This window comes from Dyella choica (assembly GCF_003977665.1).
GTDB classification, from domain to species: domain Bacteria; phylum Pseudomonadota; class Gammaproteobacteria; order Xanthomonadales; family Rhodanobacteraceae; genus Dyella_B; species Dyella_B choica.
The window spans coordinates 1-57,145 of sequence record NZ_RYYV01000019.1 but is presented as its reverse complement, the minus strand read 5'-3'; the positions used below and the strand labels follow the sequence as shown (position 1 = coordinate 57,145).

54 protein-coding genes and 1 pseudogene (1 of these 55 cut by a window edge) are annotated in these 57,145 nt (G+C 59.8%); 23 read left to right on the top strand and 32 right to left on the bottom strand.

Going from position 1 to position 57,145, the window contains the following annotated elements:
• Window positions 1–261, top strand: the 3' portion of a protein-coding gene (locus tag EKH80_RS19325) for an ArsR/SmtB family transcription factor (protein ID WP_126686435.1). The gene continues 105 nt to the left of window position 1, outside the view; 261 of the gene's 366 nt are visible here — the last part of the coding sequence; its start codon lies beyond the left edge, outside the window; it ends in the stop codon at window positions 259–261.
• A 50-nt stretch (window positions 262–311) separates the two neighbouring features.
• On the opposite strand, the gene EKH80_RS19320 is transcribed toward EKH80_RS19325, so the two are convergent.
• Window positions 312–1,016, bottom strand: a complete 705-nt coding sequence (locus EKH80_RS19320) for a transposase (protein WP_126686434.1) — start codon at window positions 1,014–1,016, stop codon at window positions 312–314.
• Between the two features lie 409 nt (window positions 1,017–1,425).
• A complete protein-coding gene (locus EKH80_RS19315; protein WP_158628893.1) occupies window positions 1,426–1,908 on the bottom strand; it encodes a DUF3455 domain-containing protein in 483 nt (160 codons plus the stop codon).
• Between the two features lie 147 nt (window positions 1,909–2,055).
• Here EKH80_RS19315 and EKH80_RS19310 point away from each other — a divergent pair, with 147 nt between their 5' ends.
• The 3 genes from EKH80_RS19310 to EKH80_RS19300 all read left to right on the top strand — a co-directional run bounded on the left by EKH80_RS19310 (window position 2,056) and on the right by EKH80_RS19300 (window position 4,328).
• A complete protein-coding gene (locus EKH80_RS19310; RefSeq protein WP_126686432.1) occupies window positions 2,056–2,454 on the top strand; it encodes an ExbD/TolR family protein in 399 nt (132 codons plus the stop codon).
• A gap of 140 nt (window positions 2,455–2,594) precedes the next feature.
• A complete protein-coding gene (locus tag EKH80_RS19305) occupies window positions 2,595–3,329 on the top strand; it encodes a 2OG-Fe dioxygenase family protein (protein ID WP_126686431.1) in 735 nt (244 codons plus the stop codon).
• 87 nt (window positions 3,330–3,416) lie between these two features.
• A complete protein-coding gene (locus EKH80_RS19300) occupies window positions 3,417–4,328 on the top strand; it encodes a bifunctional helix-turn-helix transcriptional regulator/GNAT family N-acetyltransferase (protein WP_126686430.1) in 912 nt (303 codons plus the stop codon).
• Window positions 4,329–4,334: 6 nt separating this feature from the next.
• Here the strand turns inward: EKH80_RS19300 and EKH80_RS19295 are convergent, their stop codons facing one another.
• On the bottom strand, window positions 4,335–5,237 hold the full coding sequence (locus EKH80_RS19295; protein ID WP_126686429.1) for a LysR family transcriptional regulator: 903 nt from the start codon (window positions 5,235–5,237) through the stop codon (window positions 4,335–4,337).
• A 127-nt stretch (window positions 5,238–5,364) separates the two neighbouring features.
• On the opposite strand from EKH80_RS19295, the gene EKH80_RS19290 reads away from it, so the two are divergent.
• A complete protein-coding gene (locus EKH80_RS19290; RefSeq protein ID WP_126686428.1) occupies window positions 5,365–6,126 on the top strand; it encodes an SDR family NAD(P)-dependent oxidoreductase in 762 nt (253 codons plus the stop codon).
• Window positions 6,127–6,267: 141 nt separating this feature from the next.
• Window positions 6,268–8,259 (top strand): ferritin-like domain-containing protein, encoded by a 1,992-nt coding sequence (locus EKH80_RS19285; RefSeq protein WP_126686427.1) that lies wholly within the window; start codon window positions 6,268–6,270, stop codon window positions 8,257–8,259.
• Between the two features lies 1 nt (window position 8,260).
• On the opposite strand, the gene EKH80_RS23870 is transcribed toward EKH80_RS19285, so the two are convergent.
• Entirely contained in the window at window positions 8,261–8,437 is a 177-nt protein-coding gene (locus EKH80_RS23870) for a hypothetical protein (protein WP_158628892.1), read from the bottom strand.
• 209 nt (window positions 8,438–8,646) lie between these two features.
• Between EKH80_RS23870 and fabV the strand changes: the two genes are divergently transcribed.
• Window positions 8,647–9,855 carry an enoyl-ACP reductase FabV gene (gene fabV / locus EKH80_RS19280; RefSeq protein ID WP_126686426.1) on the top strand — a complete coding sequence of 403 codons (1,209 nt, stop codon included), beginning with the start codon at window positions 8,647–8,649 and terminating at the stop codon, window positions 9,853–9,855.
• Between the two features lie 58 nt (window positions 9,856–9,913).
• On the opposite strand, the gene EKH80_RS19275 is transcribed toward fabV, so the two are convergent.
• The 5 genes from EKH80_RS19275 to EKH80_RS19255 form a co-directional block, all read right to left on the bottom strand.
• Window positions 9,914–11,077, bottom strand: coding sequence for a YncE family protein (locus tag EKH80_RS19275; RefSeq protein WP_230473831.1), 1,164 nt, complete (start codon window positions 11,075–11,077; stop codon window positions 9,914–9,916).
• Window positions 11,078–11,132: 55 nt separating this feature from the next.
• Entirely contained in the window at window positions 11,133–11,963 is an 831-nt protein-coding gene (locus tag EKH80_RS19270; protein WP_126686424.1) for a creatininase family protein, read from the bottom strand.
• Between the two features lie 99 nt (window positions 11,964–12,062).
• Window positions 12,063–12,380 carry a hypothetical protein gene (locus EKH80_RS19265; RefSeq protein WP_126686423.1) on the bottom strand — a complete coding sequence of 106 codons (318 nt, stop codon included), beginning with the start codon at window positions 12,378–12,380 and terminating at the stop codon, window positions 12,063–12,065.
• A gap of 201 nt (window positions 12,381–12,581) precedes the next feature.
• Window positions 12,582–13,322 (bottom strand): glutathione S-transferase family protein, encoded by a 741-nt coding sequence (locus EKH80_RS19260; RefSeq protein ID WP_126686422.1) that lies wholly within the window; start codon window positions 13,320–13,322, stop codon window positions 12,582–12,584.
• An 87-nt stretch (window positions 13,323–13,409) separates the two neighbouring features.
• Window positions 13,410–14,045: a GIY-YIG nuclease family protein gene (locus EKH80_RS19255; protein ID WP_158628891.1), complete on the bottom strand. Its 636-nt coding sequence runs from the start codon at window positions 14,043–14,045 to the stop codon at window positions 13,410–13,412.
• Between the two features lie 77 nt (window positions 14,046–14,122).
• Here EKH80_RS19255 and EKH80_RS19250 point away from each other — a divergent pair, with 77 nt between their 5' ends.
• The 3 genes from EKH80_RS19250 (at window position 14,123) to EKH80_RS19240 (ending at window position 17,210) form a co-directional block, all read left to right on the top strand.
• Window positions 14,123–14,920, top strand: coding sequence for an SAM-dependent methyltransferase (locus tag EKH80_RS19250; RefSeq protein ID WP_196240410.1), 798 nt, complete (start codon window positions 14,123–14,125; stop codon window positions 14,918–14,920).
• A gap of 166 nt (window positions 14,921–15,086) precedes the next feature.
• Window positions 15,087–15,377 carry a hypothetical protein gene (locus EKH80_RS19245; RefSeq protein WP_126686420.1) on the top strand — a complete coding sequence of 97 codons (291 nt, stop codon included), beginning with the start codon at window positions 15,087–15,089 and terminating at the stop codon, window positions 15,375–15,377.
• A 78-nt stretch (window positions 15,378–15,455) separates the two neighbouring features.
• A complete protein-coding gene (locus EKH80_RS19240; RefSeq protein ID WP_158628890.1) occupies window positions 15,456–17,210 on the top strand; it encodes a tetratricopeptide repeat-containing diguanylate cyclase in 1,755 nt (584 codons plus the stop codon).
• 153 nt (window positions 17,211–17,363) lie between these two features.
• Here EKH80_RS19240 and EKH80_RS19235 read toward each other — a convergent pair whose 3' ends face one another.
• Window positions 17,364–18,281, bottom strand: coding sequence for an SPFH domain-containing protein (locus tag EKH80_RS19235; RefSeq protein ID WP_158628889.1), 918 nt, complete (start codon window positions 18,279–18,281; stop codon window positions 17,364–17,366).
• A 172-nt stretch (window positions 18,282–18,453) separates the two neighbouring features.
• Here EKH80_RS19235 and EKH80_RS19230 point away from each other — a divergent pair, with 172 nt between their 5' ends.
• Both EKH80_RS19230 and EKH80_RS19225 read left to right on the top strand, forming a co-directional pair.
• Window positions 18,454–18,864, top strand: a complete 411-nt coding sequence (locus EKH80_RS19230) for a hypothetical protein (RefSeq protein WP_126686417.1) — start codon at window positions 18,454–18,456, stop codon at window positions 18,862–18,864.
• 421 nt (window positions 18,865–19,285) lie between these two features.
• On the top strand, window positions 19,286–19,951 hold the full coding sequence (locus EKH80_RS19225; RefSeq protein WP_126686416.1) for a restriction endonuclease: 666 nt from the start codon (window positions 19,286–19,288) through the stop codon (window positions 19,949–19,951).
• 71 nt (window positions 19,952–20,022) lie between these two features.
• Here EKH80_RS19225 and EKH80_RS19220 read toward each other — a convergent pair whose 3' ends face one another.
• Window positions 20,023–20,913 (bottom strand): helix-turn-helix domain-containing protein, encoded by an 891-nt coding sequence (locus EKH80_RS19220; RefSeq protein ID WP_158628888.1) that lies wholly within the window; start codon window positions 20,911–20,913, stop codon window positions 20,023–20,025.
• A gap of 251 nt (window positions 20,914–21,164) precedes the next feature.
• Here EKH80_RS19220 and EKH80_RS19215 point away from each other — a divergent pair, with 251 nt between their 5' ends.
• A complete protein-coding gene (locus EKH80_RS19215) occupies window positions 21,165–21,878 on the top strand; it encodes a hypothetical protein (RefSeq protein ID WP_126686414.1) in 714 nt (237 codons plus the stop codon).
• Window positions 21,879–21,974: 96 nt separating this feature from the next.
• On the opposite strand, the gene EKH80_RS19210 is transcribed toward EKH80_RS19215, so the two are convergent.
• Together EKH80_RS19210 and EKH80_RS19205 are read right to left on the bottom strand one after the other, a co-directional pair.
• Window positions 21,975–23,135: a glutathionylspermidine synthase family protein gene (locus EKH80_RS19210; protein WP_126686413.1), complete on the bottom strand. Its 1,161-nt coding sequence runs from the start codon at window positions 23,133–23,135 to the stop codon at window positions 21,975–21,977.
• Window positions 23,132–23,662: a DUF1190 domain-containing protein gene (locus tag EKH80_RS19205; protein WP_158628887.1), complete on the bottom strand. Its 531-nt coding sequence runs from the start codon at window positions 23,660–23,662 to the stop codon at window positions 23,132–23,134. Before EKH80_RS19205 ends, EKH80_RS19210 begins: the two co-directional genes overlap by 4 nt.
• A gap of 78 nt (window positions 23,663–23,740) precedes the next feature.
• Here EKH80_RS19205 and EKH80_RS19200 point away from each other — a divergent pair, with 78 nt between their 5' ends.
• A complete protein-coding gene (locus tag EKH80_RS19200) occupies window positions 23,741–24,136 on the top strand; it encodes a cupin domain-containing protein (protein ID WP_230473829.1) in 396 nt (131 codons plus the stop codon).
• A 16-nt stretch (window positions 24,137–24,152) separates the two neighbouring features.
• On the opposite strand, the gene EKH80_RS19195 is transcribed toward EKH80_RS19200, so the two are convergent.
• Both EKH80_RS19195 and EKH80_RS19190 read right to left on the bottom strand, forming a co-directional pair.
• The gene (locus EKH80_RS19195) at window positions 24,153–25,415 is read right to left on the bottom strand and encodes a GGDEF domain-containing protein (RefSeq protein WP_126686411.1); all 1,263 of its coding nucleotides are present in this window, start codon (window positions 25,413–25,415) and stop codon (window positions 24,153–24,155) included.
• 552 nt (window positions 25,416–25,967) lie between these two features.
• Window positions 25,968–26,936, bottom strand: a complete 969-nt coding sequence (locus tag EKH80_RS19190) for a hypothetical protein (RefSeq protein WP_230473828.1) — start codon at window positions 26,934–26,936, stop codon at window positions 25,968–25,970.
• A gap of 824 nt (window positions 26,937–27,760) precedes the next feature.
• Here EKH80_RS19190 and EKH80_RS19185 point away from each other — a divergent pair.
• Window positions 27,761–28,231: a hypothetical protein gene (locus tag EKH80_RS19185; protein ID WP_126686409.1), complete on the top strand. Its 471-nt coding sequence runs from the start codon at window positions 27,761–27,763 to the stop codon at window positions 28,229–28,231.
• 11 nt (window positions 28,232–28,242) lie between these two features.
• Here the strand turns inward: EKH80_RS19185 and EKH80_RS19180 are convergent, their stop codons facing one another.
• Window positions 28,243–29,424 (bottom strand): acyltransferase family protein, encoded by a 1,182-nt coding sequence (locus tag EKH80_RS19180; protein WP_158628886.1) that lies wholly within the window; start codon window positions 29,422–29,424, stop codon window positions 28,243–28,245.
• A gap of 362 nt (window positions 29,425–29,786) precedes the next feature.
• Here EKH80_RS19180 and EKH80_RS19175 point away from each other — a divergent pair, with 362 nt between their 5' ends.
• Entirely contained in the window at window positions 29,787–30,929 is a 1,143-nt protein-coding gene (locus EKH80_RS19175) for a serine hydrolase domain-containing protein (RefSeq protein WP_158628885.1), read from the top strand.
• 81 nt (window positions 30,930–31,010) lie between these two features.
• On the opposite strand, the gene EKH80_RS19170 is transcribed toward EKH80_RS19175, so the two are convergent.
• A complete protein-coding gene (locus EKH80_RS19170; protein WP_126686406.1) occupies window positions 31,011–31,793 on the bottom strand; it encodes an AraC family transcriptional regulator in 783 nt (260 codons plus the stop codon).
• Window positions 31,794–31,872: 79 nt separating this feature from the next.
• Here EKH80_RS19170 and EKH80_RS19165 point away from each other — a divergent pair, with 79 nt between their 5' ends.
• Entirely contained in the window at window positions 31,873–32,967 is a 1,095-nt protein-coding gene (locus tag EKH80_RS19165) for a hypothetical protein (RefSeq protein ID WP_126686405.1), read from the top strand.
• Between the two features lie 444 nt (window positions 32,968–33,411).
• Here the strand turns inward: EKH80_RS19165 and EKH80_RS19160 are convergent, their stop codons facing one another.
• The 4 genes from EKH80_RS19160 to EKH80_RS19145 form a co-directional block, all read right to left on the bottom strand.
• Complete coding sequence (locus EKH80_RS19160) at window positions 33,412–34,974, bottom strand: M50 family metallopeptidase (protein WP_126686404.1); 1,563 nt, start codon at window positions 34,972–34,974, stop codon at window positions 33,412–33,414.
• Window positions 34,971–35,480, bottom strand: coding sequence for a DUF3828 domain-containing protein (locus EKH80_RS19155; RefSeq protein ID WP_126686403.1), 510 nt, complete (start codon window positions 35,478–35,480; stop codon window positions 34,971–34,973). Before EKH80_RS19155 ends, EKH80_RS19160 begins: the two co-directional genes overlap by 4 nt.
• 212 nt (window positions 35,481–35,692) lie before the next feature.
• A complete protein-coding gene (locus EKH80_RS19150) occupies window positions 35,693–36,295 on the bottom strand; it encodes a hypothetical protein (protein WP_230473827.1) in 603 nt (200 codons plus the stop codon).
• Between the two features lie 201 nt (window positions 36,296–36,496).
• On the bottom strand, window positions 36,497–36,934 hold the full coding sequence (locus EKH80_RS19145; RefSeq protein WP_126686402.1) for a hypothetical protein: 438 nt from the start codon (window positions 36,932–36,934) through the stop codon (window positions 36,497–36,499).
• 89 nt (window positions 36,935–37,023) lie between these two features.
• On the opposite strand from EKH80_RS19145, the gene EKH80_RS19140 reads away from it, so the two are divergent.
• On the top strand, window positions 37,024–37,239 hold the full coding sequence (locus tag EKH80_RS19140; protein ID WP_126686401.1) for a DUF3820 family protein: 216 nt from the start codon (window positions 37,024–37,026) through the stop codon (window positions 37,237–37,239).
• A gap of 40 nt (window positions 37,240–37,279) precedes the next feature.
• Here EKH80_RS19140 and EKH80_RS19135 read toward each other — a convergent pair whose 3' ends face one another.
• Both EKH80_RS19135 and EKH80_RS19130 read right to left on the bottom strand, forming a co-directional pair.
• On the bottom strand, window positions 37,280–38,506 hold the full coding sequence (locus EKH80_RS19135; protein WP_158628884.1) for a carbohydrate porin: 1,227 nt from the start codon (window positions 38,504–38,506) through the stop codon (window positions 37,280–37,282).
• Between the two features lie 384 nt (window positions 38,507–38,890).
• A complete protein-coding gene (locus EKH80_RS19130) occupies window positions 38,891–39,484 on the bottom strand; it encodes a TetR/AcrR family transcriptional regulator (protein ID WP_126686399.1) in 594 nt (197 codons plus the stop codon).
• A gap of 187 nt (window positions 39,485–39,671) precedes the next feature.
• Here EKH80_RS19130 and EKH80_RS19125 point away from each other — a divergent pair, with 187 nt between their 5' ends.
• On the top strand, window positions 39,672–40,073 hold the full coding sequence (locus EKH80_RS19125) for a nuclear transport factor 2 family protein (protein ID WP_126686398.1): 402 nt from the start codon (window positions 39,672–39,674) through the stop codon (window positions 40,071–40,073).
• A 22-nt stretch (window positions 40,074–40,095) separates the two neighbouring features.
• On the top strand, window positions 40,096–40,854 hold the full coding sequence (locus EKH80_RS19120; RefSeq protein WP_126686397.1) for an SDR family oxidoreductase: 759 nt from the start codon (window positions 40,096–40,098) through the stop codon (window positions 40,852–40,854).
• Window positions 40,855–40,911: 57 nt separating this feature from the next.
• Here the strand turns inward: EKH80_RS19120 and EKH80_RS19115 are convergent, their stop codons facing one another.
• The gene (locus tag EKH80_RS19115) at window positions 40,912–41,181 is read right to left on the bottom strand and encodes a hypothetical protein (protein WP_126686396.1); all 270 of its coding nucleotides are present in this window, start codon (window positions 41,179–41,181) and stop codon (window positions 40,912–40,914) included.
• Window positions 41,182–42,084: 903 nt separating this feature from the next.
• On the opposite strand from EKH80_RS19115, the gene EKH80_RS19110 reads away from it, so the two are divergent.
• On the top strand, window positions 42,085–42,588 hold the full coding sequence (locus EKH80_RS19110) for a hypothetical protein (protein WP_126686395.1): 504 nt from the start codon (window positions 42,085–42,087) through the stop codon (window positions 42,586–42,588).
• Window positions 42,589–42,688: 100 nt separating this feature from the next.
• Here EKH80_RS19110 and thpR read toward each other — a convergent pair whose 3' ends face one another.
• The gene (thpR, locus tag EKH80_RS19105; RefSeq protein ID WP_126686394.1) at window positions 42,689–43,267 is read right to left on the bottom strand and encodes an RNA 2',3'-cyclic phosphodiesterase; all 579 of its coding nucleotides are present in this window, start codon (window positions 43,265–43,267) and stop codon (window positions 42,689–42,691) included.
• Window positions 43,268–43,446: 179 nt separating this feature from the next.
• Here thpR and EKH80_RS19100 point away from each other — a divergent pair, with 179 nt between their 5' ends.
• The gene (locus EKH80_RS19100; RefSeq protein ID WP_126686393.1) at window positions 43,447–45,483 is read left to right on the top strand and encodes a M13 family metallopeptidase; all 2,037 of its coding nucleotides are present in this window, start codon (window positions 43,447–43,449) and stop codon (window positions 45,481–45,483) included.
• 347 nt (window positions 45,484–45,830) lie between these two features.
• Here the strand turns inward: EKH80_RS19100 and EKH80_RS19090 are convergent, their stop codons facing one another.
• Both EKH80_RS19090 and EKH80_RS19085 read right to left on the bottom strand, forming a co-directional pair.
• Window positions 45,831–46,490 (bottom strand): hypothetical protein, encoded by a 660-nt coding sequence (locus EKH80_RS19090; RefSeq protein ID WP_126686392.1) that lies wholly within the window; start codon window positions 46,488–46,490, stop codon window positions 45,831–45,833.
• A gap of 118 nt (window positions 46,491–46,608) precedes the next feature.
• A complete protein-coding gene (locus EKH80_RS19085; protein ID WP_126686391.1) occupies window positions 46,609–47,511 on the bottom strand; it encodes a hypothetical protein in 903 nt (300 codons plus the stop codon).
• Between the two features lie 594 nt (window positions 47,512–48,105).
• Here EKH80_RS19085 and EKH80_RS19080 point away from each other — a divergent pair.
• Window positions 48,106–49,080 (top strand): TolB-like translocation protein, encoded by a 975-nt coding sequence (locus EKH80_RS19080; protein WP_126686390.1) that lies wholly within the window; start codon window positions 48,106–48,108, stop codon window positions 49,078–49,080.
• 731 nt (window positions 49,081–49,811) lie between these two features.
• Here EKH80_RS19080 and EKH80_RS19075 read toward each other — a convergent pair.
• From EKH80_RS19075 to EKH80_RS24535, 5 genes and pseudogenes are all read right to left on the bottom strand, one after another.
• A complete protein-coding gene (locus tag EKH80_RS19075) occupies window positions 49,812–51,764 on the bottom strand; it encodes an alpha/beta hydrolase family protein (RefSeq protein ID WP_158628883.1) in 1,953 nt (650 codons plus the stop codon).
• Window positions 51,765–52,258: 494 nt separating this feature from the next.
• On the bottom strand, window positions 52,259–52,648 hold the full coding sequence (locus EKH80_RS19070; RefSeq protein ID WP_126686388.1) for a DUF6869 domain-containing protein: 390 nt from the start codon (window positions 52,646–52,648) through the stop codon (window positions 52,259–52,261).
• Window positions 52,649–52,650: 2 nt separating this feature from the next.
• A complete protein-coding gene (locus EKH80_RS24400) occupies window positions 52,651–54,873 on the bottom strand; it encodes an RHS repeat-associated core domain-containing protein (RefSeq protein ID WP_126686387.1) in 2,223 nt (740 codons plus the stop codon).
• 13 nt (window positions 54,874–54,886) lie between these two features.
• The gene (locus EKH80_RS24250; RefSeq protein WP_230473826.1) at window positions 54,887–55,945 is read right to left on the bottom strand and encodes an RHS repeat domain-containing protein; all 1,059 of its coding nucleotides are present in this window, start codon (window positions 55,943–55,945) and stop codon (window positions 54,887–54,889) included.
• A gap of 363 nt (window positions 55,946–56,308) precedes the next feature.
• Window positions 56,309–57,070 (bottom strand): annotated as a pseudogene (locus EKH80_RS24535) (DUF6531 domain-containing protein); the annotation flags it as partial.
• Window positions 57,071–57,145: the final 75 nt, after the last annotated feature.

Genomic DNA, 57,145 nt, shown 5'->3' with positions numbered 1-57,145 from the left:
CGCCTGATCGCCCTGCTCTGCACTGGCAGTGCGCTGTCGATCGCCCAGCTTACGGCCGGTACCGAGATCACGCGGCAAGCCGTTACCAAGCATTTGCAGGTTTTGGCGGACGCCGGGCTGGTACGCGACCTACGGCAGGGGCGCGAGCGCTTGTGGGAATTCGAACCATCACGACTGGAGGAGGCTCGGCGTTCGCTCGATGCCATTGCGCAGCAATGGGACCAGGCGCTGCTGCGGTTGAAAGCGATGCTGGAAAAATAGCCCATCGCGCCGCTGCTGCGCCAGCAGCACCGATCAAGCGCCTTGCTGCATTACACGCGCCCGATCGCCTCGGGACGCTTGCGCGGCCGGTGCGCCGGCCGGGCCTTTGCACACCTTCCGAGCATCGCTTCCACCCGCTCCTGAAACGCCGGCGAACCCAGTGCGCGCTGCTGCTGAATGTAGGTGCGGATTTCCCTCAGCACAGCCGGCTCGATATCCGCCGCAAACAACTGCCGATAGGCGCGCATGCACTGCTCTCTATAGTTTCCCAACGCTACGAATTCGGCATGCGGAACGACCACCGGATCAGGTTTTCCCAACGCGTTGCAGGCATAGCTGGACCACGGGTACGAGGATGGCTCGCCCACCAATCCCGAACGCACGGGGTTGAGTTCGATATAGCACTGACAGCTCAGCACATAATCCGAGCCGACCAGGCAGGATTTGTAGCGTCCTTCCCACAATGTTCCTGAACGGTGGTAAGTCGAATTGAAATAGCTTACGTAGTTGCGCCCGAGCCCCTGCATCATGTGCGCCAACGCGCCGACGCACGACGGCGTCACCAGTAGATGCACGTGATTGGGCATCAGCACATAAGCATGCACCAGGCATTGCCAGCGACTGCTGGCGTGCAGCAGTTGCACCAGATAACTACGGTAATCGGCTGGAGCGTAAAAGCACTCGGCGCCATCATGCCCGCGTTGAATGATGTGCTGGGGTACATAAGCAAGATCGAACCGTGGCGCTCGTGGCATCGAAAGGCCTCCGTGCGGCGATGCGCGTGCGGTCTTATGAAGATGTCGCCCTGTCGATACGAGACCGTGTCACGCTCAAACGTCGCGTTCTGCTGCGCATCTACGTGGATCGTCAAATGCCGCCCGTTTTTTCCTATCAAAACAGGCTTACCCGCAAGGCTCCAGTCTACAGCCTCATCCCTAATCCGTGAAAATGGCGTGACGAAAGACACTTCGCGGCGGGGGTCCATAAGGGGCTGGATGGAACGAGTCGTCCTCCGTTGGCGCGAGCCTGCCCGATCGTACCCGTCACCACACTGTATGCGCGCCTGGTAGGCCCGGATGACAATCCCAGCACCGGTATGCCACGCAGAAGCTGGGATTATCATCCCAGCCTACGCCCCGCTCGACGCGCATCCAGCGAGAGTCTTCAGCCGCGAAAGAATAGATAGACCGCACTGTAGGGCACACGCACTTCGGTACCCGCATGCACGGCATCGCAGCCCATAGCGGGTGCCACGCCACCTTCGGTACGCGTGCGGACCACGTACTGCACGCTCGCCATCTCACCCGCACCGGTGTGCGACTTGGCATGCAACACCAGCCACGCAATGGAACCGGCATCGGGCGAAGGTGACAGGTTGAGCGCCTCGCCCACCACCACGCTGCCGTCTTCAGCCTGCCAGCTAGGCCCCGCGAAATGCTTGCCGAACACATGGCCCCTGGCATCGCTCAAGCTCGCTTCCGGCGCCTTCAAGACCCAGGCAAAGCTACCATGAGAGGGTGTGCAGGCGTAGATCTGCACCCCTTTGGCAAACGCTTCGATGGCGGGCCGCTTGGCAGGTTCCTGCGCATGCAGTGCGCCGGCGAAAACGATTGATACGAAAAACCAATGCACCCTTGTGCTTGGCATGATGCTCTCCCTATCGGATGACAGCCGGCACAGCATAAGTGCTTATGGCTTTGCTTTTATGTCCGAGCCGGCACTAAGCTGGCGTCGCCCGGTTCCCCTTGAATGCCGGGCGCACATCGATATCGACACGTTCGCCCAGGAGGAAGTATGGCTTTCTCTGTTCGTGCATCGCATGACGTAATGGCCCAGATCAACGTGACGCCGCTGGTCGACGTCATGCTGGTTTTATTGATCATCTTCATGATCAGCGCACCGATCATTACGCACAAAACGAAATTGGATTTGCCGCAGGGCTCCAGCCATTTCACCGAAGCCGCCACCCCCATTCACCTGGCGGTCCAGGCCGATGGCGCGATGTTCTGGAACGGTACGCCCGTAAGCCTCGACCAGTTGCGAACGCAGCTGGCGATTGCCGCAACGCAATCCACGCAACCTGCGCTGGAAATCGATGCGGCCGACGGCGCGGCCTACGAGGCCGTGGCAAGAGTGCTGGCGGAAGCAAAGGCGCAGGGGCTGGCCAGGATCGACATGCTCGGAATGCATTAGCACGTAGGCTGGAATGGCAATCCCGGCATCGCGTGCGTTGCAAGCATGGCAAGGCAGGGTTTTACAACCTAAGCCTGCGCTCCCGCTCCCTCAGGGAGGGGGAGCGCAGGGTAGCGGAGTCCCGGCTATATAATCCCTCCATGCAAATCCCCATCGATTCGCCCGTCTGCGCGCCGCTCGACGCTGTGAAGCGCGACGGCTACTCCTTCGTCACCGCGGAAGTCATGCATCCTCTGCTGCGAGCATCGGGCGATTTGTCGGATTGGAACGCCTTCGCTGCAAGCTGGAACCAGCTCGGTCCCGATCCTTATCTCGCCGCAACGGGGCGGCAGCGGCGACGTCGCCACGCCACTTATACGGCCACGCCCAACGACGGTGTCGAGCTGGCGCCGCATCAGCCGCATTACCAATCGCTGCTATACAACCGCCTGCAAGGCGATATCGAGCGCTGGTTCGAGCCGGTCGATTCCGCCATGGCGAACGGTAAAAGCCTCCGCACCATCCTCGCGTTCTGCAATGACTTCTTCAGCTCGCTCGCACCGGCCACCCCAAGCTGGCATGTCGAAGTCCATCAATTCCGTATCGAGGCAAGCTCTACCTCCGCCGGCGAACCCACTCCGGAAGGCAGCCATCGTGACGGCGTGGATTTCGTGCTGGTACTGCTGATCGATCGCTGCAACATCGCCAGCGGCACCACCACCATCCACAGCCCGGATGGCAAGCCCCTTGGCCATTTCACCCTCACCCATCCGTTCGATGCGGCGCTGATCCACGATCCGCGCGTGTTCCATGGCGTGACGCCGGTAACCCCGATCACCCCTGACGAGCCGGCACATCGCGATGTGCTGGTGGTGACCTTCCGCGCCCGCTCCTGACGCACGCAACCCGAAGCCGGGCACGAATTTCGCGCGCCCGTCCGAATAGTTGCCAAAAGCAACTATTTGGATTTAGAGTGGCAACCCATGAACACCCACCAGACGCAAGCGCAACTCGCGCAGCAGATTGCCGCGATACGTGAGTTCAACCGCTACTACACAGCCCGGCTTGGATTGCTGCGCCGCAGACACCTCGACGGCGAGTTCGCACTGACCGAGGCTCGCATCCTCTACGAGGTGAGTGCCCAACCAAAGGTGACGGCGTCCGCGCTGCAGGAAACGCTGGAACTGGATGCCGGCTATATGAGCCGCCTTCTATCGGGCTTGATCCGGCGCAAGCTGATCCGCCGCGTAAGCTCCGACACGGATGCTCGCGAGAAACCGTTGCTGCTCACCGCAGTCGGACAAAAGGCCGTCGCGCGCCTCAACGAGCAGTCCATGGCGCATATCCACGGCATGCTTACACACCTGAGCGCGGCCGATCGCGCAGCATTGGTCACTTCCCTGGCGGGTGTCCGCAGCCTGCTTGAAGATCGCCGGCAAGCCCCCCTGCGCATCACTCGCCTGACTGCGCCTGATGATCATGCATTGGCCCTTCTTAATGAGTACTACGAAGCCGTGCATGTCGTGCAGCGGGACAAGCCCGGCAGCATTCAGCAGCTCATCGACGATCCCGCGTCGGGAATATGGCTCGCCTATCTGGACGATGAGGTGGTGGGATGCGTCGTGCTGCGCAAGCTGACCACCCTGCCGCACGCCAGCGAATGCAAGCGCCTGTACGTGAAACCCAGCGCACGCGGCCGGCACATTGCCGACAAGCTGCTCGATGCCCAGGAGGCGTACGCGCGCAGCCAAGGCATCGAATGGATCTATCTGGACAGCTACGACGACCTGAAGGCCGCCATCTGGCTATATGAAAAGCGGGGCTACGAGCGTTGCGAACGCTACAACGACAACCCCCAGGCCACCGTATTCATGCGCAAACACCTCGATACGTAGCGTGATTCAGACACGATCCAAATATGGCGCAAGCAGCTTCGCCAGCCAATCCATGAACACCTGCACGCGCACCGACAAATTACGCCGTTGCGCATACAGCAGCGACACCGGCATGGGCTCCGCTTCGTATTGCGGCAACACTTCCACCAGGCGTCCGGCCAGAAGCTGGTGCTGCACACCTCCTCTGGGTGTCTGGATGATGCCCAGTCCGGCCAGGCACCCATGGGTGTACGCTTCGATGCTGTTGACGGTAAGCACGCCTTGCATGGGCACGTAGCGACACTGCGCCCCTTCCATGTATTCGAAGCCGGACGGCCGCTGTCCCATCACCGATACGTAGTGGATCAGCCGGTGATGGGTGAGGTCCTCCAAGTTTTGCGGCGTACCGTGCTCCTGTAGATAAGCAGGACTCGCACAGTTGACGATGCGATACTGCCCCAGCCGCCGCACGATCAAGCTGGAATCGCTGAGCGTGCCCACCCGCACCACGCAATCGAAGCCTTCCGCCACTACGTCGACACGACGATCGCTGCTGCTCAGCTCCACCTCGATCCCCGGATGCTCGCGCAGGAATTTCGGCAGATGGTCGATGACGTGCCTGGCGACGCCGCTATTCATGTCCACCCGCAAGCGGCCGCTCAAAGCTTGCGGAGCCTGCTGGAACATCGTGCCCAATTCGTCCAGGTCGGCCAGCACGTCCTTGCAGCGCTCGTAGTAGCGCTGGCCGTCTTGCGTCATTTGCACCCGGCGTGTGGTTCGATGCAGGAGCTGCGTGCCGAGCTGCACTTCCAGTTGCTGCACGGCCGTGGATGCGCTGGCCTTGGGCAACCCCAGACTGTCGGCGGCCTTGGTAAAACTGGCCAGTTCTGCCACTCGCACGAAGACGTGCATGGCCTCGATCCGGTTCATGCCCTGCCCCACTCGATTGTTCGTCATTCACGAACACAGCACTCATGATCGGACGATTTATGCGGCGAGTACAGATCAATATTCTCGTTTCCGTTGATCCCTTCCCTTCCTTTCCAAGGAGACGTCCATGAACACAACCCCGATCGCCCTGATCACCGGCGGCAGCCGCGGCCTTGGCAAGAACATGGTGCTGCGACTGGCCGAACACGGCACCGACGTGGTGCTGACGTACCGTTCCAATCAAGCCGAGGCTGAGGCCGTGGTGGCGTCGGTGACGAAGCTTGGCCGCCGCGCCGTCGCGCTGCCGCTGGACGTGGGCAAGACTTCCAGCTTTGCCGCCTTCGCCGGGCAGTTGCGCACGGTGCTGCAGGAGCAATGGCAGCGCGATCGTTTCGACTACCTGGTCAACAATGCCGGCATTGGCATCCATGCCAGCTTCGCCGAAACCACCGAGGCGCAGTTCGATGAACTGGTGAACGTCCACTTCAAGGGCGCGTTCTTCCTGACCCAGGCCTTGCTGCCGTTGATCGCCGACGGCGGACGCGTCCTCAACGTCTCCAGCGGCCTGGCGCGCTTTGCCCTGCCCGGCTATGCGGCGTATGCCTCGATGAAAGGCGCGATCGAGGTGCTGACGCGCTATCTGGCCAAGGAGCTTGGCCCACGCCGCATTGCAGTCAACACGCTGGCGCCGGGCGCGATCGAGACCGACTTCGGTGGCGGTACGGTGCGCGACAACGCCGAGGTGAATGCCTACGTGGCGTCGCAGACGGCGCTGGGCCGCGTGGGTTTGCCGGACGATATCGGCGGCGTGGTGGCCATGCTGCTGTCGAAGGAAAGCGGATGGATCAATGCGCAGCGGATCGAGGCTTCCGGTGGAATGTTCATCTGAAAGGTAGGCTGGGATGAGAATCCCAACATCGCGCGGCTGCACGCATGGCGATGCGGGGTTTCACAACCCAGCCTACGACACAGCCGCAGGCAAGCCCAATCGGTGTACCTTCTCTTTCTTGACACCCTAAGGGATCCAGCCGTGGTCAGCTATAGCCCCTCGCATACCGTTCCCAGCCGCGAACAGGCGCTGCACGCGCTCTACGAAGCGGCCGAGCTCGAACACTGCTTGATGTGCACCTATCTCTACGCAGCGTTTTCGCTGAAATCCTCAGCGGAAGAAGGCGTGACAGCCGATCAGCTCGAAGCGATCACGCGCTGGAAACGCAGCATCCTGCAGGTGGCGATCGAGGAGATGGGCCATCTGATGTCGGTTTGGAACATCACCGTGGCACTGGGTGGTGCCCCACGCCTCGGGCGCTCGAATTTTCCGCTCGATCCCGGCTACCTGCCGGCCGGTGTGGTGGTGAAGCTGGCGCCGTTCAATCGGGCAACGCTGCAGCATTTCATCTACCTGGAGCGACCGGCCGGCTCCACCGAACCGGATGGCGAAGGTTTCGAGCCCGAGCGCCACTTCTTGCGTGGGGCAAACGGTCCGCGCCTTACGCCGATGGGTATCAATTACGAAACGGTGGGCGAGTTTTATCAAACCTTGGGCAATGGCCTGCGCGGCATGGTGCAAAAGTATGGCGAAGCCGGCGCCATGTGTGGCGACCCTGCCTTGCAGTTGTCCAAAGCAGAGGTATCGCTGCCCGGCGCGAACAAGGTCATCTGTCTGAAGACGGCGCTGGCCGCGTTTGAGTCCATCATTACCCAGGGCGAAGGGGCGCAGGAAAATACGGAGAACTCGCATTACCAGCGTTTCGCCGCGATCCGCGCGGAATACGAAGCCTTGCTGGCTGCCGACCCTTCGTTCAAGCCGGCCTTCCCTGCCGCCACCAATCCGGTGCTGCGTCGTCCGCCGCGCCCCGAGGGACGCGTGTGGCTGGAAAACGAAGATGCCATCGCCACTGTCGACCTCGCCAATGCCGCCTACGGTTTGATGCAACGCCTGCTGGCCTACTCGTACGCTGTACCGGCGCCCGACCCGGACAAATGCCTGTCGCTGGACCTGGGCATTGGCTTGATGCGCGCGTTGGCACCGTTGGCCGAACGCGCGGCGCGACTGCCGGCCGGACCATCGAATCCGGATTGCCACGCGGGCGTTACCTTCATCACCTTGCGCGATACCTCTCCCTTGCCGCCTGGCCCCAGCGCGCGGCGCTTTTTCCTGGAGCGCTTTGAGCAATTGACGGAAGCGGCCGAACGGCTGAGCGCATCGAACGATCCGCGCACCATCGCTGCGGCGGCGGTGTTCAAGCATCTCTCGCAACAGGCCGAACAGGGATTCGATCTTGCTCGCCCTGCACCATCGGCTGCGGTTGCGGCATCAACGCCTGCACTCGCTGCTGCACCCGCTCCGGCAGCACCGGCCTCCACCGTGGTGGAGGATGGCATCGAACAGGTCGAGGGCGAGAAGCTCACGCTGCGCTTCGAAGCCAAGCGCTGCATCCATGCGCGCTTCTGCGTGACGGGTGCGCCGAAAGTGTTTCTCGCCAACGTGCAAGGGCCGTGGATCCATCCCGATGCGATGGATGTGGAAAGATTGGTCGACATCGCGCACGCCTGCCCTTCCGGCGCCATCCAATACCAGCGCCGCGATGGACGACCGGACGAATCCGCTCCGCCGGTCAATCTCGCGGCCGTCCGTGAGGCAGGGCCTTATGCGTTTCGTGGCGATCTGCGCCTCGCCGGCAAACCTGCCGGTTTCCGCGCCACGCTGTGCCGCTGCGGGGCCTCGAAGAACAAACCGTTCTGCGATGGCTCGCATCACGATGTGGGATTCAACGCCAGCGGCGAGCCCCCGACCGGTACGTCGAACGAGGAGCTGACCGCACGCGATGGGCCGCTGCAGATCGATCCGCAAATGAACGGGCCGCTGCGTGTCCGCGGCAACCTGGAAATCATCAGCGGCACCGGGCGCATGGTGGCGCGCGTCACCGGCACGTACCTATGCCGCTGCGGTCATAGCCAGAACAAACCATTCTGTGACGGCAGCCATGCCAAGGTAGGCTTCACCGCCGACGGGGCCTGATTCATTCCTCCTCTTTTTGGCGCTGGTTGTCCTCGCCGGTGTCATTGAGGGCGTCGCCGCTGGCGTTGGTGTCTTCCAGGCGTTGCGGGGGGCCCCGCCGTTTGTGCGGATCATAGGGCTCGCCGGCTTCGCGGCCGGGGGCTTCATGGGGTGCGTTGGATGGCTTGAGGGTGGTCATAGCGGCCTCCTTTCGCATGGGCGTGCGAGTTGACTATCCGCCTCGCACAAGGAACGCCTGGTACGGAAGGCGTAAAGATTGTGTACATCCGCTTCCCCAACCCCACTGGGGCGGTGGATCTGGAAGACTGAAGCCCCTCCCTGCGCAGGCGCATGGTCCCCCTCGCCCTTTAGAATGGCGGCCTTGTATTCATCCGGTGAGGCTAATTCGTGGTCATCCATCCCAAGGTTCGCGGCTTTATCTGTGTCACGGCGCATCCGCTCGGCTGCGAGAAGAATGTGCTCGAGCAGATCGGCATCACCAAGGCCAAAGGCGCTTGCGGCTCCGGACCCAAGCGCGTGCTGGTGATCGGCGCCTCCACGGGATATGGCCTGGCATCACGCATCACGGCGGCCTTCGGCTGCGGCGCTGCCACGTTGGGCGTGTTCTTCGAAAAACCCTCCAGCGACAGCAAGCCCGGTACCGCCGGCTGGTACAACTCCGCCGCCTTCGACAAACTGGCCAAGCAGGCCGGATTGTATTCGCGCTCCATCAATGGCGATGCGTTCTCGCATGAAACCCGCGCGCGCGCCATCGAGCTGATCAAGAACGACATGGGCGGCCCGGTGGACCTGGTGATCTATTCGCTGGCTTCGCCCGTACGCAAGCTGCCCGATACCGGCGAATTGGTGCGTTCCACGCTGAAGACGATCGGCCAGCCGTTTACCGCCTCCTCGGTGGATACCAACAAGGACAGCGTGGTGCAGGTCACGGTGGAGCCGGCCAACGAGCAGGAAATCAAGGACACCATCGCCGTGATGGGCGGCGAAGACTGGGCGCTATGGATCGACGCGCTGAGCAAGGCCGGCGTGCTGGCGGATAACGCCACCACCGTCGCCTACAGCTACGTCGGCACCGAAATAACCTGGCCGATCTACTGGCACGGCACCATCGGCCAGGCCAAGCAGCATCTGGACAACACTGCGCAAGAACTCAACCGGCATTACGCCGCACAGCACCTGCGCGCCTACGTGGGCGTGATGAAATCCGTGGTCACGCAGGCCAGCTCGGCCATTCCGGTAATTCCGCTGTACGTCTCGATGGTGTTCCGCATCATGAAGGAGAAAGGCCTCCACGAAGGTACCATCGAGCAGGCCAACCGCCTGTTCCATGATTTCCTGTATCGCCAGGACGGTGCCCTGCCGTCCACCGACGAGGAGGGCCGCCTGCGCCTGGATGACTGGGAATTGCGCGAAGACGTGCAGCAGGCCTGCAAGACGCTATGGCCGCAAGTCAGCACCGAGAACCTGTGGGAAACGACCGACTATGCCGGCTACAAGCATGAGTTCCTGCGCCTGTTCGGCTTTGATCGCAAGGACGTGGATTACAACGCGGACGTAAATCCGGATGCGAGCTTCGACGTAGTCCAGCTCTCGTAGGTTGGGCTACCAACCCCAACCTGTGAAAAAGGCCGGCAATGCCGGCCTCTTTTTTGCATCAACGCATGATGCCGGTGTGTCCCAGCGAGAACCGCCCGGGTTGCGGCCAAACCGCCAGACCATGCGGCTCCATCCCCACCTTGATGATCTGCACCTTGCCGGTCGCGGTATCGAACGCATACACCACGTCATCGAAACGGCCCGACAGCCACAACCACTTGCCGTCGGCCGTGACGTTGCCCATGTCGGGACTGCCGCCGCCCGGAATCGGCCAGTTCGCCACCACGCTGCGCGTGGCGAAATCGATCACCGACACGCTGCCTGGGCCATTACGCGGGCCGTGCACTTTGTTTGAACCGCGATTGGCAACGTAAAGCTTGGTGCCGTCGCGGCTCGGATACAGGCCGTGCGTGCCGATGCCGGTCTTGACGAAGCCGACCTGCTTGAAGCTGTCGCCGTCGATCAGGTACACGCCGTCCGCCATCATGTCGGCCACGTAGAACACCTTGCCGTCCGGCGACACGCGAATATCCTGCGGCATGCCCCGCTTGTTGAGCTGCAGGTAGCCGAGAACCTTGCGGTTGACCATGTCGATCTTCACCAGCTTGCCGCCGAATTCGCAGGTAAAGATGGCGTACTTGCCGTCGATCGAGAAATCCGCGTGGTTGATGCCTTTGCATTCGGGCGCCGGCAGGCGGGATTTCAGTGCCATCGTATGCGGATCGCGGAAATCGAGGCGTGCGAAGGCTTCGGCCACCACGATGGCTTCCTTGCCGTCCGGCGTGAAGTACATGTTGTACGGATCATCCACCGGATCGGCCTTGCCCGGCTTGCCGGTCATCGGATCGATCGGCGTCAGGCTGCCGTCATTGCGGCCTTCGGCGTTGTTGGTCACCCACAGTGTTTTCAGATCCCACGCCGGCACCACGTGCTGAGGGCTGCGGCCGACTGCAAACCGGTCGACCACCTTGAACGTGGCCGGATCGATCACGTACACGTCGTTCGAACGCAGGTTCGGAACGTAGATCCGCGGCAGCGCACCCTTCACCGCCGGGCTGAACATGTTGAAGCCCGCGTTGCTGTACATGTCGTGCGGATTGGTGACCGGCGGCATGCCGGGAACGGTCTGAACCGTTTGCGCCGCGGCCGCGGCGGTGACACACAAACCGGCCAGCACGGCGCCGGCACGCAAGGCAAGACGCCCAAAACGATCAAATTTCACGGCAGATTCCCTTATTTTGAGAAGACTTTCGAAGGGGGAGGTCCAAGACATCGGATCAATGCCCCGCGGTTTCCTGGCGGATGGCGTCGACCGTGCGCGAAACTATAGCATCCACGCCGATTTGACCCAGTTCCGCCGTGGATCGGCGCGGATCGCCGCCATACACGCCGTCGGCCGCGCCAGGCTTGGGGGCATTGCGCAGTTGATTGGTTCGTACCATCTGCGGCGCCACCGCAAGCTGCAACGAAGTATCGGCAAGACCGGCATGGGTGCCGATTTCATCGTCGCGAAAACCGCGCTGGCGCAGCAGCTGTGCGTAGCCATCGGAAGAAGCCTCGTAATACGCCGCCGGCAGGATGGCCCGCGCATTCGCTCCCGCCCAGGCTTTGTTGAGGCGAGCCACTACCTGCTTGAGGTCCTTCTGGTAACCGCCGTGGTCACCCAGGAAGACGATGTTGCGAAAGCCATGCACCGCGAAACTGTTGGCGGCCGCTTCGAGCATTTTCTCGAACACGTCATCCGGAACGGTGATCGTGCCGGGAAAGCGCATGTGCGAGGTGGGCGGCGCATAGCCGCCTTCCGGCACATAGGCCACCACCGGAGCGACCAGCGCATTGCCCAGTTTTTGCGCGATCCGGTCCGCCAGATAAGCCGCACGCACATTGTGCTTGCCCACCGCGATATACGGACCGCTTTGCTCGGTGCCGCCGATGGGAATGATCAGCGTGGTCTTGCCGGCGTGAATCTGCTCGCGCAGCTCGGTCCAGGTGAGGTTCTGCAACTGCACGGTGGACGTCGTTTGCGCGGACGCGCCCTGCGCGGCGATGACCGCGATAACGAAAACGACGGACGCAATAACGCGTCGGAAAGCAAGGCGCTTGGTCATAGGGCTGGCGCAATGAAGATGTGAAGAACTACAGCGTCATATGGTTGCACGCCGCTACGGCCTCCGCACGCTTTTAACGCCAATTGCCCGCTTTTTGCCTCATTCGCTCTTCTGGGGAATGGCCTTGCGGAAGAGTTCCTCCCAATAGGCCATGCGTTCCGAATAGGCTACTCGCACCGACTCCGGCTGGTCGTTCTGCAGGCTGCGCACATGGGTGATCGGCAAGGTAGCCGAAGCCATCTGCCGCCACGCGTCTGCGGCGGCCCTCAGGTGGGTATGGGACGCCAGGAGTGCGGCAATGACTTGCTGATCCACCATTTGTTGCGCACTGAGCGCCATCAATCCTTCCAGGGCGATATCAGTACGCTCGGAGAGGAACGCGACGGCCTCGCCCCAGTTATTGAAACTGACTTCCATGGGCGACTCCTCGGATCTGGAAGACAGCTACAGCCTAGGACTGCGCCGATCAAATCCGCGTAGGCGTCCCTGGCATGCGGATGAGTTCGTTCACCTTGCGACCCGCCTTGGTAGGCTGGGTCGCGAAACCCAGCATCGCCATGTACGCCACCGCGCGATGCTGGGATCATCGTCCCAGCCTACCCGCGCCGGCTGCGCCCCTCAAACGGCCTCCGCGGCCGGCTCCCACGCATGCTCCGGGTAATACCGTTGCATCAGCTTGCTCACGTACGCGACCAGGTTCGGCCGGCTGGCCACGGCATCGCGCAGCGGCGTATCGAAGAACGACGTAAGGATGGACGCCAACACCCCCAAGGCCGTCGCATCCACAGCGGTCATTCTTTCGCCCATCAAATAAGGCTTGTCGCCCAGCAAGGCGGCCAGAGCATCGATGGAACGCACGCCCAGGGCCGCGATCTCGCCCGCCGAATGCCGGCCGATACCGTGGCTACGCAAGTCGCCATCCTTGCGCGACTGCATCTCACGGCGCAGGGCTTCGCGTTGCTCCTCCGGCGCGCCGTTGGCAAATTGCGCCGGCCCCTTGGCGAAATTCTCCGGCACGATCCAGCGGAACCACACCATGGCGAAATACAGATGATCTTCCAGCATCCGTTCGATCGCCCAGGATTGCGCACGCTGGTGCGCGTCCAGGCCCTCGTCCAGATCCACGCCATACTTGCGTTCCAGATGCGCGCGAATAAAGGTGGAATCGCACACCACTTCGCCATCATCCAACAGGTACGGCACTTTGCCCTTGGGCGCCAACGGCGGAATGGTGGATTCCCGTCCATACGACAGATCCGCCATTTTTAGCTGCACTTCGGTCTTGATCACGAACGGACTGGTTTCCGGCATGCCGAAACCAGGGCGGGTGGCGTACAGGGTGATGCTTGGCGTGGTCATGTCCATGGGTTCCACAAAAAAGGTATGCGCAGCTTAATCGAGGCTGCTGACAACATACTGTCAGCAGCGTCACCGGACGAGCTGCATCTAGCCGTTGCCTCGCGCGGATGCATACCAGGCCATCACCCTGGCCGGCAACAGTGCATGCAGATTCATGCCGACTGCGTGACAAGCGTCGAGATTGTCACGCAGCGCCTTGGCATAACGTAGATTGCGTTCCTCCGGCGGCAGATTCGCTGTTTGCCACTCGATCATCTCCAGCAGACGCTGCGACCACTCGTAAAGCTGGTCCGCCCGCTCCGAAAAGCGCGCACGCAGCCAGGCGCTCAAGGGCGCATGCAATGCATAGCCGTAACGCTCCGCTGTACGGCGTACGAATGCATCCACCTCTCCCCCTATACCACGGAACCATTCGGTGTGACCGCCGGCTGCCTCCGCCACCAACAAGGGAGCCGGGGCGCGATGGTCCGGCCAACGCTCGATCAGCAACCGCTCCAATCGCCGTGCGTCGCGCAGCCGCCCGGTCTCCACCAGCAGGCCGCTTTCCAGGTCGAACAAAGCGAAGAACCGCGGATGGAAACTGCGAAACCGCTGCACCGGATCTTGCGTGAAACCCAGCTTGGTCAAGTCCTCACCCTGGGACGGCAGCACGTAGACGAACGTTCGGCCGGATCTTTCAGGATCAGGCAAATCCCAATCATCCGGTGTCGCGCGCTCGCTCAAGTCTGCTCCCATCCAAGCTGTCAAGGCGCTCGACCATCGCCGCCCAGGGCACAATACCGCTACGCAAGCAGTAGGGGATGGAAGTTTTGGACAGCATACAGCCCAAGGGAAGCCTGGCCTGCGTGGGTATAGGCATGACGCTGGGATCCCACCTCAGCCGGCGCGCCCACGCCTATATCGAACAGGCCGATGTGGTGTTCACCCTGGTGTCCGACGGCATCGTCGAACTGTGGCTGCAAGGCATGAACGAAGACGTGCGCAGCCTGCAGCCGTACTACCAGGAAGGCAAGTCGAGGATGAAGACCTACCGGCAGATGGTGAACGCCATCATGGCCGAGGTAAGTGCCGGCAGGCGCGTCTGCGGCGTGTTCTACGGACACCCAGGCGTCTTCGCCTGGGTCCCGCACAAGGCCATCCGGACCGCGCGCAGCAAGGGCTACCACGCCCACATGGAACCGGGCATTTCCTCCGAAGACTGCCTGTATGCCGATCTCGGCATCGACCCAGGCGCCCGCGGCTGCCAGCATTACGAAGCCAGTCAGTTCATGCTTTATCGCCGCTGTATCGATCCGAGCGCGTGGCTGATCCTGTGGCAGGTCGGGGTAGCGGGCGACAAAACACTCATGCGTTTCTCGACCGGCGAGGCACATCGCCAGGTGCTGGTGGATGTGCTCGCGCGGCACTACACCCTGGACCATCAAGTGGTGATCTATCGTGCCGCCACCCTGCCCTTCCAGTCCCCTCGCAGGGAGTTGCTTGCGCTAGGGGCCTTGCCACTGGCTGAATTCGGCATGGCCGACACGCTGGCCATCCCGCCGGCTCGACCGCTGGAGGCCGACCATGAAATTCGCGCCCGCCTGGAGGCATTGGCCTGAGAGCGGCCATTCGCAGGGATAAACAAGGGAGGCAACGCCTTGTTCCCGCAGATATCGGCGACGCCTCCATCCGTTGCGCGATATGATGATGCGTCAGTCACTCAGCAGGGACGATGACGATTGCCCACCGAGGGGCGCCCAAGCATTGGATACGGGGGTATTTTGGATGTCGAATGTCATGCGCTTTTTGGAAACCATAGGCGGTGAAGCTCGATGGGGCGACATCACCAAGGACGCAATGGAACTAGCGCTTGGCAACGCCTCGATTGAAGGCCCGCTTCGCTCGGCCATCTTGAACAACGATGCTGCCCAGTTGCTGGCACTGCTGCAGGGGAAAACACCTGTCGGTTATGTCATGCCGGGCGAAGAGGAGGAGGAAGAAGAAGAAGAGGATGACGAACCCGGCGAGAGAGACACGCGCCAGCCGTCTTCTTCCTCGACAACTTCCGCTCAGTAAATGCACGCCGCCGGCTCCAAACGCCGGAAGCCGTACGCAGGAATCTTCCTGCTGCTCGTCATGCTCGCAAGCACAGGCATGGCCGCCGTACATGCTTCGAACGACATCACGCAACTACTGGTCCAGGCCGACAGCATAAAAACCACCGACAACCCTGGCTTTGTCAGACTCCTTGACGGGCTCGAAGGCCGGACAACTGAAATGTCCGAAGCACAGAAGTGGCGTCTTCGCTTTCTGGAAGGCTGGCAGGCCGACTACAGCGGCCGGGAAGACAAGGCCAAGTCGCTGCTTGAGGCAGTGGTCAAGCAAGCCCCCGACAACGAGCTAAGAACACGGGCGACAGCCGCCCTGATCAACGTCCTGGGCGTCCAGCATCACTACGAGGAAGCCTTCGAATACCTGGATCGCGCACTGGAAAACCTCCCGCCCGTTGCCGATCAAGGAGCGCGCTTTCCGATCCTTGGAGAAGCCTCGCAGCTACTTAGCGAAGTCGGTCAATATGACCTCGCCGCAGGCTATGCCAAGCAGATCATCGCCGATTATCCGAAGGGCAATATTGGCTGCATCGGCCATATGCTCCAATTGCACGCCGAAATTCGCGGCGGCCAAAAGCGAATAGCCGGCGAACTGTTTCAGAAAGGCATCAAGCGATGCCTTGATGTTGGGGACAAACTAGCGGCCGACACGATACGGCGCGACATAGCGGTTTTGGACTTGCAGCAGGACAGAACGGATGATGCCCTCGCCATTCTGCAAGCCACCAACGATGAAGTGAAAGGACTCAACTATCAAGCACTGACCGCCGAATACAACGTGCTTCTCGCGCAGGCCTACTGGAAGAAAGGCAACGTTGCGCTGGCCCAAAAATATGCCATGGCCACCGTAGATGTGGCCTCCAGGAGCAACCTCACCGAACCCCTGATCAAGGCCTACCAGCTTCTTTATCAAGTTGAGCAGCAGTACGGCAATCTGCGCGAAGCGCTCGCCTATCACGAAAAATATGTGGCTGCCGACAAAGAACATCTCGATGACATCCGCGAAAAGGCCCTCTCCTATCAGATCGTCAAACAGCAGGTAGAAACCAAGAAAATCGAACTCAACGAACTGAACAAGCAAAACCAGATCCTGCAGCTGCAGCAGGCACTCAACGGCAAAGCCGTCGTGACCAGTCGCCTTTACATCACGCTGCTGCTAACGGTGCTGGCCTCGATCGCCTTCTGGCTGTATCGCCTCAAGCGCTCGCAACTGCGCTTCATGCGCCTGGCGCGCCGGGATGGTCTTACCGGTATCTTCAATCGCCAGCATTTCGTCGAAGAAGCGGAACAGACCCTGCGCTACGCGGCCAAGTCGCTGCGTGGGGCCTGCCTGGTGCTGATCGACCTGGACCACTTCAAGGACATCAACGACACGCACGGCCACGTCGTGGGCGACACCGCATTGAAGCGGGCCGTGTCGGTCTGCCAGCAGCATCTGCACTCCTGCGACGTATTCGGCCGTATCGGCGGTGAAGAATTCGGCATACTGCTGCCGGAATCCACGCTCATCCAGGCGCTCGAACGCGCAGAAAAGATCCGCCTGGCGTTGCAGGCCACCACCAACGACACGCAAGACCATGTCGCACTTACCGCCAGCTTCGGTATCGCCTCCACGGCCCACTACGGCTACGACCTGCGGCGACTGCTACTTGCCGCCGATAGCGCGCTTTATCGCGCCAAGCGCGACGGCCGCAATCGCGTGGTGATCAGCATGGACGAGCACACGCCCCGCGCGCCCACCTATACCGGCAACGGCAAGCTCGCCGACAAGCATCCGTACGCGAATTCCTCTGAATGACGAACCGGCCAGGAAGGCTGGTGGTGTAACGCGTAGCCTGGGATGACAATCCCGGCTTTCCACACGACGTCCCGATGCTGGGATTGCCATCCCAGCCTACGCACTGAAAAAGTCCATCTCGGATTTTTTTCAGGCCATCCTTAGAGACAGCAGCTATTTACCGGTGTCCTGCCCCTTGCTCAGATCGATCATCGGAATGGAACCCGCGCCCACCACCTGGGGAAGAATGCCGTTCCAATGCTGCAAGCCATAGAAACGGCTGTATTCGGGATTGCTTTTCAGCGCCTGGCCCACGGTTTCAATGGCTTTGGCCTGAGCCTGCGCCTGCAGCACGGTGGCCTGCGCTTCACCATTGGCGCGCTCCACCGCCGCGGTGGCTTCCGCGTGCGCGGTAACGGTTTTCTGTTCGCCTTCGTAGCGCTTCTGCGCCACCGTATTCTCCGCCTGCACCGCCAGGTTCTTGGCGCGTACGGCTTCTTCGATGGATTGGTCGAAGATCGGCGAGTAATGGATGCCGACCAGCTGCACGTCGATCACGTCCACGTTGAACAATCGCTGCAAGGCATCGCTGATGTCGCGGCGCATTTGCGCGGTGATTTGTGTACGCTGGTCGGAGATGGTTAGGGTGTTGTAGCGCGCGAAAGCCGCCAGCGCACGATCGCGCACCACCGGCAAGATGGTGGTTTCGACATCCACTGAACCTGCGCGCCCAACCTGATAAAGCAGATTCATGACGGCGGAGCTGGGTATCTTGTAGATCAGGCTGACGTCGATGGTGACTTTCTGGTTGTCGTTGGTATAAACGTCCAGACCATTCAGCACGTAGACCGAACGGCTTGTCTGCAGGCGATCCACGGATTCGAAGAACGGTACCTTGAAATGCACGCCGGTCTTGAGCGGCACCGAGGTCATCGGCGTACCACCCATCCAGCGCGTCCCCGCCTCTTCACTGGGCGACACCACGAAAATGCTGTTGAACAACAGGAAGGTGATGATGATGGCTACCAGCACGCCGCCGTAACGAAAGCGTCCGAGCAGCGAGCGTGGGTCCTTGGGCGGCAAGTTGAGCATGGACGATTCCCCTCCTGATGGTGGCGGCATCTTGCCGCAACGCCGTTACGTTTGCCACGTCGGCGCCGTCCTTTGCGAAGAATTTACGCATCCTGCGGGCCCTCCATATAGCGCCTTTACCGATGCTGACGCGAACATGCGCCATCCATGAAACGCACGCGGGTTCGGCAGCATGACCATCATGATCGTACAAGGCCCCCAGGTTCATGCCCCCTCGCTCAGCCGCGAGCTGCTCGGTCAGCTCAAGCAACTGGCATTGGCGGCCGGGCGTACGGTTGAAGTGTGTACCTGTACGGGTCTGCGCGAGTTCGTCGCTCGAGTGCGCACGGCTCGCCCGCACAGCACGGAATTCATGGTGCTCGCACCGGGTACCCTCGCTCAGCAGTCGCAGTTGCATCCCGAAGCGGGACTTGGCGATGCACTGGACGCGCTGGACATGCCTTATGTCGAAGTGCAGGACGGCGAGGCTTCGCTTGAACCCGCCAACGCTTCCGGAGCTGTGGCCACCGTGGTCGTCAATGGGGATGCACGCACCAGCTACAGCATCGCGCTGGGCATTGCGCTGAAACGTCTCGCCGCCTGAGCACGCTAGGGATGGGCGTTCCCTAACTTGAAAGCATGCCAAATGGATGCGCATGCTGATCCGCCCCGCCAGACCCGACGGCGCGCCGTGCGTGGCGCGTGTACACGTGCACGCTACGCCGCTAGCTGGCGACCTGAACGACACGCCGCGCCGTACCCATTGCGTCAGGTGACGCAGGGAGTCACAAGATAATGTGAACCACATCTCAATATCTGGCGCCCCCACGGTTTGCCCGCTTGCGCTTGTGCTAGGCAAAACAAGCACTTCCGTGCATTATCCCGCCCCACCCTGAACTCGGCCAGTCAGCCTCGAGCAAGCCAGCCAAGCTCATCCATTGGCGCATTTCCTGCTTGCAGTGACTGACTGCTTGCGTGGATCAGGCAAGCCATACGAACAAAAAGCAGACGCTCGGGAGGGGGCGGTGGGAAGGCGCAAAGACGACGGCATTGAGATGGTTTCCAAGCTGCCATGGCAGGCCGGCATCGTTCTGGGCCTGGCCGGCTATGCCGCAATGCGCTACGGCCTGGCCTGGTGCATGACCATGTTCGGCGGTCCGGTCGGCCAGGCGCTGGGAACCACGCTCGCCGACGGCGCCTACGCTCCGGCCGCCTGGCTGCTGCTGACTGCTTGCTGGCTGGCCGCGCTGATCTCCTACCTCGACAGCCGGCGTCGCCACTACCTGCTCACCTCGCAATCCGGTTTGCGCAGCTTGAGCGCGATGGACTGGCGCGAATTCGAAATGCTGGTCGGCGAAGCATTCCGGCGCCAGGGCTACCAGGTGCGCGAAATCGGGCTCGGTGGCGCCGATGGCGGCATTGATCTGATTCTCCACAAAGACGGCGCGACCACCCTCGTGCAATGCAAACAATGGCGCACCAAGCTGGTCGACGTGCGCGTGGTGCGGGAAATGTACGGACTGCTGATGCATCACCGTGCCGACGCAGTAAAGATCGTCGCCATCGGCCACTACACCGACGACGCGCAACGCTTCGTGCACGGCAAGCCGATCGAGCTGATTGCCGGCGATGCCTTGCTGGCGATGGTACGGGAATGCCAGATCGTCACGCAGCGACGCAAGGCGGCGTGAACAGACGGCCACGATGCACCCTACGCGCCTTTTGGGTGCCATTCCGGTAGATGCTCGAATCCCTCTTGCGCTTAGGCACCAGCCAAAGATGGCTTCCCATCCTTCCAGCGACCCCGCACATCCCGTAGCCGATTTTTCAAAACCTGCAAATCGCTTTGCCGCATGTCATCGCGCACCTCACTGGGCGACATGCCCAGCGCCAACCGGAATGCGTCGGTCATATGGCTATGACTGTTGAAACCCATGTCGCAAGCGAGAGCGGCAAGGTCACGTTCGCCGTCCCCCAGACGCCCCAGCGCCGAACCCAAACGCTGCTGCATGCGAAATTGCCGTAGCGATTGCCCGGTGCAGGCACGGAAGATCCTGCACAGATGGAACGGCGAGCAGCCCGCCACTTTCGCCAACTCCTCCACGCCGAGATTTTCCTCGGCGCGGCCGACGATTGCCTCTTCCACGCGCGTCACCTGGCGCATCACCTTGATGCCACACGCTGCGGACGTTCCCGCTTCATACGACTCGGTCAAATAGCTCAGCGTATCCAGTAAAACCTCTTCGGCGTCATCGGCGTCACCGCCGCGCAGCAACCCGCGCAGCAATTCCACATGCGTTTTCTGGAATCGCAGATCATGGCCGAATGCACGGCAAGGCTGGCCAGGGTCGGTGTGCGCACCGAGCATGTCCAGCATCTCTTCGCTGATCAGCACGTCGGTGCAGCAGTCGCAGCTTTCGGCGTCCGGATGGGTGACGTGGTATTCGATGCCCATCCCCAGGAACACCGCCTGCCCCGGCCTGGCGAACCAGCAGCGGCTGCCGACATGCACCATGAACGAGCCGCGCCGGGTAAAGATGAAGCGTGCAGGCAGACCGCCAATGACAGTGCCGCAAGCCACCCGCGGACGCTGGCAAACGTGGCTGATCACTTCGAAGTGCGGCGTGCGCAGCACGGTCTGCATGATCGACATAAGCATGCCCCTAGCAATGCTTCCCCGATGCAGCGCCGATCATACACCTTCCGTGCAAAAGCCAAGTGTTGTTCGGCACAAAGCACGTTTCTGGAAGCGATTCATGTTGATTTGCGGCAAGCCCGCCGTGTGCTGTTTGGGCACGTTTCTGGAAGCGCGCTACGACCGGCCTGCGCAAAACTCAACACTCCCCAAGAGGCTCCGGCCTCCCCCACGCGCTGTATAGCACTTCACACCAGATGGAGAGATCTATGCACAAGAAGCTTTGCACATGGCTTGCGTTTGGCTGCGCACTGATTGGCGTCAGCGCCGCTCACGCGTGGCAGCCCGATCAGGACGACTCGCCCGTATACCCGAAGTGGTCTCACCCGTTCGACCGCAGCATCAACGGCTGGGCCAATTTGTCGATGCAGTGGCTTTACGCACAGCCTTACAGCCAGAACCCCTACTTCGATCCCACCGGACAGTTCTGCACCGTAGGCCAGCAGGGGCCGGTATGGTACGTAGCCCCGATCTTCGCTATGAGCCCCGGCAACTACACCCGCTCGTGCACCATTCCTCGCGACAAGGCCATCCTGTTCCAGATCGCTTGGGTGGCCGACACCTGGCCTTGCCCCAATCCGAACTTCGGTCCAGCACCCGGACAATCGCTGTATGACTTCCTGTACCAGGACAGCGGCACCTACATGATGATGACCAGCCTCAGCGTGACGCTCGACGGCAAGCCGGTCAGAGACGTACTGAAGTATCACTACATCTCCGACAGCCTGAACTCGGTGAAGGGCGACCCGAGCCTGCAGTCCACCTTCGATTCCTGCATTACCGGTTCCTATCAGCCGGTGGTGATCAACGGCTACTTCCTCATGTTCAAGCCGCTTTCGCCCGGCCAGCACACCATCGTGCGCACCGCCACCAGCAACATGGGCATGACCAATACATTCACCTATTACTTGACCGTTCCCTAGGGATGGCCTGAACAGATTGGCCTGAAAAAACGCCCGGCCTCGCGGCAGAGGCCGGGTGCTCCTTGCAACAGTCACGCACGCACTACGCCTGCGCGTTCACGCAATGACATGCGGCACGAACCGCGAAGTATCCCGTGTAATCAGTGTTGCGTCCTCACGTATCCCCATGCCTGCCGGTGTATCACCGACCACCCAACTTCCGATCAACGGATAGCCGCCTTCGAAGCGTGGCAACGGATGGAAAGCCTGGCGAATGACAGGACACTGCGTATATCGCCCGGGTGAGCTAATGCTTTCGCCGTTCGGCAACGTGATCAGCACGTTCGCGCCTTCCCGCGAAAACAGCGGCTTTCTTACCCATCCCGGTGGCAACGGCTGTTCCGGCGCTTCATCAAAGTGCGCCGGCAACAGGTTCGGGTGGCCAGGATAACTTTGCCACAATAGCGGCATGATGCCCTTGTTGCTCAACACGGCTTTCCACGGCGGCTCAATCAACTGCAAGCCGGAGCTCGGCAAAGAGGGCCCGTATTCGTCGTTGAACAGGTACTCCAGCGGATAGAGCTTGAACAGCGAACCGATGACCCTGTTGTTCAGATCGGTAAACCTGCCTTGGCGCGTAATGCCGATATCCTCGATGGCGATCATCTCGCCATGCACACCAGCCTGCACGGCGCAGTCGCGCAGATATTCGATCGTGCCCAGGTCTTCCAGGCTGTGCCGCACCGCCGTGAAATAGAACGGCCGGGGCAATGCCTTCCCGAACGTGGCAAAGGCCAGAATCAGCAGTTCCTGCAATTGGTTGTACTGATCCGTACCCGACGCGAGCATGCCGCGCTGCTGCTGCTGTTCCAGCCAGATCCACTGAAAGAATGCCGCCTCGTAAATCGAGGTCGGCGTATCGTAGTTGAGTTCGTAGAGCTTGGCCGGATGCAAGCCGTCGTAAACCAGGTCCATGCGGCCATACAGATGCGGCTGCCGCTGGCGCCACGACGCGGCAATCCAATCCCAATAGCGTGCAGGGATGGCCAGTCTGGTCAACAAGTCCTCGCTCGCTACGACCTCGTCCATCAGCGACAAGGCCATCTGATGCAGCTCACCGGTAGGCCCCTCGATGTCACGCTCGATCTGTTGCAAGCTGAAGGCGTAATACGCCGACTCGTCCCAATAAGGTTCGCCATCGACGGAATGGAACTGAAAACCGTAGCGCTGGGCGGTCGCTTGCCAGTCAGCTCGTGGCTCAATGGCAACGCGCTTCACTCGCCACCGCCCTCACCGCCTTCGCCACTGCCATGCCCAAAGCCGCCGCGCCCGATGGTGTCGCCTTCTCCCACTGCCTCGCTGGATGACGAGGCATGCCACCCGCCGGTACCGCCGCTGTAGACGTGTCCGTAATGCGGGGAGTAATCCGTATCGTCGCGTTTGTGGAAGACCGGGCCGGCCGGATAGTAAGCGGTATTGCCAGCCTGCACGACACGGCCGATCAGGAACCCATTCATCTCGGGGCTCCAGACTGGATCACCTTGCATGGCAGCGTTCTCGTGGCAGGTGTCCTGGCTGTAGTCCTCGGCACATTGCTCGCGTGTCGCATAGCGTGGCGCCAGGTTGGGCGCTTCGGCAGCTGCCTTCGTATACGCGGCCTCGCAGCTGGCCTCCGGCACGCCCGCCTCGGCGCAGTTGCCCAACGTGGTGAAGATCTGTTGACTTTTTTGCGCGTTATCGCACGCGGTGATCATCAGCGGCGTCAGTCCCATGACGGCCAGCGATACCTTCCTGGATCGTTTCATGCCATCCCCTGATCGGCATTGGGTGCGAGGATCATAATTCAAAATCATTCGCCATCGTCCACTTGGTGGCATGCGACAATGCTTACCCGCACTTGGCAGGGCAGCACCATGTTCCAGTCCCAGAACTTGTTGCAAACTTTCGACCGGATCACCGACTACTGGTCCCCCAAAGTCATCGGCCGCGTCAACGATCAATTACTCAAGGTCGCAAAGCTGAAAGGCCAGCTGATATGGCATGCGCACGACGATGAAGACGAATTGTTCTACGTGGTGAAGGGCCACATGCGCATCGAGCTGAAGCAGCAGGTCATTGACCTGCATGAAGGCGATTTCTTCACCGTGCCGCGCGGCGTTCAGCACAACCCGATAGCGGAAGAGGAATGCTGGATCCTGCTGATCGAGCCCGCGTCGACCAAGCACACCGGCAACGAGATCACGCCGCAGACGCGCAGCCTGGACGAACAGCTCGCGTAATCCGCACTAGGGATGCTCAACCCGACTGCACCGCGCAGCCGCCATTGCGCTTGGCCATGTACATCCGTTCGTCTGCACGGATGCAAAGCCCATGCGGGGTCAGTGCATCTTCCGGAAAGATCGCCAGGCCAATGCTTGCGCCGACCTGCATGGTGTGCCCCTCGATCGTCAGAGGCGTATCCAGCAGCTGCTGCAAGGCACTGGCGACATCGGCAGCCTCCTTGCGCGAGATCGGCCCTTCCAGCACCACGGAAAACTCATCGCCGCCGGTACGCGCCAGCGTATCGACCCGCCTCAGCCGTGTCATGAACAGGCGCGCGACCTGTTGCAAAACAGCGTCGCCGACGTGGTGCCCCAAGGTATCGTTCACTTGCTTGAACCCATCCAGATCGATCGCCAGCATCGCCATTCGCGCCTTGTGCTGCCGCGCGCGTTCGATGGCGCCAATGATGCGGTCCTGGAACAGGCGGCGATTCGGCAACCCGGTCAACGCATCGTGTTGCGCCAGATGCTGGTTACGCCTCAACTGGCCTTCCAGCAGCAGCAGGATCATGCCCACCGCCACCAGGTATTTGGGCAAGTTCCATACCTCGGCGCCCACCTGCACATGCGGATAGAACATGTCGAACACCATGCCGAGCGGAAACACCAGCGACCAGGCCAACAGGCCCAGCAGCGTGACTACGAAGCCCCCGGTCCGGCGCTGCTTCGAAAAGCAGAATTGCAGGCAGCAGGTGAAATAGGCCACGAACAGCGGCAGCACGCTCATCAGATCCGGGCCGTGCTTGGAAAACTGCCAATGCAGCAAGGCCAGCGCGAGTGCCGTATTGAGAATCACCGTGATCCATCGGTTTGGCGGCCGCTCGGCATTCGGGGTCGTGGCAATGATGGTCAGCGGCACCAGGGCGAACAGGCTGGCGGCTCCCACCATGAGGTCTTCCGGCACCGCAGGCAGCGAAGCCAGCGCCAGATAAAGCGTGTACACGGCCGACATGGCCCAGAACAGCAGGCGGCTCTCCCATTGATGCAGGCGCGGATCCATCGACCAGCAGAACAATTCCGCGCACCACACCAGCGACGCCGTGCCCACTACGTCAGCGATCATGCCGCCCGGGCCCCGCAAGTCAAGGAACGAATACGCGGCGAAATGCAGCTCAACGCAAATCCAGCCCGCCAGCCACAGGCGCGTCGTCATGCCGCCGACTGGACGCGATACGGTCACAAAGGCGTAGATCAACAATCCGACCGCCAGCAGATCAGGGACTTCTTTCCAGGACATTCACTCGCCCCACGCCGGTGGGAAACCTCTTAGGTGATGGATCGCGCTGCATATAGGGGTTATGCGACGTCCCTATCCCTTTTGCACAACCAAGCCCCCCAGCCATCCCCATACATGGCCGAAGGACCGTCGATGTCTTGGAATAGCCCTGGAAAACGGTCCTTGCCCGGCATCATCGGACAACCAGCTCTCCCTTGCTCGAGACCAGTCAGGAGAAGATCGGCAGCTCCCCGGATATCTTTAGTGCATCCTGTCTCGTCGCAGCCAGAATGGCCCTTCAACAAAATACGTTGGACGTCTCGCATGCGCAGCCCCTGTCCCGCCATCGCCCTCTATCAAGCGTGCGCTCCTGCAGCGCAAGAGCCAAAAAAGATCGGCATAGTCGGGTCGATCCAGGTCAAGTCTCGGCTTGCAGCATAACAAACCCTCTTTGGCTTTTTCGTGCATGGCTTGTTCATCGCGAAAGGGCACTTAGATCGTGACAAATCCCCAGAACACAAAAAAAGCCGAGGGGGCTGCCCCTCGGCTTTCCGGTACGAAGAAACCCGTCTGTCAGTTCGACTCGGTGAACTGGATATAGGGCGAAGTACCACCTGCGGCACTGCAGCTGCCCAGGTTCAGGTTGTTGCTCTCGCCGGTGCTGCCGGCGTTGGCAATACAAGACGGTGCGGTGGTGGAACCATACGTGGCGGCAACCTTCACCTTGATCGACGCGCCGCTGTTGAAGTCGGCTTCCGAACCGCCGGCGTTGCCCACCACGTTGAACTCCGATTGCTTCCAGACGGTGGCGAGGTAAACCACGCTGTCTTTGCCACTGGCGCTGTAAGCGGCGGTGCCGTAGGTGACGGTGATGGTGTCGTTGCCGCCGGAGGTGGCCGAGCCGGTCACCTTCATGCTGGCCAGCTTGGTGGCCGGCACATCGGGCAGTGCGACGTAATTGCTGTTGCGATAGCAGTCACCCGAGCCATCGCTGCCCCAGCCGCTCGGGCAGCTGGTACCGCCGTAGCCGATCAGCCAGTACTGCATGAAACCGGCCGCTTCACCCTGCACCTCATAGTCGGGTGCATACACGAACTGCTGCCACACGGTGCAACCGGAATGGCCATGGCACGCCGACGTGGTGGACGTGTATTGCGAGTTGATCTGCAGTGAATATTCATTCGGTCCAAGAATGCCGCCGCCACCAAACGAAGCAACGCCCACGCCCTGTTCGGACGTCACGCCCGTGACCGACGGGAAACTGCCGACGGTTTTGCTGATGTGGGACGAACCCGGTGCCTGCAACACGTAGTCGTTGCCATTTCCGGTCGTCTCCGGCTGCAGATGCTTCTGCTTCACCTTGGCCGGCAAGCTGTGCACGTGCGGGGTCACCGCCTTGCACGCTACCTGCTGCCAGATGATGCTGGGATAGGAAGCCTGGAAACAGCCTTCCGTCGGCGTGGCGATCTGCGCCATGTCTTCACGCCACGACTGGCGTGCCAGCGATTCGATCGGGCCGACCTGTTCATCCGTCTGCCCCATGACATTCACAGGCTGCGCCGCAAAAGCAGCGGGAACACACGCAGCACTGATAAGACCAGCCAAAAGCGCGCACTTGAACTTAGCTTGCATTTTGATTCTCCCCAGAAACAAAAGTGGCCATGGTTTCGACTCCGGACCATCCGAGAGCCGCGGTAATACCAACAGCGACAGCATCCGTGCGAACTGCAACAAGCCTCTTGCTCGAAGAAGCTCCATCACAAACGCATCGACTTAGCGCGTGCAATCGCGCCGCGAACATTCCCCACCATTATCAAGACGTACGTACCTATAGTTTCCCCTACCAGCCAAGGCGCGTTTTTTTTGCACCCGCCTAGTTCTTCGGCACAAGCCACTACCGTGCTTGCGCCGTTGCCGGCGCAACCACAACGAAGATTTTCTGTGCGGCCCCTAATGGCGCATTCGCATTGCGTCGCCCGCATTGCACGACCGAGATTGCTGAGCAATATGTGTAGGAAACGTGATACGCATAATGCGCAAAAGCTTGCGCCAATCCGCAAGTGCCTCTAATTCCACTCTATATTTTTTTGCTCTTACGCCGCCTAAGAAATTGTCCTAGGGAGATAAGCAATAGGGCCCAGCATGACTGCCGCCCGATTCACATTCTCAAGGCTTCGTAGGCTGGGATGACAATCCCAGCTGTGCAGGTAGCTTCCCGAAGCTGGGATTGCCATCCCAGCCTACGAAGCCGCCCTAACGGACGTTAAATGAGGCAAAGCCTTAGCAGCCTCATTACCCGACTGCCAAGCACTTGCGTCCTGAGCGCGCTACGCTGGAGGCGTCGGATGACCGGGGGGAAAGACGACATGTTTGACGCATTCCGAAATGGCACGCCAGTGGAAGTCTGGCAGGCCCTGGTGCAGGAAGCATACGAACGAACCGGGCGGCGACTCGACGAGTCGAGCGAAAGCTACCTGGTGTTCGTGCTGTTACGTTACCAGGCTGACAACCAGCTGTTATCGCATGCACAAGGCGTGGACTGGCTACACGCGCTGGAGTTGGTTGGCCGGGCCCGTGCAGACGCGTTGCGCGACGTCGGCGACCAATGCCTGCTGGTTGCCGGCCTGTTCCCGGGACTGGCCGAGCGGCGGCGCGTTAGCGTGGATTACTTCATCACCATCGGGCGTAGCGCCTATCAGGGAGTAGCCGATGTCACCCGACAAGCCTATGCGGCGCTGTACGAGCAACTGGCGTGCAGCTATCGCGAGCTGGTGCATACCTTGAACGCGATGCGCGACTTGCCTCAAACGTACGGCACGATCGTGATCAGGCATTGAGCCTTCCAGGCTCAAGGTCCGTCGGAAATACGACGGGCGGATGATTCCGGGCCTGCCCATGCAGGCAAGCTCCTTTGCGCATGCCGCCTGTGCGTCATTTGAAGCAAACACTTGCGCACCCATGCCGAGGCCGGCGCTTCGACATAGCGAAACACCAGCCACGCACCCATAACGGCAAGCACGGGACGCGCTACAAAGAGCATCGCCCTGAACGAATCGGCGCCCATCGGAATAGGCATCATCACTCGCTGCGCAAGCACGAAAACATAGACATGGACGAGGTAAAGCGAATAGGAAGCCTCCCCCAGCCACACCAGCCCCGCGGGAACCCTCATAGCGCCGTTCTTCGCCAACATGACGGCACCCAAGAACAGGATCGTCAGCGGCGCGCCCCAGCCGGCGGGACCGAAGAAATTCACCATGCCGATTCGGTGCCATCCAATCAGCAGCGTGGCGGTCAACAGCACGACGCTCGAATAGATCATTACGTTGCGCTTGATTGTGAATTGGGACAAATACAGCCAGCCAGCGAGCATTCCGAACACGAATTCCCACACGATCGGATTGATGGCAAGGTTGGCATACCTTGACCACTCCACCAGCGGCTGCGAAGCCACTCCCAAATGGTAGCCTCCGCGCAAAACCGGAATCGCTATCAGGGTCAAGGCGAACCACCCTGCCATCACTCCGTAGCGCCAGCGCCCGAACAGCATGCACAGAGCGAACACCAGATAGAAATAGCACTCGAAGCACAAGGTCCACGCCACACCCACGGCCATCTGAAAATAAAGGCCGGACGCAGCAGGGTTGTGCGGAATGAAAGCCAGCCCTTCCAGATACGGCAGTAGCACGGACCGATCGGCAAACCCGTGCAGGCCGTGGTGATCCACGGCAATGGCCAGCAGCGTCACGATGGCATACAAGGGCCAGATCCTGGCGATCCGCTTGGCGGTGAACGCCCACGCGTACGCTTTGCTGCCGTCGAAATCCCGGGTGGTCAACACCATCAGAAAGCCGCTGATGAGGAAGAACAGATCCACCCCCATGGCCATCGGCAATAGCGCATTGGCAACCATTCGCCCTGCGCCGCCGTCGCCTACCAGCGCGCCGCGGTCGTGCACCATCACGACCATCAGGGCCGCGATACCTCGCAGTGCCTGGATCCACGCCAGTTTTTTTCCTTGTGTACTCATCTGAAGTAAGTGCTCATCCGGGCAGGTTTGGTTACCGGGAGGCGGACCGGATCGCTGACCGGAGTGAAGATCCTCCCTGTTGCGTAGCCGGGCGTCCGTGCGTCGTCCGGACAACGCGGACGACCGTCCGCGGACAGCGCCGTGGTTCCGGCGAAAGTGCGGCAAATGGCTTGGGAATGCGGCTTTCCAGGGCATTGAGAGGTTGGCACGGGCTTTGCCATCTATCACTCAAGAGCCCCATTCACCCACGCAAGGAGAACCACCATGAAATTCGAAACTCTGATGCTCAGCAGCCTGTTTGCCGCCTGCCTGGTGCTGTGCGCCTCCACCCTTGGCGCCATGCTGGTGTGAGCAAGCTAGCCATGCGGAAGATCACCTGGATCAGTTGCGCGCTAATGCTGGCTTGCACGACCACTCAATCGTCAACGATGGCAAGCCCTGTACTCAGCGACAATCCGGTTCGCTCAGCCCTGGATCGGGCGGTCGACCAGGCCGCCCGTGACTTATTCCGCAATAGCTGCCACGTGGGACTTTCTGTCGTGGTGCGCGAGGGAAGCAGCAGCTACTTCTACAACTACGGTTCAATCTCGCGTAGCAAGCCGCAATTGCCCACCCGCCAGAACATCTACGAACTCGCCTCCGTGACCAAGACGTTCACCGCGACACTGGCGGCGCAAGCAGTCGCCGAAGGCCGCATGGAACCGGACCGCGATTTCCAAACCTATCTGCCGGGCCGCTACACCAACCTCTCCTGGCAGGGCAAGCCCATGACTTTGCGGACTCTGCTGACGCACCGCTCAGGTATGCCACGTGACATTCCGGACACGGACGCCCTGTTCGCGGAAAACAACTACGCCACCCGCCCCATTCACATGCTCGCCTTGTTCCAGGGATTTGGCCGTGATCGATTCCTGTCGGCGCTGCACGAGGTGAAACTTCGCAGCGAGCCGGGCACCAACGAAGCCTATTCGAACGCGGGCTTTCTGGTCGTCGGACTTGGCCTGGAACAGATCTACGGCAAACCTTTCGAAACACTGGTCCGTGAACGCATTACCCAGCCGCAGGGCATGACCTCGACCGGATTTACGATTGCCGCCGCTGACCGCACACGCCTTGTTTCCGGCTACGACCGCGATCGCCGAAGCGTGCCTTACCGCCCGCAAAGCGCCGGCGCGGCCTGGGGTCTCTACGCCACGCCGCAAGACATGGCGAAATACCTGCGCCTGCAGCTGGACAGCCGCGATCCGGCGATCAGCGTTTCGCACGATCCTCTGGTCGGCAGCGCGGACAACGGCGAGGCTATGGCGTGGAACCTAGGACTCGACAACGATCAGCGCATGCTCTGGCACGGCGGCGGCAGCTTCGGCATGTCCAGTCAGGTGGTGCTGTATCCGGGGCAGCACCAAGGCATGGTCCTGCTCGCCAACGACGCCTGTGAAGGGACCGAAAGCGCCCTGAAAAACATGGCCGAATCGATCCATCAACATCTGCAGCTGTCACCTTAGATACGCCCGTCCGGCACGTAGGCTGGGATGAAAATCCCAGCTCTCCATGCGCTAGCCGAATGCTGGGATTGTCATCCCAGCCTACGCCTGGGACTCCACAGCAAGCCTCATATAGTCGCTGGGCGTGATGCCCAGCACGCGGTGGAACATGCTGCTGAAGGCACTGCAGTTCGCGTAGCCAGCGTCACGCGCGACAGCCTTGATCGAATGCCCCAGGCTCATCTGGCTCAGTGCCCTGGCCAGGCGGACGTATTGGCGCCATCGTACGAACGACATCTGCAATTCGCGCTCGAACAGCCGCGCCAGTGTGCGACTGCTTGCACCGGCACGCGCGGCCAATTGCTCCAAAGTCTCGGCGCGTGCCGTACCGCCAAGCAGTCGCTGGCATACGTTTTTCAGACGCGGGTCGGAAGGCACCGGAATATGGAAGCTCATTTCGTCCGCGGTTTGCAATTCGTGCAAAAGCAGCGGCGTCAATACGCCCATGCGTTGGCGCTGTCTCTGCCCATGCGCCTGTACCGCCGCCAGAATCAGCTCGCGCAGCAACGCCGATACCGCCAACACCCTGCAATGCGTACCGAACGAGTCGCTCGTCGCACGATCCATATACAGCATGCGCACGGCCACCCGTCCTTCCATGTGAATTTCGTGCTGCATGCCAAGCGGTATCCAAAGCGCGCGTTGTGGCGGCACGATCCAGATGCCTTCGCGCGTGGTCACGTGCATCACGCCCGACTTGGCGTAAATGAGCTGCCCGCGGCGATGCCGGTGCTTCGCCACGTGCCAGCCCTGCGGATAGTCCTTGGCCAGCGCCGTAATCGGCCAGGCCCGGCCGAGCGAACAGGCTTGTCCGAAACGCGACACAGGATGACCACCTTTCGAAAAACGGACGGGCCTAGGCTAAGCCTTACCTAGCGACGCAGGCAATAAGCAGAGGCATCCCATGACCGCTCATTCGATGACACGCCGAGACCTGCTGAAAGCGGGCATCGCCCTGGCCGGCGCACTGACATTGGGCGACTTCGATCTGTCGGCGAAGCCCCATCGCGCCGGCGAGCGCCCAACCCTGGTGGTGTTCTGGTTGAACGGCGGACCCGCCGGCCTGTTCAACAGCGCGGATGCATTCCTCGCCAACGGAGCATTCGGCGTGACGGCCGACAATATCCGCGCGTTGGGCAATGGACTCTACGTGGACGCGGGTTCGCTGGGCGCCTTGCCCGCCGAAGCGCTGGCGCACATGGCGTCGGTGCATTTCAGGCATGGGCTCTATACGCACAATGATTCGCGTGCCGCCGTATTGCAATCAGGCTCGCGCAGTCAGCTATTGCGGATGGCCGCAGCGATGCCTCCCAGCGCCGTTCGTTGTGCGATCGTCAACAATCTTGGATTGCCGGTAGGTGTTTCCACTCAGCCGAATTCCGAACAGGGAGTGAGTTTCGAGCGCATCGTGAAACTGGACGATGCACGCCGTTCGCTCTCGGTGGCCCAGTTCAATGATATCCGCGAGGCATATTCGGCATTCGGCACCCATGCGGCCATCGACAATCAACGCTCAACCTTCGCTGCGGTCGAGGCGCTGGTGCAGGAAGGTGCCAATGTCGTTTTTGCGCAACCGGCTTTCACCGGAAGACAGGATCGCCAATTCGACACGCACCTCGATGACTCTGGCGATGTCGCACGCCAGATCATGGCGCCGATCACGCCTGCGCTGACCGCCTTCCTTAGTCGTGTCATGGCCTTGCCGGGACGCAACGTGGTCACGTTGTTGACCGGCGAATTCAGCCGCACTCTGCCGGGAGCCGATCACGCCAAGGGCGGTACGGCCACCATCATCGGCAAATACATCAGGACCGGAGCCGCCGGACGCCAACGCCCCGACGGCTCGCCGCCCGAAAACGCGCCACCGCCCGAAGCGCTGTGGGCTTTTGTCGCTGCCGCATTGCGGCTGGGAGCAGCGACGCCCTTTGGCCCTCATCTACATGATGAATTGCTCACTTACAAAAGCGCGTTGGCTGGCTCGCAACCGACTGCTTTGTAGCGTCCACAAACTGTCCGGACAGTGAAGACCCGCGTCCGCGGACACTTTCGCGCAGTTATCGCCATAGCAACAATGGCTTCAAAACAAGGCTTTTCAGCGATTAAACGACTTGGCACGGGCTATGCAAAACCTGACTCGAAGACCCGATAACCTGCCCGAGGAGAACTGCCATGAAATTCGAAACGCTGATGCTCAACAGCCTGTTCGTCGCCTGCCTGGTTATCTGCGTGACGACGCTGAGTGCAATGCTTGCCTAAGCAGCTGTCGACTCGTCGTCCGGTGCCAGCCAGTCGTGACCAACGCCATCACGCTTGCAAGCCTCGCGATCTTTTTTGTTTGCCAGCTTGCGCAACCCTGCGAGGGGTAGATAAAGAAGGACGTCCTGGACTACCGCAGCAAGGGTGATCCAGGCCGTTTACACCCATGCGTATCCTCATCTCTCGATCACGCGTCAAAAGGTGTCAGCACAGGCTCTCGCAAGATATGGTCGGCCAGCATGGTTTCGCTCTTGGCCAAGGCCAGATCGACCGATCGTTTCGCTTCGCGCATGGATACGGATAGCAAGCGCCTCGCTTCCTCATGCAAACCTTGCTGATGGGCTTTCAGCGCCAAACAGCGAGGCCATAGGTACGCGGACAAGCGCTTGGCATCGCGAGTCAGCAGACTCTCACGCAGCGCGCTTGTATCTCCCGTCACCATGGCTCGGCAAAAGGCCGTTTCCGTTCGCATATGAGAGAAAAGGGTACCCAACGCAGGCAGCGATTTCCCCCAGGCGGCGACCGACTGCTCGAAGGCCTCACCCACCTCGAGTGCGCGCCCCCACTCACCCCGATTTTGCGCGGCCTTGAGCCGATACCAGCTCGCCAGCAGCGGTACCGGCATCGGCTGGTTTTCCAAATATCGGATATCTTCTTCCGGCAATGCGTCAGCCGTCGTGCCAAACACGGAATGGGCAAGCAGCCGGTAGTAAGCAAGCTGCGGCAGCTTGTCGTCCGCATGCTTCCACCACTGCAAAAGCTTTGCACCGTCGCTGGTCACGCGTCCGGTGCGCGGCAATAGATTGCCGACCATCATCACGGCATTGACGATGGCAAAAGCAACCGCAACTGAGGTGAGGGTTGGCGACAGGTCCATCCATGCCAACGCTACCGACAAAATTCCCGCTAGAAGATTCGCCAAGGGCCCCATGGCAACCATCGGCAAGATCTGCCCCCGCATGGGACGGCTGGGATCGGGCACCGCAAAGACCATTCCCTGGTAGGCGCGACCTCGCTCAGGCGCCCATCGCACCAGCCACCATCCCCGCTGGGGATGGAGTTCCAGCGCCAATACGCGTACGTGCAGTACTTTCATGCCCGTGAACATCGCTCCGGCAAAGTGCCCTCCCTCATGGATGGCGACACTCAAGGCAACGATGAGAAACAATCCCAACCCTGCGAAGAGAACCCCGGCACCGGTGTGCGCAAAGGCGCCACCCAGAACGACCATGCCAGTAATACCCGCCAATACCCCGAGCGCCCCCTGGATGAAATAAACGAGCCACTGCCGCCAGCCGTCACCTGGTTGAGGAGTCTGCTTGCCGCTGCGGAGGGTTCGAATGAACGTCATCAGCCCTTCGGCAAGGAGCCCGGCACTGACGATTCCCAAGGCATCAAGAGCGAAACCATCCGATGGCGGCACGTTCGCGATTCGCGCCAATCCAATGAACAGCACGACCGTACCGACGATCAAGGCGAATACGTGCAGCAGCCAGCGTTGCTGGATGCCCTTCAGAAACCATAGATAGACCAGCCAAAGCAGAAAGACTTCGGCAAACCAGCTTTGCCAGTAGAGCGGACGGTAAATACTGAATTCAAGGACATCGTTTATGCCGAATTGCCCCGCCCAGAAACTCGCAATGATTTTGGGCATCCACAACGCCGCCAGCATCAGCGGCAGAAAGACGAGAATCCGTCTCCAATTCATACAAAGCTCCATAGCGAAGGCTAGCCAGCCTTCCTGTTTCAAGGATCAAGCTTGGCTTCTAGCAGCTTGCGCAACGACCAGTCGTGGCCTTGGATATCCGTGATTCGCCAGCCTGCCGGGGTTTGCGACAGCACGTAGAGGATATGCACGTGGGTGCTTTTATCCGGATACGCAAAATCGACCGATACCTTCGATGGAACGGAGGTAGTACGGATTTTCATCTCTGACGCTGCAGGGTCCTGCGAATCCCAGATGGGCGCAAAGTCGAGCCGGCAGACTTCATGCGTGCGCTCTCTACATTGATGGTCGCGCGCAATGAGTTCAACCAGGTGCGGATCGAAATAGCGACCCAAAACCGGTGCGGGCTGATCGAACAGGTCAACACCCGCATTGGCCGGCTCATCGATAACCGCCTGCCAGGCGTAGTCGCGATAAACCTGCGTAACCGTGGCCGCGGCGCCATTCGGAACCGGTTCGGCGGCCCAGGTACCCAGGCTGCCGGCCAGCCCCAGCGTTGCGGCAGCGAAGCTCACCCAAACTTTGGTCATGCGCCCTCTCCTTGATCAACCCATCAAGCCGATCCGGACCACCCCGTTTGCTGCCTTCTGCTTGCCCGGGCACGAGAGCAACCTCAATCGTCGGGCACGGCCCGACTGTAACCCATGTTAGGGCTGGCGCGTACCCTCATAGAGGTAGGCTGGGATGAAATCCCAGCGCCTTTGCGGCTTCCGATGCTGGGATTTCATCCCAGCCTACGCGATTAGCGGTCCGGACGATCCCTGATCCGGGTGTCATCGGCAATCCAGTTCGTCTCCCACGTCTTGCCGTCGTCCGCGGAAAACGCCTGCTCGAAATGGATAGCGTCCGAACTACGCGGCGTAATCACGAAACGCACCAGGATGGGTTTGCCATCCAGGGTTTCCTTGTCGTAGAAAACGCCTCGACCGTTGCTGAAACCGCCAACGGTAGGCACACCGATGGTGCCGCTGCGGCTATTGACGAAATACAGGCCCCACTGGCGAGTGACCGGGTTGTACAAGCGGAACGAAGCGACCCGCGCATGGCTGGCTGCGTTCTTCATATCCAGCTCAAGCAGATTGGCTTGACCATCCCATACCTTGTGGACCACGCTGATGCCGTCGTATTCGGTCCAATCCTTGGAACCGGCGAGAGGGCGATTGAGCCGCGATAAATGGGTTTTCCAGCGGCCGAATTCGAAATCGAAGTCATGTTGACCGTCGCGTTCAGCAGCAACAGTCGTACCTGCGTTGGAAGCCGACTGCATCCATGCCATTCCGGTGCACGCCGCGAACATCAAACTGCCTAGCAAGTAACCAGCCCAAAGCCTGTTGACCAGCGCCATATGCCGCTCCCGAAGTCATGGGAAAAGCTCACGATGCAAATTAGGCCGATGAGTGGCTTTGGAAAATAGCCACTTCAATCCAGGCCCACCTGACCACTTCGTAGCGGAGAAAGCTCAAGAGAGCTTATCCAGCACATGGAAAACGGGTGCGCATCCCAGATCAACTGGACGTTGGAAAAATCCACGGCTGATGCACTGCCTTCATGGCTCCCATTGCCCTACCTCGCCAAGCAGCCAGATCGCCAGCTGCCTGGGCCCACGACGATGGGGATTATTCACGTTCGCAGCTTCCGTGCATGCTGAGAGATATTGGTGGCCTATCGCACCTAAGACGGGCAAGCCTGCCTCTTCGCGCAACATGACCGTTTCCTTGGCCAGCCCAAACAGGGCATCACCTTCCTTGGATAGCCAATGAGGCTTCGCGTCCGGCAAGAAATCGGGATGAAAGAACAACGGCTCTCCTGATTCGGCTACGCGAGGAAGAATGGAGCGAAGCTCGTTCAGCAGGATTGCTTCGGCTTGTTCCAGCCGGTCCATCAACTTGTTCAGCCGCGAGGCCTTCATGGCACTCCCCTCATTTACGCGGACCTTATCACTTGTCGGCGAGCATACCGCGGCGATATGCGCGCTTGGCACCACGTTGGCCTCCGCCCTGGGCAGACAGAGAGGCGCCGAAACCATGTACGCTGATTCAAGCACATCCCCTCTGACGCCCCGAACCCAGCAGCATGAAACCCGAAGATCTGCAGCGACTGGTCACCGCCACCATGCCCTACGGCAAATACGAGGGCCGCCCGATCGCCGACCTGCCCGGCGCCTACCTGGCCTGGTTCGCCCGCAAAGGCTTTCCGTCCGGCGAGCTGGGCAGCCTGCTGGCACTGATGCTGGAGATCGATCACAACGGGCTGCGGGCGCTGCTCGACCCACTGCGAAAGCGTCCGTAGGTGGGGATGGCCATCCCCGCCTACGCGCTGAATGTAAAACTCAATAAGACAGCGACAACGAACTCATCCACGTCAACGCTTCCGGTTGCTTCGGCGCCGGAATAGGGTTGACCGTATAACTGAGCTGGTTGGAGAGATAAACGCCGCGCGCCACACGGTAGACATAGGACAACGCATAGTTGCGGCTGTAGTCCACGGCGGCGATGCCGTTTGCCTGTTGTTGGCGCTGGAACGAGCGGCTCAATCGATTGAAGGTATAGCCTAGCGCGAACGCGTCATCAGGCCGCCCGAAAGGACCCAATACGTACAACGTAGCGCCGACATCCCCGGCATAGACGTTGCGATCAGGTGGCGCATAGTCGGCCTTTACATTGACGTAAAGCCCCCTATACGGTTTCGACGCATCGGTCTGGAACAACTGATAGTCGCCGACCAGATAATAGGCATAGTTGCCATCCGCGTAGCCGCCGCGGAAGCTGGGGAAGCGGCTTTCGTTGATCATCACGCCTTGGCGCAGCCACTTCATCCGCTGCTGGGGAGCAGCTTCGACCTGGTAGCCCAGCTCATTGATGAAGAGCGCCTTGGCACCGGGAATATGCCACTTCAGCCCGAGGAAATTATTGTGGTCCCAATCCGGCTGCGGCCCCTCGGGATCCACGCTGCGGGTCGCACCAAAGCGTTCGTAGAAATGCTTGTTGGGCGAAGCCAGGCGCAGGTTGATCTCGGGTGCCGTCTTGTTGAAGATGAAGCCGACTTCGTAGGGAATGGAACTTCCGACACCTGCCGGCGACGTCGTCGAACTGGTGCCGAGCGAAAAACCATAAAACTGGTTGCCGAGCTCCTCGAAGCCGTACTGCAGCTGCACGCGCCCTTCGTTGAAGCGCTGGCTTACATAAAGGCTGTTGATGGCGAAACCGGTGGGATTTTCCCCTGCGTACGAGAACCATTGCACGTTCGCGTTGAACACCAGTTGCGAGGCGCCGGCGAAACCCACTCGGGATAGATCGTAGGTTGCGGTTACATACCCGTTGGCCCGGTAAGTAGGATTTTGCCCGATGTAAAGCTGGGGATGCGCGCCATGATCCAGCAGGTCGAAGGTGCCGCCCAGAATCATGCCACCCTGAATCAGCCAGCCGTGCTCGGCCAGCTTTTCGCGAACCTTGCCCAATTCGGGCGACATGGTTTCACAGGTGCTGATCGCCGGGCTGGTGGTGCCTTGTGGCTGCAAGCCGTCGTACCGATGGCAAGGAAGGACATCGGTAGGCATGTTGGCATCGGCGGAGTCCATCGGGACTACGAGCTTGGCGTGCGCGTCATCGCAAACGGCCCACGACACCAACAACAGGCTTACAGCTGACACGAGCGCAGAGCGGCAGATATTTTGAGACATAACGGTCTCTCGCACCCGCACGTGACGGCTGCAAAAGCAAAGGGCGTGGTCGTGGGGAAGAGCCTTGGCGGCGCACACTAAGGTAGTTGCGCAGACGGCAGCAACACAGTGCCAGATGGCATACCCCGTTCAATGACCAAGCTCAACCATACGGGCCGAGCGAGTTTTTTGTTGACGCGTAGGCTGGGATGACAATCCCAGCAACGCGCTGCACGCGTGCATGGCAATGCTCGGTTTAGCAACCCAGCCTACCTGCTTGTATTAGCCGCCAATGGCCTGCAGCAATGGCTGACGTGCGTTCTTCAATATCTCCTCGGCGAGAGCAGGATCAGACTCGGTAACAGCACGCGAAAGCACCAGCGCGCCGACCATCTGACTGAACAGTGCGACCGCCTTCTTTCTTTTCTCCGGCGCATTCTCGCCGTCGATCATTTTCGCCAGCTGATCAAAATTCCATACCAGTCCGCTTGCATAGGCTTGGCGTGCTTCCTTGCCAAGTCGCCGAACGTCGCCCGCAAACGCCGTCAGCGGACAACCTGCCTCGATGTTCGCAAGGTGCTCGGGCGACAGGTACCACTCGATATGCCGCTGCATGGGGTCGGCCGCCTCAGCCTTCGATGTTTCGATACCGGTGGTGAGCAGGGCCGCCCCCTCCTCCATCGCCTTCTCCATGACGGCGTCGACCAGGGCGTCCTTCGATTTGAAGTGGTTGTAGAAACCGCCCTGGGTGAAGCCCGCGGCCTTGGTCAGCTCGGCCAGCCCCACCGCGGCCACCCCGCGCTGGCGGAACAGCTTTTCCGCGGCGGCGACGATAGCCCTTTTATTTTCAACAGCTTGCTGCTTGGAAACACCCATAAATCCGCTCCTGCCGTACGGCCTGTTCGCATTGCCCCGAATCACAATGGTGATCACCATTGACAACGGTTTCGGGCAGTGCCATTCTACACCACGTCAATGGCGATCACCATTGTGATTTTAAGCCAGCGCCCAGGCGCTAGAGCATCCCTCACCCAAGCCATCCGTCATCGCAGAGGAAACGACCATGTCCAAGACCTCACCCGAACAGAACAAGGCTCTGGTCCTCGCGGCCTTCGACACACTGTTCAACAAGCGCGACTACGCAGCCGCCGAACGCTTTTGGTCCGATAAGTACATCCAGCACAGCGCACACATCGAACCGGGCCGTGACGGCCTGTTCAATCTGATCCGCAGCATCCCCGACAGCCTGCGTTACGAGCACGGGCCGATCCTGGCCGAAGGCGACTACGTCATCGTGCACGGACGATTCTCCGGCCACGGCCGTCCCGCCGCCTGGATCGCCGCGGACATCGTGCGCATCGAAAACGGCAAGCTCGCCGAGCACTGGGACGTCCTGCAAGACGAAGCAAACCAGGCCGAATCCAAAAGCGGATTGCCCATGTTCGGCGACCGCTTCCCTGCTTGAACCCATCCCAAGGAGAACTCCTATGAAACTCAATGGCAACACGGTCTTCATTACCGGCGGCGGCTCAGGCATCGGCCAGGCCCTGGCCGAAGCGCTGCACCAGCGTGGCAACAAGGTCATCATTTCCGGCCGGCGGCGCAGCCGTCTGGATGCGGTGATCGCAGCCAATCCCGGCATGGAAGCGATCGAGCTGGATATCACCGATCCCGCCGACATCGAACGAGTGGCCGCCAAGTTGATCGCCGACCACCCCGAACTGAATGTTCTCATCAACAACGCCGGCATCATGCAGCCGGACACCGTCGCCGGAAAAATCGACGACGCCTTGCTGACCTCGACCATCTCGACCAATCTGCTTGGGCCGATTCGCATGACCTCGGCGCTGATCGAACATCTGAAGAGCAAGCGCAACGCGGTCGTGGCGTACACCAGCTCCGTGCTCGGCTTCGTGCCGATGGCCGTTACCGGCATCTACTCGGCGACCAAGGCGGCCGTTCATTCCTACGCGCTGTCGCAGCGCTTCATGTTGCGCGACACCGGCGTTCGCGTGCTTGAAATCGCGCCACCCTGGGTACGCACCGAACTCATGAACAGCCAGGAGGCCGAACTGGCCATGCCGCTGGATCAGTTCATGGCCGAAACCATGGCGGTGCTTGGCACCGATGCGGACGAGATCCTGGTCGATGCCGCCAAGCCGTTCCGTGGCAATGCAGGGCCGAATGAACACGCTCTGGTCAATGAGTTCAACGAACAGGCACTGGCGCTGTTCAGCGGTGCTTGACGATTCCTGCTCGTCATTCCGGCGCTGACCGGAATGACGAGCGGCGTCGATGTAACCTCACACAGACGCCAGCTCCGGCTCAATGCTCACCAGCCGCAAAAGCTCATCGTTGAGCCAGGTCCGCATGGCCGGATCGCGCACTTCGAACAGGTCGAACACCCCCAATGCGCGCAGCACCGGCAATTGCGCCACCAACATCGGCTCCACCAGCCGGCATACCGACTCCGGCGTAGCCGGATCCAGCATCTGGTGTGCGCAAGCCAGAAAGGTTTCCAACGGCGAAGGGCGGAATTCAGTATTCAACGTGAGCGATTCGATCAGGGACATCGGGACATCCTCATTGCATCAACATACCGCTGGTCTTTGAACGCCAGCTGTCGAGTATCAACAGACACTTGCCGCGAGTTAAAAATCCTTGAGCGGCACCCCCGCCGGCCCATGACCAACCGCACGTTCATGATCGGCACGGCTTTGCTACGAAGCGTTGCGACCCGAATCCACCCGCGGTGATCTGCTCGACCGGGCCAACGGTCGCAGGGAGCCCATCCTCAGCGCGCATTTTCCGTCCTAGCGCACGCACATATGTGCGAACTTCCTCGCTGTTCGGCACAAACCCTGCCTGCGGATCGATCGCGGCGACTGGAAGCACCCAGCGCGGTCACGGCCCAGCTTCAATATTGAACAATGTTCAATATTGTGCATTGTTCATTTTAGGCGCGCAACCACGATCAACCGCCCTCCCATCTGATCAGTGTCGAATCTCAACTGGACGTAACTTGATGATGCCGATACTTGCCAATGCCTGTTTTCGTCATCCCGGTGAAAGCCTGGATCCCTTGCATTGCGCCCCACTCACACATCGTCTCCATGAAAATGGCATGACATGCTGCCGCTACGACTGAACACCGCTGACATTGCCCCACCCAAAACGACGTAAACAAGCAGGCCGACGCGACCAAACAAGGCGTCTGCGACAATCGGCTTCCGGTTCCATTTGCCCAGGGCAAAAAACGTGACGTGCCCCTCTTTTGTTCCACCTTCACATCCATTGAGAAGACTTGTCTGTGTCATTGGCACATGGCAGTCTGGGGATTCGTAAAGCCGAGGTATTGCCTAAGTCTGACATTGAATCGTTATCACAAGGAGGCGACATGGAAACAAAAGTGCTGAAGGACATCTCAAGTTTCTGCTGAACAAGTTGGCCGAGAACGTGATCAAAGAGGCCGTCTGATGAAAATCGTCAGCACCCTGACTCCTTTGGCGGTATGCGCTGTTCGCGATGCCGTCAGTTATCACGAACGACTGCTGCAAAGCGAGACCCTGCGCAATCGCGCGGATTACGAAGCCTATGCGGTGGATCTATCGGTGTTTCTCGACGAGATCACCCATCAATACCAGAAGATCGAAGCCAGCCTCGGTCTTCCCCTGCATGATTTTTTTGAATCGGACGTGCCCGCCCTGGCTTACCCCCGCAAAGAGGACGACACATCCGATCCGGCAGGAAAGGGCCTGGATATTTCTGCCCCGTACGCCATGCTTATGGTTTCCTCGGTGCGCGACGCCATGCTCTATAGAGAAAGCCTTCTTCGGGAGGAAGCTTCGCAAGAGAGTCTTCGCGACCAGCAGGCGTACTTGGCTCAGCTAGCCAAGCTGTTTGAATGGGTCAAGGACGAATACAGAAAGATCGAGTCGAAAGTCGGGGCTCCGCTAGAGAGAATCCTGCATCTGCCGTAAAGCTTGTCGAATCGGATGGCGTCATCGTGTAGGCTGGGATGACAATCCCAGCTTCTACCCAACATCTCCGGTGTTGGGGTTGCCATCCTAGCCTACGCACCTATTGCAGCGGCTTGTCGGCCATTCGAATATGCTTGGTCTTGCCCAACTGGCTATGGATCAGCACCACTTCATGCGCCGGCCATACCACCGGCTCGATCGGCTGGAACGGCACCGCTGGTTTGTTATAGGCCAAGGTCATGTGCGGCGTGAATGAGCCTTTGGTGTACTGATTCAGGGCCGCAGCATTCAAGTGCACGGCGAGCTGTCGGTGCAACACGCGCAAGGTCTCATTGCCATCACTGCCGGTAAGGACAAAGTCGCCATGGCTATGGCGGTTGCCGAAACTGCCAATCTGGTCGAAGCAGATGCTGAAAGGCTCCACTTCCAGACGAGTGAGCGCATCCGCCGCCTGCGTCGCCAGGCCGGGCGGGAGTTCGGTGTAGTCGCCAAGATGGAACAGCGTAACGTGCAGGCGACTGGCCTCCACCGGCTTGCCGTCCATGCGGCGTGCGGCGAGGTGTTTGGCCGCGAAGGCTTCAAAACGGGTGGCGTAGGCGGGATCCGGGAAGATGGCTAGGTACAGGCGATCGGTCGGGATGGCGAGGTCGAAACCCGGCAGGGAGCCTTGGCTGAGCATGTAGAGGGTCCTTGACGCTGGTGCAACGAAAACTGAGGCGGATGGCTTAATAGCAAACAAACTGCGCGCCCACCAGCCCACGCGACTGATGTGGCGTTCGTCCCATTGGAAGCAGCGGGGCCACCCGCTAGCATGCGTCCTTTCGAGCACGATGCTCTACAAAAGGAAAGGAGTAGCAAATGCTATCGATCCGACGGGCCCTTCTTGCCGCCCTGTGCCTTTACCCGCTGGGTATCCTTGCCGCCGACCAGGCCCCCGACTTCAGCAGTCCCGATGGACAGTATCCGGATTGGCTCGATCGCAACGTAAAGCCCGGCGTCGACTTCTTTCATTTCTCCAACGGCGGCTGGCTCAAGGCCAACCCGATTCCGCCGGATCGTTCCGAATGGGGCGCCTATGTCGCGGTCGACCTGCAGAACCAGCGCTTCATCCATGGCATGGTCGAGAAAGCCAGCCACGACACCACGGCAGCGCCAGGCAGCGCCGAGCAAAAAGTCGGTGATTTCTATGCCAGCGGCATGGATGAAAAGGCCGTCAACAGCGCCGGCATCAAGCCGCTACAACCCGAACTGGAGCGCATTGCAAAAATCAGCGCGATCGAGCAGTTGCCGGACGAGTTCGCCCATCTGCAAATGATCGGCGTCAGCGCCCCGTTCGGGCTGATGCAAATGCAGGATTACAAAGACAGCAGCAAGGTCATTGCCGCGGCCATGCAAGCCGGACTGGGCCTTCCCGACCGCGATTTTTATCTGCAAAGCGGTGAGCGCAGCGCGAAGATCCGCGCCGAATACATCAAGCACGTCGCACGCACCTTCACACTGCTTGGCGACAGCCCGGCGCTCGCCCAAACCGAAGCCAAGGCTGTCATGGCCCTGGAAACCAGCCTGGCCAAAGGCTCCATGACCGATGTCGCGATGCGTGACCCGCAAGCGATCTACCATCCGATGGACATTGCGAACATCAACGCGCAAACGCCGCGTCTGCATTGGCAGAACTTGATGGCGGGAATCGGCCATCCGGAAATCCAGGGCCTCAACATCGCCACGCCGGATTTCTTCAAGACCGTGAACGAACAACTGGCGCATACCTCGCTCAACGACTGGAAGACCTACCTGCGTTGGCAATTGGTGCAAACCTATGCGCCTTACCTGTCGCAATCGTTCGTCGACGAAAACTTCCGCATGGCTTCGGTGCTGACCGGCCAAAAGCAACAGAAACCGCGCTGGCAACGTGTGCTGAGGGCAGAAGATAGCGCCCTCGGCTTTGCCATCGGCAAGATCTATGTGGAGCAGAAGTTCCCGCCGTCCTACAAACAGGCGGCAACGCAGATGGTCGACCAGATCCGCGATGCGATGCGCCAGGACCTGAAGACGCTCGCCTGGATGACGCCGGCCACACGCGAGGCGGCGATCAAGAAGCTTGACATGATGGAACTGCGTGTCGGCTATCCGGACCAGTGGCGCGACTACTCCTCACTGCAGATCGATCGCGGCCCGTACGCGCTGAACGTGATGCGCGCTACCACCTTCGAGGTGCAGCGCCAGCTGGCCAAGATCGGCAAGCCCGTCGATCGCAGCGACTGGGACATGACCCCGCAGACGGTCAACGCCTACTACGACCCGTCGATGAATAACCTCAACATTCCCGCTGGCATACTGCAGCCGCCGCTGTACGACCCTTCCTGGCCGGATTCGGTGAACTACGGCAACACCGGCGCGACCATCGGCCATGAAATGACGCACGGCTTCGACGATCAGGGCGCCCAGTTCGACGGGCACGGCAATCTAAGCAACTGGTGGGCAGCGTCGGATCTCAAGAAGTTCCAGGGTGGGGTTGCCTGCATTGCCAACCAATATTCGCAATACACCGTCGACGGCGGCGTGCATGTCCAGGGCAAGCTGGTGACCGGCGAAGCCATCGCCGACCAGGGCGGCCTGCTCCTCGCCCTGCGTGCCTTCCACGCCCAGCCCGCCTTCGCGCAGGCCAAAACCATCGACGGTTACACGCCCGACCAGCAGTTCTTTATCGCCTATGGCCACTCCTGGGCCATGGCCACCCGGCCGGAAACGGCCAAGACCCGCGTAACCACCGATCCGCACCCACCCGAGCTCTATCGCACCAACGGCGTGCTGGCCAACCTGCCGGAATTCCAGCAGGCGTTCGGTGTTGCTCCGCCAAGTCCGATGATCAAGCCGGATCGCTGCGTGATCTGGTGAGGCGCGACAAAGGAGTTCAAAAGGACCAGGGCGCTTTTCCATCCATTGAAAAGCGCCCTGCCTCTTTTAGGCTTGCTTCAAGGATGCCTTGATCCATTCCCCGCACCCGCCACCGAACTGTATATGCGTCTGGTGTAGCGTAGGCTGGGACGACAATCCCAGCTTTGCCTGTGACCTCTCGATGCCGGGATTGCCATCCCAGCCTACGCGCTGTCGATCAAGTCGAAAACGGGGGCGAGAGTCAGGCGGCGATACGCTCGATGCGCTTGATGTCTTTGCCCAGCGCAAAGTGAGCTTCTTCAAGATCGTAGTCGCCTTGCAGGCCGAGCCAGAAGCGTTCGTCAGCCCTAGCCATTCCCGTTGTAAAGGAGGAACTTACCCTCGCGCTCGCCCTTTTTCTCAAGAATGATGGAAGCCGCCAATCGCTTGGCCATTTTCTCCAGTATGGCATCGGGCGAATGAGTCCTCGAATGCTTTTGATAGGTATAAGTGGCCTGCACTTGCCCGCTGGATGTACTCAGGAGGCGCACTGAAACACCTGCGTGATTCGAATGAAACAGCAAGTTGCCGGTGCGAAAGTAATCCTGAACCTCGCCGTTCAGGACATAGCGGTAGCCTTTTTCCCTGGCATAGGCGATCGCCGCGTCGTCACTGAGCGCTGCCTTGGGCCCAACGGGCCTGGCCAGCGAGACGGCTTGCAGGCCCGGCATTCGCGAAATGGCGCTGACAAAGATCGAACTGGCGTTCAACCCGGAGCCATCGCAATCCGCCTGCTTTGCGATATCGCAGTCCTGCAACATCACCACGGCAATCGTGCTCCCGTGGGGAACGCGATGTTTTACCGTAGCGGGCGGACCGGCGGCACATCCCGCCAACAGCATCACCATGGCCAGTTGGACGAGTGTACGCATGGTCATGACTGACTCTCTCCAAGCACTTGCAAGTGCCACCGTGACGATGCAGGAGAGGATACCAAACGACAGGCGCAATCCGGTCAGGCTGACCACGGGTTCGGGAGGCGAACGTGACGCGATTCGCTACGCCCGCCTATATTGGTGGCCTTTTTCGAGCTTTAACGGCCCCCGCCCTTTTGCGGGGGCGCTCCCAATCCGATCAGAGGCTCGATCAAGCAGCGAACGGTTGAGCCGTTCCCGTCGCGATGTCGTCACCGCACACGTCACGCCATAGGTGGTACGCAACTCCGAACATCACCGTAAACATGGTGAGAAATAAAGCGATATAGAGCGGAAAGAGCAGCACCAGCATCAGCCATGCGCCGACCAGCTTGCCGATCAGGGCAAGCAGTAAGGCGACTATCCCAAAGCCGATGGCGACAGCGATCCAGGTAAGGACGAAGCCCAGTGCAAGCATAAGTAGCGGCAGCAAGTTTTTCAGCGCACCGATTGCGCCGTCGGCGATGGCGCCGAACACACCGCGGTCGCGAATTGACACCTGGCCAAGGCTGATGGAATAGAAACCCATCATGAAAATGCCGAGTACGGCGAGCAACAAAAAGGTGATCCCGAAGCCATCCGGCAATCCTGTGGGCGGCGGTAGATGATTGGCCCCTGCGGTCAGCACTTGCATATACCAGTGGGCAACGCCGCCCCCTGTCGTGGCAATAACAATGGCGAACGTGGCCAAATAAACCACCATCATCAGCACGCCGTAGCCGATCACGCGCAGCGCTTTGCCCTCTGCATAGGGCTTGATGATATCGCTTGCGCGGGCGGCCAGCCCCTGCTCAGCCGAATCGATCACTTTCAAGTAGCCGGCGTACAGCGGCAAGACGAGTAAGCTAAGCAGAACGGATAACGCCATAATCCATAAGAAAGCTGTCGGCTGCAGTGGCGTACCGGAATGCAGTGCATGAAGCTGCATGGGTAGCGTGATGAGCGTCGGGACCATCGCCGCGAGCAGCACCAGGACGGCGCCGCCGAAGAGCGGCTTCGGATGACGAAAACCCACGCTGATGCCGCGACTTAGCCAGCCAAAGCCGGCCCCTGGGCCCATTGATCGAATTGCCATAGGTCACTTCCCTGAGAGCGGCGCGCCCCCGCGCCGTGCGGGCCAAGCATAGCAAGCTCAGAGGGCCAGAATCTGGGAGGCCGGACGTCATTTGCTCGCCACCTCAGCGGAAGCTCACGGCTGTCCGGGGAAAATCGAGCATTTGGTCGCAGGGCTTGGCTTACCTCACCGTCATTCCGGCGGAGGCCGGAATCCAGTCTAAATACGCGTCCGAAGGACACAAAACCGGGCTTTGGGTGCTTCGCACGATGTATTGAAACTGGATTCCGGCCTGCGCCGGAATGACGGCGAGGTGCCATGTAGCCTCGCGATCAAGAGCTCGGTTTTCCCAGACTGCAGCGAGCGAAAGCGGGGAAGACGGCGAGGTGACTGGAAGCCTTAGGGTCAAAATCTCCCATCGAAAAAATTCGACCGCTGGTCCACCCCCATAAAACATCCACGACCAGGATCACGGCCTAGGAACCGACCCGCTCGCACACAGACCCGACCGCCCGCCACGCAAACGCAACCGCTCACCCCAAAATGGAAGCGCGTAATTTCCGTTTCACCGACAATGGTGCCGGGTTGCATAGACTTTCTATCAAGGGAGCAAGTATGAAGTGGCAGACACTGGCCTGGACCGTAGCTTTCGCGCTGACTTGCACCGCCCCGGCGAATGCTGCCGAATTGCTCGGCCCTGGCGTCATTTCCACTGGCCTGCAGGAAACCAGCGCGGCGCTATCGCCGGATGGGCAGACGCTGTACTTCATGCGCTCCGACTTTGCTGAGAAGGACGACACCATCCTGGTCTCGCACCGCCACGGCAAGCGCTGGTCCGCCCCTGAGATGGCGTCGTTCTCCGGGCAATGGCACGACTCCGAGCCGGCTTTTGCCCCGGATGGCAAGCGCTTGTATTTCGTTTCCAATCGCCCCGTGCATCCGGGCGACCGGCCGCTGGTCGCCGAGGCGGGCGGCCGACACTTTGCCGGCACCAACCTGTGGTACATCGAGCGCCAGGCGGATGGCCGCTGGGGCGAACCCCAACATGTGGACGGCGCGCTCAACGACGGCGCCACGCTCTACAACCCATCTGTGGCCGCCAACGGCGATATCTACTTTTCCGCGCGCCGCCCGGATTCCGGCAAGCTCTATCAGATCTACGTAGTGCACCCAGCCAGCAGCGGCTATTCCCCTCCACAGCGAGTGGAACTGGGGGATATCTCGCATAACCGCATGGACCCGTGCATAGATCCACGCGGCCGCTTCCTGCTGTTCGCCGGGGATGAGGGCGATTCACTGGGCAGCGCCGACATCTACATTGCCTTCCGCCAGGCCGATGGGAGCTGGCGCAAACCCGAGCACCTGGGCGGTGATGTCAACACCCAAAGCCTGGAAAACGCGCCGGCGCTAGGACCAACGTTTGGCGAGCTGTATGTATCCAGCAACCGCCAGGAAGACGTGCGCTTTCCCAAGACCCACGACACTGTGGCTACGCTGCAGCAGCGGCTGAGCAGTCCACTCAATGGTTCGCGCAATATCTGGCGGGTGGATATTTCCAACGTGCTGCGAGCGCATGGGATCAACGACTAGCGTTCATGGGGGATGTAATCCGAGGTATCCCCAAGTCATTTTCCCTGCCCCCAACCCATCACGGGACATTCCGAGTGGGTTAGGATGTTTCAACCACCTTTACTGTCATCCCAGCGAAAGCTGGGATCCAGCGACTTGCAGATCGCCAAAGACAGTGGATTCCAGCTTTCGCTGGGATGACGAGCAAAAACGTGGGCCAATGGGGGCCGTCCACCCTTTGACTTTTGACGGACCCATTCGTGAGCCGCTCCGATTTCTGTTTATTCCACAGAAGTCGCCCCCACCACAGACTGCCTGCTCGGAGCCGAACGAAACCAGGCACCCACTCGCGGGGAATACAGAAGCAGCAGCGCCAGAAGGCCTATCGCTAAAACGGTGGTCTCTAATGGGCTGTGCGCCTTCATCCCCAAGGGCACTGTAGCGGGATGGTGTAATTTCACTGCCAAACTCAACAAGAACACAATCGGCATCAGCCAAAGGCAGACCGTACGTATCCAACTAATGCCCCGCCACAATCCGTAAATTACGAGCGGCCGGATCACAATGAACCCTAGATACTTCCATATCATGGCCAGCGTAAGCGTCTGACCCGTAGAAAGCTGGGATCTCCATGCAAACACGTAGATGACTGCCATCACTGCGTACTCGCAGGCAAGTGCGATAAGGGAAATCTTCAACTCAATAGGCCGTCCCATAATCCCTCTTCAACTCGCGTACACACGAACCAACGCTCAATTCCCACCCATCCCCTTGGCGTCCCCGCTCCCCGCTTTTCCAGCACCTACATTTTCCGATGTTGGCCCAAGGTTATTGGCCAGGAAGGTGAGCATGCGGGTGTAGAAATCCTGCTTGTTTGCCGGGTCAGCGAGTCCATGGCCTTCCCATTCGTAGGTCACGAAATCCGGCGGACGCCCTGCCTTCTTCAGAGCGGATCGCATGGCGTTGGCATACTGAACCGGCACTCGGCCATCCTGCTCACCATGCGCCAACAGAACGGGAATCGTGATGGAGGAAGCGCGAGAAATCGGCGAGTCAGCGATCAAAGCGGCCTTGTCTTCGCCGAGCACCAAATTCAAGTAATGCATGCCGTAGTCGCTGCGATGGATATCGCCCCAGCGATAGAGTTTGCTCAGGTCATAGGGGCCAGCCAGCCCGATCGCGCAACGATAAAGCCCGGGTTCGCGCGCAGCCCCCATTAGCGCTGCGTATCCACCGTAGCTTGCGCCATAGATGCAGATTCGTTTTGGGTCCGCTACACCTTGTGCGATGGCCCATCGGGTGGCATCCGTGATGTCGTCCTGCATGGACAGCCCCCACTGGCGATAGCCAAGCTGCATGAAATGCAGGCCGAAATTCGCCGAGCCGCGAAAGTTCACGTGCAGCACGCTGTAACCGTGGGCCGCGAGAAGTTGAGTTTCCTCGTCAAACGTCCAATCGTCCGCGACGAAGTACGGGCCACCGTGGACAATCACTACCGTCGGCGCCGGGCCGCTCACTCCTTGCGCACGTGTAAGGAATCCATGCAGAGCCAGTCCGTCTCTGGCCTTGAATTCGATCGGCTCCATCACTGCCATGCGCGCAGCGTCAAGCCAAGGCCGAGCATGAAACAGCAGCGTGGCCTTGTGCGTGGCACGGTCCAACAGATACCACGAGCCGTTGTCGCGATCGCTGTAGGTATGCACAACAATGGTCGAACCATCGGCGGTACTGCTCGACACACTGACCACGCTGCCGGGAAAAGCCTTCACCAGCGCACTGTGCCATTTGGCGTCGTCGCTGTTCGGAGTCCAGTAACGCGCTTGTGGAACACCGGGACCGAACCAGGCGCCAATCGGCTCCTTGCCATCCATGGAATAGATGGTGGCAAGCGGATCTGACACTTTGTCGCTTAGCAGCTCGGTCCGCTTGCCGCTGGCAAAATCGTAGCTCTCGATGACATCGGGACCATCGACGCGCTCGCGGTCCAGGAAGGCGGTCTTGTTGTCGGCGGAAATACCGACCGGTATCACCTCAAGGTGCGTGACGTCGCTGTCGTTGAGCGAGGACCATTGCCCATTGTCGCCGCGCACATAAATCTGGCTTCGGGCCGTATTGCTCCAGGCCCAGGCGAACCTGACCTGCCCGCTGTGGTCGACCATCAGCGAGGCATCGCCCAAAGGAGCCTCGCCCAGCTCCTCCCCTTTGTCCACCAAATGGTTGATGTCGAGTCGTCGCAAGCTGTAGCGGCACTCGTGGTCCGCGCTGAAATCTTTGCATTCCCGAACCAGGATGTGGCGATCATCCCCGCGCACCGTTCCAAAGAAATTTGACGCCAAGGTCATCGGATGCTTCGCGTGAATATCTACCAGATAAATGAGGGGATCGAAGATGGGCTGGTGATACCTCTCCGAGGCACGGTTGAAGGCGATCACCAGGTGATCGGATCCCAGCCACGACAGTGCTTCAATTTCCCCGCGACTTCCCGTCCCGATCTGCGCAACCACATTCATATCCGAGCGCTGCAGTACCGTGACCGTCGTGTTTTCATCCTCTCTGTGCGCAATAGCCAGTAGCGCCCCATCGGGCGATATCGCCACCCGCTCGTATTCAGCACGCTGCAAGAAATCCGTGATCTTCGGAGCACCATCCGCCATGCAGGCGAATGACACCGAGACCAGCAGCCAAGCCAGCAAAAAGCGTTTCATCGGCATCCCCCTGATGCTTCGAACCCTGGAGCAATACATTATATAAAAATGTTCGCCAATGCTGGGTAATACGCCCCACGGCAAAGCCCGATGATCTATTCCTCGGCAAAACGCTTCTTCACGCCCGATCCCCTTCGGTTGAGAGATTGGAACCTAAATCGTTGCACTACTCAAAACCCCGGGGGCGCGCCAGCGAGCGCCCTTCCACCCGAGCCTTCCGATGCTCGTAGGAACGACGGATATACGCGTCTTCTCCGCACAGGAAAGCGCGACGCACGCAACTGGAAATACAGTGAAAGAAGCCTTCAGTTTCCGGGGCAACGATTTGGTGGCGCGGGTAAGTCATGCCACCAACGCTACGCCCCGCTACAAGCCTCTGACATCAGTCAATGGCGCGCGTGGTCGTCGGCGAAGGGCCATTTGATGGATGTCCTGGATCACTGTCCTGGATCACTGGATGTCCCAACATGTGCCATGCATGCGCCGACTACTCTTTAGTCTTTCCAAATGGCACTGCGTGCGCGAGCTACTCGTTTGGCAATTTCAGGCCGCATCCTACTAAGCCAAACCCCGCCCAAAAGATCGTCAAAATCAGGATTCTGTTTGGCCTCGTTCTCAACGAGGTCGATCATTCTCTCACCATGAAAGACCAACAAATCTTCCATAGGACCTGCGGCAAGATTTGCAAAGGCAAAGTCGTTTGGCTTCTCCTTGATAACTAGCACAATGAAGGCAAACGCCACCTCGGGGTCGTTTTTGACAAGATCGCAAACTTTTTCATACACCTCAAAATCGGCCATGTCGTTTGCCGTCTCCGCAGAGCTGTATTTATGGCAATAAGCCTTTGCCAACCCTCTGAGATCTGGATCATTCGGAACATTCATGACTATCTTCCTGCTGGCTTATCCGGGGGTGCAATGGTCGACCACAGGACTGCATTGGGCTCAACTGGGCAGTTCATCTCTCTCGCCTTATCGATCAGCTTTATAAGCCTTGCTTGCTCATTTCTAAATGCCTGCTGGTGCCCCACCCAAGAGCCACCTCTTCGACTTAAAGGCGTGATCATTGCGTTGTCGTACAGCTCACGGCGGTCGTAAAGCATGCCGAAATAGCGATCAATCACTATCTGCTTCTGTGCCTCGATCTCCGCGAGAATTTCCGAGCAATCATGCCCTGGGCAATTTTTCCCTGGTCCAGAATTTTGCCCGGACATCTCTGCCGCGATTAAAGTACCAGCAAACAATAGCGCCGCGGCTGCATCTGCGACGGGGTCCTCTGGACCTAGACCCGCTGCCTCAGCAAGTCCCGCGCGTTCAAGAGCAAGTGCCAGCGGGCTCCCGGGCGCTGGCGGCACAAATAAACCTGATGGATCGCTATAGCTAGCCGGATTTCCGTTGGCATATGCATACAAACTCCACTGCCCTCCCTTGAATCCGAGCGGGTCCACTTGCTGATAACGCCCTGTCGCTGGATCGTAATCGCGGTGGTGGTTGTAGTGCAACCCTGTTTCTCCATCGAAATACTGCCCCGGGAAGCGAAGGTTATATGTATAGCCGGTGCTTGTTGGCGCTTGCTCTCCCCAAATATTGCTCTGATATGCCCATGTCCAAACCGAGTTGCCGCCTCCATCCGCAATCGTTCGTGCCGTACCCAACTGATCCGCCGTCACATAGGCGATTGATATGGTAGTTCCCTGCGTATCGAGATTGGCTATCGGAATATCGTCGAGGTAGACGTATTCACGATTGGTCGCGCCGTATTCACTCAGCAACAGACTGTCCGCATCGTAGTTATAACGCTCTGTTGAGCTATTAGCGGTTTTGGCGACACGTTCCCCATCTGCGTTATAGGTGTATAAGGCAACCGTACTCTGATTCAGCTGCGCGAGCGCCATCCGGTTTCGCGCGTTGTAACCAAATCCATACGTGCTGCCAGCTTGTGTCACCGCAGTAGTGTTGCCATTGGCATCCACCGTTCGTGCGGCATTGCCCGTTGTAATCAGTTGGTGGGTATTGGGGTTATAACTGTACGCGCCAGTGGCGAGGCCACTACCCGTCTTGCTGAGACGATCGCCCGTTCTGTTATACGTCACGCTTTCCAACGCGCTGCCATTGGCTTCGGTGATAGACGTCAACCGATACAGCGGATCATAGCTATATGTCTCGGTTGCTGGATTCGCGCCTGGACTGTTGCCGATAGCGGTGATACCACCCATCACATCCCGCGCCACATGCAAAGTGAATGCCGGGCTGACGAGATCTGTCAGCCGGTAATTGGCGTCGTACGTGCGTGTGACCGCCTGGCCATTGCCCAGTGTGTAGCCGCTGATTGGCCCGAACGGCAAATAGGTCGCATAGCTGACCAGCGTGGTCGTGCCGCTCGGGGTGGTCGCGGTGACACCACTGATATGGCCGTTCGCATCGTAGCTGTAAGCTACCTGGTTGCCGCTTGGATGCGTGATGCCAAGGATCTTGCCGCCGGGGCTACGGGTATAGGTCGTCACATCCGTGTGGCCACTGACCGTCTGGCTCTTTTGGATCACATAGCCCTGGGTGTTGTAGCAGAATACCGTGGTGACAGCATTTTCGACCATGCGGGTCAGATGGCCGATGGGGTACGACGCGGCGCAGCCGGTGACAGAATTGGACTCGTCGTAGGTATAAGTGATGTTCTGGGTGGTGTCGGCGTAGTTGGCGCTCAGACGACGGTCCTGGGCGTCATAGGTGTAAGTAACAGAGTTCCCGTTGGCGTCGAGGGCGGTCAGCACATTGCCAGCGGCGTCAAAAGTCTTGGCCGTGACTCCGGAATCGGGGCTGGTGAGCTTGGTTTCATCCGATAAGCCGTCGTACTGGTAAGTCGTGTTAAGGCCGCTGGGATCAGTGATCTGGGTCACGCGATCCAGGGCATCGTAGGTGTAGGCGGTCTTGGTGTTGGCAGTCTGTGCCACGACCGGTGCGGTTACGATGGCCATTGCCATACCAACCGTAAGGCCGGTCAGCAGCTTCCTGACCATCATCGTGCGCGACCCTATGTCCATTCGGCCCCCTGGTGTCTTGTCCGAGGTTCCGTTCACAGCGGCCGAGCTGTTCACTGCTTGTCCTTGCTTCATGGCTGGCTCCCTGTCAGTTCGTGCCGTTGTAGTTGTCGAGGGTCTGCACCAGGCGATTCAGGGCGTCGTAGCCCTGCTGGCGCTGGATACCAAGACCATCGGCGCTTTGCACCAGGTTGCCGTTGGCGTCGTAGCTGTTGCTGGCGCTGGCATCGAACACGGTGTGACTAAGACCGTCCATCACCTTGGTGAGCTGGCCCAGGGGGTTGAAGGTCCGGCTCAGACTCTTGTGCAACGTGCCCGTCGAGTCATAGACCTGCTCGGCGGTTTTGTTGCCGGCGTTGTCCAGGGTGTATTGGAGGTAGTTGCCTTGCGCATCGGTGATCTTCACCAGGCGGTGCGCAGCGTCGTAGCCGTAGGTGGTGGTGACGCCATCGGGATCGGTGACGGTTTGCACTGCGCCATAGGCGGTGTAGGTGAACTTGCTGGTGGCGCCACCGACGTTGCGCGAGCCAACCCAGCCACGCGAGGTGTAGGTCGTATCCGTGTTGAGACCGTTGGCATCGGTCTGCCGGGTAATGCGGCCATCGGCGTCGTAGGAGGCGATGGTGGTGACGTGGCCGGAGGGATCGGTGATGGTGTGCAGGTCACCGGCTTGGTAGCAGGCCGCACCGGGGGTACCACAGCTCGTCGCACTGCTGCTTAGGTAATAGCTGTAGGTGGTGGTCTGGATGGTGTCGGTGCGCGGGCCGGTGGCCGTGAGCATCAAGCCCACAATTGGGCATTGCGTGGTGTCGATTGCCGTGCAGTAGGTATAGGTCCGGCGACGCACACCCGCCGGCGTTGTACCGGTGTTGCTGCAGGCGTAACCCGATGCAGTGTTGTTGCTCGGATCGATGTCACAGCTAGCCAGCGTTTGACCGGCGGCGTTGTAGACCCATTGAGTACTACTGACCGTATTGCCACTGGCATCAAGGACGGTGCGTTGCAATGGTTGCCGGATGGCTTCGTTCCAACTTGTCTGGATAGTTCGTTGTGCTGCGGTAGCTACAGCCTCCACCCTCTGGATTTCCAAACCACTACCATCTGTTGCGTAGGTGTATTTGGTGACGTTCCCGGACGGATCGGTCACCTGTGTTCGATTGCCATTGACGTCATAGACGTATGACGTCGTTGCGGTCGTACATCCGCTACAAGAGCTAGCCACGCTGGAAACGAAAGACCGACTGTTTATGGTCGTCCAATTGAACGTGCGCGTTGCATTGAGCGGCGTAGTGAACGTGCTCGTTGTTGGAGAACCAGCAGGAAAGTTTGAGATGAATGTATTGACGCCACCGGCGTTGGATGTTTGGTAGGGCTGATTGATGCTCTGGTAGGAGAATGTGGCAAATCGTACACCAGCCTCATCCACCAGACCGGTCATCAGATTCGGATTATTACCCCCAGCATACGCTGCCTCGTTATAGACGTACTGGAATGTCTTCCCATCCGGGTAAGTGACTGTCGTCAGATTCAGATTCGCATCCTGTTGATAGGCAAGCGTCGATCCATCCGGAAGCCCCAACGATGCGAGCGAACCCGAACTCGTGTAGGTTAATTTCAAAATGCGCCCCGCTGGCGACGTGATGGACGCCAACACCACGTCAGTTGCGCCTGCGACAAGGCCCGGTACACTGATGTAAGTAAATGTCGTCGTCTTGCCAATAGCATCGGTAACACTCAAAAGACTGCCTTGGGTCGAATACAGCTCGGTAACGCGGTTGGCGGCATCAAAATACTTCCATCCTGAGACGTTTCCAGAGCTATCGTAGAGCTCCGTCAACTGATCATGGACGTCCGTGCTAGAGGCCCAGGTCTGCGGCCCACCGTTGTTGTAGCTCGATGTGAAGACGAGCTGGCGCCCGTCATCTCGAACCACATTTATAAGAAGCAAGCTCTGCGAATACGGATCTCCGCCGCCTGATAAAATGTAACTGGGCGGCGAGGCTTGAGTTAGGTCCAAGTATCGCGAGTAACTGTACGTCCACTTCGAACCAAGATGCCATCCTCGTGTCTGGGTGGACAACGAGTTGTAATAACGCCTGAAAACAACATCACCGTCAATGACGGTATCCGTCACTTCCTCGAAACGATTGCCGGTGGAGACGTCGATGGGATCAGCACACGAGCAATCCGGCTTGCCTATCGCATTGGGTGGAACAAATCCACTCTGTGGCGTACTAAGCCATGTGAATATCTGATTGAAACCACAGCACAAAGGAAAGGCCCAACCCGTTTGACCGGCCCACCCCGTTTGACCCGGGGGAGGAATCTGCCAGGTGGAGTACGTTGC

Bases quoted from the DNA above. Each gene is read 5' to 3' on its own strand.
- EKH80_RS19320 (WP_126686434.1), bottom strand. From the start codon at position 1,016: ATGCCACGAGCGCCACGGTTCGATCTTGCTTATGTACCCCAGCACATC.
- EKH80_RS19315 (WP_158628893.1), bottom strand. From the start codon at position 1,908: ATGCCAAGCACAAGGGTGCATTGGTTTTTCGTATCAATCGTTTTCGCC.
- EKH80_RS19310 (WP_126686432.1), top strand. From the start codon at position 2,056: ATGGCTTTCTCTGTTCGTGCATCGCATGACGTAATGGCCCAGATCAAC.
- EKH80_RS19305 (WP_126686431.1), top strand. From the start codon at position 2,595: ATGCAAATCCCCATCGATTCGCCCGTCTGCGCGCCGCTCGACGCTGTG.
- EKH80_RS19300 (WP_126686430.1), top strand. From the start codon at position 3,417: ATGAACACCCACCAGACGCAAGCGCAACTCGCGCAGCAGATTGCCGCG.
- EKH80_RS19295 (WP_126686429.1), bottom strand. From the start codon at position 5,237: ATGAACCGGATCGAGGCCATGCACGTCTTCGTGCGAGTGGCAGAACTG.
- EKH80_RS19290 (WP_126686428.1), top strand. From the start codon at position 5,365: ATGAACACAACCCCGATCGCCCTGATCACCGGCGGCAGCCGCGGCCTT.
- EKH80_RS23870 (WP_158628892.1), bottom strand. From the start codon at position 8,437: ATGACCACCCTCAAGCCATCCAACGCACCCCATGAAGCCCCCGGCCGC.
- EKH80_RS19270 (WP_126686424.1), bottom strand. From the start codon at position 11,963: ATGACCAAGCGCCTTGCTTTCCGACGCGTTATTGCGTCCGTCGTTTTC.
- EKH80_RS19265 (WP_126686423.1), bottom strand. From the start codon at position 12,380: ATGGAAGTCAGTTTCAATAACTGGGGCGAGGCCGTCGCGTTCCTCTCC.
- EKH80_RS19260 (WP_126686422.1), bottom strand. From the start codon at position 13,322: ATGACCACGCCAAGCATCACCCTGTACGCCACCCGCCCTGGTTTCGGC.
- EKH80_RS19250 (WP_196240410.1), top strand. From the start codon at position 14,123: ATGGAAGTTTTGGACAGCATACAGCCCAAGGGAAGCCTGGCCTGCGTG.
- EKH80_RS19245 (WP_126686420.1), top strand. From the start codon at position 15,087: ATGTCGAATGTCATGCGCTTTTTGGAAACCATAGGCGGTGAAGCTCGA.
- EKH80_RS19240 (WP_158628890.1), top strand. From the start codon at position 15,456: ATGGCCGCCGTACATGCTTCGAACGACATCACGCAACTACTGGTCCAG.
- EKH80_RS19235 (WP_158628889.1), bottom strand. From the start codon at position 18,281: ATGCTCAACTTGCCGCCCAAGGACCCACGCTCGCTGCTCGGACGCTTT.
- EKH80_RS19230 (WP_126686417.1), top strand. From the start codon at position 18,454: ATGACCATCATGATCGTACAAGGCCCCCAGGTTCATGCCCCCTCGCTC.
- EKH80_RS19220 (WP_158628888.1), bottom strand. From the start codon at position 20,913: ATGTCGATCATGCAGACCGTGCTGCGCACGCCGCACTTCGAAGTGATC.
- EKH80_RS19215 (WP_126686414.1), top strand. From the start codon at position 21,165: ATGCACAAGAAGCTTTGCACATGGCTTGCGTTTGGCTGCGCACTGATT.
- EKH80_RS19205 (WP_158628887.1), bottom strand. From the start codon at position 23,662: ATGAAACGATCCAGGAAGGTATCGCTGGCCGTCATGGGACTGACGCCG.
- EKH80_RS19200 (WP_230473829.1), top strand. From the start codon at position 23,741: ATGCTTACCCGCACTTGGCAGGGCAGCACCATGTTCCAGTCCCAGAAC.
- EKH80_RS19195 (WP_126686411.1), bottom strand. From the start codon at position 25,415: ATGTCCTGGAAAGAAGTCCCTGATCTGCTGGCGGTCGGATTGTTGATC.
- EKH80_RS19190 (WP_230473828.1), bottom strand. From the start codon at position 26,936: ATGGGGCAGACGGATGAACAGGTCGGCCCGATCGAATCGCTGGCACGC.
- EKH80_RS19185 (WP_126686409.1), top strand. From the start codon at position 27,761: ATGTTTGACGCATTCCGAAATGGCACGCCAGTGGAAGTCTGGCAGGCC.
- EKH80_RS19180 (WP_158628886.1), bottom strand. From the start codon at position 29,424: ATGAGTACACAAGGAAAAAAACTGGCGTGGATCCAGGCACTGCGAGGT.
- EKH80_RS19175 (WP_158628885.1), top strand. From the start codon at position 29,787: ATGCGGAAGATCACCTGGATCAGTTGCGCGCTAATGCTGGCTTGCACG.
- EKH80_RS19165 (WP_126686405.1), top strand. From the start codon at position 31,873: ATGACCGCTCATTCGATGACACGCCGAGACCTGCTGAAAGCGGGCATC.
- EKH80_RS19155 (WP_126686403.1), bottom strand. From the start codon at position 35,480: ATGACCAAAGTTTGGGTGAGCTTCGCTGCCGCAACGCTGGGGCTGGCC.
- EKH80_RS19150 (WP_230473827.1), bottom strand. From the start codon at position 36,295: ATGGCGCTGGTCAACAGGCTTTGGGCTGGTTACTTGCTAGGCAGTTTG.
- EKH80_RS19140 (WP_126686401.1), top strand. From the start codon at position 37,024: ATGAAACCCGAAGATCTGCAGCGACTGGTCACCGCCACCATGCCCTAC.
- EKH80_RS19135 (WP_158628884.1), bottom strand. From the start codon at position 38,506: ATGCCTACCGATGTCCTTCCTTGCCATCGGTACGACGGCTTGCAGCCA.
- EKH80_RS19130 (WP_126686399.1), bottom strand. From the start codon at position 39,484: ATGGGTGTTTCCAAGCAGCAAGCTGTTGAAAATAAAAGGGCTATCGTC.
- EKH80_RS19125 (WP_126686398.1), top strand. From the start codon at position 39,672: ATGTCCAAGACCTCACCCGAACAGAACAAGGCTCTGGTCCTCGCGGCC.
- EKH80_RS19120 (WP_126686397.1), top strand. From the start codon at position 40,096: ATGAAACTCAATGGCAACACGGTCTTCATTACCGGCGGCGGCTCAGGC.
- EKH80_RS19115 (WP_126686396.1), bottom strand. From the start codon at position 41,181: ATGTCCCTGATCGAATCGCTCACGTTGAATACTGAATTCCGCCCTTCG.
- EKH80_RS19110 (WP_126686395.1), top strand. From the start codon at position 42,085: ATGAAAATCGTCAGCACCCTGACTCCTTTGGCGGTATGCGCTGTTCGC.
- thpR (WP_126686394.1), bottom strand. From the start codon at position 43,267: ATGCTCAGCCAAGGCTCCCTGCCGGGTTTCGACCTCGCCATCCCGACC.
- EKH80_RS19100 (WP_126686393.1), top strand. From the start codon at position 43,447: ATGCTATCGATCCGACGGGCCCTTCTTGCCGCCCTGTGCCTTTACCCG.
- EKH80_RS19085 (WP_126686391.1), bottom strand. From the start codon at position 47,511: ATGGCAATTCGATCAATGGGCCCAGGGGCCGGCTTTGGCTGGCTAAGT.
- EKH80_RS19080 (WP_126686390.1), top strand. From the start codon at position 48,106: ATGAAGTGGCAGACACTGGCCTGGACCGTAGCTTTCGCGCTGACTTGC.
- EKH80_RS19075 (WP_158628883.1), bottom strand. From the start codon at position 51,764: ATGAAACGCTTTTTGCTGGCTTGGCTGCTGGTCTCGGTGTCATTCGCC.
- EKH80_RS19070 (WP_126686388.1), bottom strand. From the start codon at position 52,648: ATGAATGTTCCGAATGATCCAGATCTCAGAGGGTTGGCAAAGGCTTAT.
- EKH80_RS24400 (WP_126686387.1), bottom strand. From the start codon at position 54,873: ATGAAGCAAGGACAAGCAGTGAACAGCTCGGCCGCTGTGAACGGAACC.